50 protein-coding genes, 2 tRNA genes and 4 pseudogenes (2 of these 56 running past the window's edge) are annotated in these 57016 nt (G+C 59.5%); 29 read left to right on the top strand and 27 right to left on the bottom strand.

Annotation, left to right across the window (positions count from 1 at the left end):
- Both AC07VO_RS20870 and AC07VO_RS20875 read right to left on the bottom strand, forming a co-directional pair.
- Window positions 1–817, bottom strand: the 5' portion of a protein-coding gene (locus AC07VO_RS20870) for an acid phosphatase (protein WP_086946009.1). Its footprint begins 881 nt before the window's first position; the window shows 817 of its 1698 coding nt (coding positions 1–817); the start codon lies at window positions 815–817; its stop codon lies beyond the left edge, outside the window.
- Between the two features lie 153 nt (window positions 818–970).
- Window positions 971–2389, bottom strand: coding sequence for a short-chain fatty acid transporter (locus AC07VO_RS20875; RefSeq protein WP_018929542.1), 1419 nt, complete (start codon window positions 2387–2389; stop codon window positions 971–973).
- A gap of 196 nt (window positions 2390–2585) precedes the next feature.
- On the opposite strand from AC07VO_RS20875, the pseudogene AC07VO_RS20880 reads away from it, so the two are divergent.
- The 3 pseudogenes from AC07VO_RS20880 to AC07VO_RS20890 form a co-directional block, all read left to right on the top strand.
- Window positions 2586–3501 (top strand): annotated as a pseudogene (locus AC07VO_RS20880) (MFS transporter).
- Window positions 3502–3709: 208 nt separating this feature from the next.
- Window positions 3710–4396: pseudogene (locus AC07VO_RS20885) on the top strand (PAS domain-containing protein); the annotation flags it as partial.
- A gap of 102 nt (window positions 4397–4498) precedes the next feature.
- Window positions 4499–4936, top strand: a pseudogene (locus AC07VO_RS20890) (methyl-accepting chemotaxis protein); the annotation flags it as partial.
- A gap of 75 nt (window positions 4937–5011) precedes the next feature.
- On the opposite strand, the gene ggt reads toward AC07VO_RS20890, so the two are convergent.
- From ggt to AC07VO_RS20905, 3 genes are all read right to left on the bottom strand, one after another.
- Window positions 5012–6856, bottom strand: a complete 1845-nt coding sequence (gene ggt, locus AC07VO_RS20895; RefSeq protein WP_086946011.1) for a gamma-glutamyltransferase — start codon at window positions 6854–6856, stop codon at window positions 5012–5014.
- 140 nt (window positions 6857–6996) lie between these two features.
- Window positions 6997–7073: transfer RNA gene (locus AC07VO_RS20900), tRNA-Met, on the bottom strand.
- Window positions 7074–7189: 116 nt separating this feature from the next.
- Window positions 7190–9247, bottom strand: a complete 2058-nt coding sequence (locus tag AC07VO_RS20905) for a methyl-accepting chemotaxis protein (protein WP_192351623.1) — start codon at window positions 9245–9247, stop codon at window positions 7190–7192.
- Window positions 9248–9567: 320 nt separating this feature from the next.
- On the opposite strand from AC07VO_RS20905, the gene AC07VO_RS20910 reads away from it, so the two are divergent.
- Entirely contained in the window at window positions 9568–10785 is a 1218-nt protein-coding gene (locus AC07VO_RS20910; protein ID WP_018929546.1) for an MFS transporter, read from the top strand.
- Between the two features lie 98 nt (window positions 10786–10883).
- Here the strand turns inward: AC07VO_RS20910 and AC07VO_RS20915 are convergent, their stop codons facing one another.
- The 3 genes from AC07VO_RS20915 to AC07VO_RS20925 all read right to left on the bottom strand — a co-directional run bounded on the left by AC07VO_RS20915 (window position 10884) and on the right by AC07VO_RS20925 (window position 15190).
- Window positions 10884–12221 (bottom strand): OprD family outer membrane porin, encoded by a 1338-nt coding sequence (locus AC07VO_RS20915; RefSeq protein ID WP_370741152.1) that lies wholly within the window; start codon window positions 12219–12221, stop codon window positions 10884–10886.
- 148 nt (window positions 12222–12369) lie between these two features.
- Entirely contained in the window at window positions 12370–13812 is a 1443-nt protein-coding gene (locus tag AC07VO_RS20920) for an amidase (RefSeq protein WP_086946014.1), read from the bottom strand.
- Window positions 13813–13876: 64 nt separating this feature from the next.
- Window positions 13877–15190, bottom strand: coding sequence for an MFS transporter (locus AC07VO_RS20925; protein WP_086946015.1), 1314 nt, complete (start codon window positions 15188–15190; stop codon window positions 13877–13879).
- Between the two features lie 246 nt (window positions 15191–15436).
- On the opposite strand from AC07VO_RS20925, the gene AC07VO_RS20930 reads away from it, so the two are divergent.
- The 9 genes from AC07VO_RS20930 (at window position 15437) to panB (ending at window position 25293) form a co-directional block, all read left to right on the top strand.
- Complete coding sequence (locus tag AC07VO_RS20930) at window positions 15437–16366, top strand: asparagine synthetase A (protein WP_018929550.1); 930 nt, start codon at window positions 15437–15439, stop codon at window positions 16364–16366.
- A 64-nt stretch (window positions 16367–16430) separates the two neighbouring features.
- Window positions 16431–17501, top strand: coding sequence for an LLM class flavin-dependent oxidoreductase (locus AC07VO_RS20935; RefSeq protein ID WP_018929551.1), 1071 nt, complete (start codon window positions 16431–16433; stop codon window positions 17499–17501).
- Window positions 17494–18717, top strand: a complete 1224-nt coding sequence (locus AC07VO_RS20940; RefSeq protein WP_064616173.1) for an MFS transporter — start codon at window positions 17494–17496, stop codon at window positions 18715–18717. The genes AC07VO_RS20935 and AC07VO_RS20940 overlap by 8 nt, the downstream gene beginning before the upstream one ends.
- Entirely contained in the window at window positions 18714–19169 is a 456-nt protein-coding gene (locus AC07VO_RS20945; protein ID WP_018929553.1) for a cobalamin B12-binding domain-containing protein, read from the top strand. The genes AC07VO_RS20940 and AC07VO_RS20945 overlap by 4 nt, the downstream gene beginning before the upstream one ends.
- Before the next feature lie 33 nt (window positions 19170–19202).
- Window positions 19203–20441 (top strand): ATP-grasp domain-containing protein, encoded by a 1239-nt coding sequence (locus AC07VO_RS20950; protein ID WP_064616174.1) that lies wholly within the window; start codon window positions 19203–19205, stop codon window positions 20439–20441.
- The gene (locus tag AC07VO_RS20955) at window positions 20438–21934 is read left to right on the top strand and encodes a hypothetical protein (RefSeq protein ID WP_086946016.1); all 1497 of its coding nucleotides are present in this window, start codon (window positions 20438–20440) and stop codon (window positions 21932–21934) included. The genes AC07VO_RS20950 and AC07VO_RS20955 overlap by 4 nt, the downstream gene beginning before the upstream one ends.
- Window positions 21935–21937: 3 nt before the next feature.
- Entirely contained in the window at window positions 21938–23194 is a 1257-nt protein-coding gene (locus AC07VO_RS20960) for a methylaspartate mutase (RefSeq protein ID WP_082920821.1), read from the top strand.
- Window positions 23175–24428 (top strand): ATP-grasp domain-containing protein, encoded by a 1254-nt coding sequence (locus AC07VO_RS20965; RefSeq protein WP_018929557.1) that lies wholly within the window; start codon window positions 23175–23177, stop codon window positions 24426–24428. Before AC07VO_RS20960 ends, AC07VO_RS20965 begins: the two co-directional genes overlap by 20 nt.
- A 49-nt stretch (window positions 24429–24477) precedes the next feature.
- Complete coding sequence (gene panB / locus AC07VO_RS20970; RefSeq protein ID WP_018929558.1) at window positions 24478–25293, top strand: 3-methyl-2-oxobutanoate hydroxymethyltransferase; 816 nt, start codon at window positions 24478–24480, stop codon at window positions 25291–25293.
- Window positions 25294–25299: 6 nt separating this feature from the next.
- Here the strand turns inward: panB and AC07VO_RS20975 are convergent, their stop codons facing one another.
- Window positions 25300–26700: an aminotransferase-like domain-containing protein gene (locus AC07VO_RS20975; RefSeq protein WP_018929559.1), complete on the bottom strand. Its 1401-nt coding sequence runs from the start codon at window positions 26698–26700 to the stop codon at window positions 25300–25302.
- Between the two features lie 697 nt (window positions 26701–27397).
- Between AC07VO_RS20975 and AC07VO_RS20980 the strand changes: the two genes are divergently transcribed.
- The 5 genes and pseudogenes from AC07VO_RS20980 (at window position 27398) to AC07VO_RS21000 (ending at window position 30414) form a co-directional block, all read left to right on the top strand.
- Window positions 27398–27562, top strand: a complete 165-nt coding sequence (locus tag AC07VO_RS20980; protein ID WP_173861160.1) for a hypothetical protein — start codon at window positions 27398–27400, stop codon at window positions 27560–27562.
- 103 nt (window positions 27563–27665) lie between these two features.
- Window positions 27666–27953, top strand: coding sequence for a putative quinol monooxygenase (locus AC07VO_RS20985; protein ID WP_018929562.1), 288 nt, complete (start codon window positions 27666–27668; stop codon window positions 27951–27953).
- A 218-nt stretch (window positions 27954–28171) separates the two neighbouring features.
- A complete protein-coding gene (locus AC07VO_RS20990) occupies window positions 28172–29059 on the top strand; it encodes a helix-turn-helix domain-containing protein (RefSeq protein ID WP_086946017.1) in 888 nt (295 codons plus the stop codon).
- 258 nt (window positions 29060–29317) lie between these two features.
- A pseudogene (locus AC07VO_RS20995) lies at window positions 29318–29639 on the top strand (LysE family translocator); the annotation flags it as partial.
- 151 nt (window positions 29640–29790) lie between these two features.
- Window positions 29791–30414 (top strand): glutathione S-transferase family protein, encoded by a 624-nt coding sequence (locus AC07VO_RS21000; RefSeq protein WP_086946018.1) that lies wholly within the window; start codon window positions 29791–29793, stop codon window positions 30412–30414.
- Window positions 30415–30656: 242 nt separating this feature from the next.
- Here AC07VO_RS21000 and ychF read toward each other — a convergent pair whose 3' ends face one another.
- The 8 genes from ychF to AC07VO_RS21040 form a co-directional block, all read right to left on the bottom strand.
- Window positions 30657–31757 carry a redox-regulated ATPase YchF gene (gene ychF / locus AC07VO_RS21005; RefSeq protein ID WP_018929566.1) on the bottom strand — a complete coding sequence of 367 codons (1101 nt, stop codon included), beginning with the start codon at window positions 31755–31757 and terminating at the stop codon, window positions 30657–30659.
- Between the two features lie 22 nt (window positions 31758–31779).
- The gene (pth, locus tag AC07VO_RS21010) at window positions 31780–32364 is read right to left on the bottom strand and encodes an aminoacyl-tRNA hydrolase (protein WP_008074178.1); all 585 of its coding nucleotides are present in this window, start codon (window positions 32362–32364) and stop codon (window positions 31780–31782) included.
- Between the two features lie 169 nt (window positions 32365–32533).
- Window positions 32534–33133, bottom strand: a complete 600-nt coding sequence (locus tag AC07VO_RS21015) for a 50S ribosomal protein L25/general stress protein Ctc (protein ID WP_018929567.1) — start codon at window positions 33131–33133, stop codon at window positions 32534–32536.
- 142 nt (window positions 33134–33275) lie between these two features.
- A complete protein-coding gene (locus AC07VO_RS21020; protein ID WP_003171603.1) occupies window positions 33276–34217 on the bottom strand; it encodes a ribose-phosphate pyrophosphokinase in 942 nt (313 codons plus the stop codon).
- Window positions 34218–34263: 46 nt separating this feature from the next.
- Window positions 34264–34338 (bottom strand) — tRNA-Gln (locus tag AC07VO_RS21025).
- A gap of 37 nt (window positions 34339–34375) precedes the next feature.
- Window positions 34376–35227, bottom strand: a complete 852-nt coding sequence (gene ispE / locus AC07VO_RS21030) for a 4-(cytidine 5'-diphospho)-2-C-methyl-D-erythritol kinase (protein WP_064616180.1) — start codon at window positions 35225–35227, stop codon at window positions 34376–34378.
- A 2-nt stretch (window positions 35228–35229) separates the two neighbouring features.
- On the bottom strand, window positions 35230–35847 hold the full coding sequence (gene lolB, locus AC07VO_RS21035; RefSeq protein WP_018929569.1) for a lipoprotein insertase outer membrane protein LolB: 618 nt from the start codon (window positions 35845–35847) through the stop codon (window positions 35230–35232).
- A 4-nt stretch (window positions 35848–35851) separates the two neighbouring features.
- Window positions 35852–37576: a tetratricopeptide repeat protein gene (locus AC07VO_RS21040; RefSeq protein ID WP_086946020.1), complete on the bottom strand. Its 1725-nt coding sequence runs from the start codon at window positions 37574–37576 to the stop codon at window positions 35852–35854.
- Between the two features lie 234 nt (window positions 37577–37810).
- On the opposite strand from AC07VO_RS21040, the gene hemA reads away from it, so the two are divergent.
- From hemA to AC07VO_RS21070, 6 genes are all read left to right on the top strand, one after another.
- Window positions 37811–39100, top strand: coding sequence for a glutamyl-tRNA reductase (gene hemA / locus AC07VO_RS21045; RefSeq protein WP_007939757.1), 1290 nt, complete (start codon window positions 37811–37813; stop codon window positions 39098–39100).
- Window positions 39097–40179 carry a peptide chain release factor 1 gene (prfA, locus tag AC07VO_RS21050; protein ID WP_007939759.1) on the top strand — a complete coding sequence of 361 codons (1083 nt, stop codon included), beginning with the start codon at window positions 39097–39099 and terminating at the stop codon, window positions 40177–40179. Before hemA ends, prfA begins: the two co-directional genes overlap by 4 nt.
- Window positions 40180–41010: a peptide chain release factor N(5)-glutamine methyltransferase gene (prmC, locus tag AC07VO_RS21055; RefSeq protein WP_028939864.1), complete on the top strand. Its 831-nt coding sequence runs from the start codon at window positions 40180–40182 to the stop codon at window positions 41008–41010.
- Window positions 41004–41759, top strand: coding sequence for a molybdopterin-synthase adenylyltransferase MoeB (locus AC07VO_RS21060; RefSeq protein ID WP_018929574.1), 756 nt, complete (start codon window positions 41004–41006; stop codon window positions 41757–41759). The genes prmC and AC07VO_RS21060 overlap by 7 nt, the downstream gene beginning before the upstream one ends.
- Window positions 41752–42543, top strand: coding sequence for a glutamate racemase (murI, locus tag AC07VO_RS21065; protein ID WP_018929575.1), 792 nt, complete (start codon window positions 41752–41754; stop codon window positions 42541–42543). Before AC07VO_RS21060 ends, murI begins: the two co-directional genes overlap by 8 nt.
- A gap of 116 nt (window positions 42544–42659) precedes the next feature.
- Window positions 42660–43178, top strand: a complete 519-nt coding sequence (locus AC07VO_RS21070) for an acyloxyacyl hydrolase (RefSeq protein WP_018929576.1) — start codon at window positions 42660–42662, stop codon at window positions 43176–43178.
- 69 nt (window positions 43179–43247) lie between these two features.
- Here AC07VO_RS21070 and AC07VO_RS21075 read toward each other — a convergent pair whose 3' ends face one another.
- From AC07VO_RS21075 to AC07VO_RS21100, 6 genes are all read right to left on the bottom strand, one after another.
- On the bottom strand, window positions 43248–43553 hold the full coding sequence (locus AC07VO_RS21075; protein ID WP_018929577.1) for a YkgJ family cysteine cluster protein: 306 nt from the start codon (window positions 43551–43553) through the stop codon (window positions 43248–43250).
- A 60-nt stretch (window positions 43554–43613) separates the two neighbouring features.
- On the bottom strand, window positions 43614–44387 hold the full coding sequence (locus tag AC07VO_RS21080; protein WP_026286680.1) for an SDR family NAD(P)-dependent oxidoreductase: 774 nt from the start codon (window positions 44385–44387) through the stop codon (window positions 43614–43616).
- Window positions 44388–44454: 67 nt separating this feature from the next.
- Complete coding sequence (gene phrB, locus AC07VO_RS21085) at window positions 44455–45903, bottom strand: deoxyribodipyrimidine photo-lyase (protein ID WP_086946021.1); 1449 nt, start codon at window positions 45901–45903, stop codon at window positions 44455–44457.
- Window positions 45904–45937: 34 nt separating this feature from the next.
- Window positions 45938–46879 (bottom strand): MerR family transcriptional regulator, encoded by a 942-nt coding sequence (locus AC07VO_RS21090; RefSeq protein ID WP_064616183.1) that lies wholly within the window; start codon window positions 46877–46879, stop codon window positions 45938–45940.
- Window positions 46879–47841, bottom strand: a complete 963-nt coding sequence (locus AC07VO_RS21095) for a YbgA family protein (protein WP_018929581.1) — start codon at window positions 47839–47841, stop codon at window positions 46879–46881. The genes AC07VO_RS21090 and AC07VO_RS21095 overlap by 1 nt, the downstream gene beginning before the upstream one ends.
- Window positions 47842–47995: 154 nt before the next feature.
- Window positions 47996–48982 (bottom strand): NAD(P)/FAD-dependent oxidoreductase, encoded by a 987-nt coding sequence (locus AC07VO_RS21100; protein ID WP_018929582.1) that lies wholly within the window; start codon window positions 48980–48982, stop codon window positions 47996–47998.
- A 196-nt stretch (window positions 48983–49178) separates the two neighbouring features.
- On the opposite strand from AC07VO_RS21100, the gene AC07VO_RS21105 reads away from it, so the two are divergent.
- A complete protein-coding gene (locus AC07VO_RS21105; RefSeq protein ID WP_026286681.1) occupies window positions 49179–50081 on the top strand; it encodes a TIGR01777 family oxidoreductase in 903 nt (300 codons plus the stop codon).
- Between the two features lie 13 nt (window positions 50082–50094).
- A complete protein-coding gene (hemH, locus tag AC07VO_RS21110) occupies window positions 50095–51117 on the top strand; it encodes a ferrochelatase (RefSeq protein ID WP_086946022.1) in 1023 nt (340 codons plus the stop codon).
- A 177-nt stretch (window positions 51118–51294) separates the two neighbouring features.
- Here hemH and AC07VO_RS21115 read toward each other — a convergent pair whose 3' ends face one another.
- Window positions 51295–52569 carry a uracil-xanthine permease family protein gene (locus AC07VO_RS21115; RefSeq protein ID WP_018929585.1) on the bottom strand — a complete coding sequence of 425 codons (1275 nt, stop codon included), beginning with the start codon at window positions 52567–52569 and terminating at the stop codon, window positions 51295–51297.
- Window positions 52570–52571: 2 nt separating this feature from the next.
- Window positions 52572–53210, bottom strand: coding sequence for a uracil phosphoribosyltransferase (upp, locus tag AC07VO_RS21120; protein ID WP_007939777.1), 639 nt, complete (start codon window positions 53208–53210; stop codon window positions 52572–52574).
- Between the two features lie 176 nt (window positions 53211–53386).
- Between upp and AC07VO_RS21125 the strand changes: the two genes are divergently transcribed.
- Window positions 53387–53944, top strand: a complete 558-nt coding sequence (locus tag AC07VO_RS21125) for a hypoxanthine-guanine phosphoribosyltransferase (protein ID WP_007939779.1) — start codon at window positions 53387–53389, stop codon at window positions 53942–53944.
- A 101-nt stretch (window positions 53945–54045) separates the two neighbouring features.
- Here the strand turns inward: AC07VO_RS21125 and dauA are convergent, their stop codons facing one another.
- Window positions 54046–55767 (bottom strand): C4-dicarboxylic acid transporter DauA, encoded by a 1722-nt coding sequence (gene dauA, locus AC07VO_RS21130; protein WP_192351619.1) that lies wholly within the window; start codon window positions 55765–55767, stop codon window positions 54046–54048.
- 151 nt (window positions 55768–55918) lie between these two features.
- On the opposite strand from dauA, the gene AC07VO_RS21135 reads away from it, so the two are divergent.
- Together AC07VO_RS21135 and AC07VO_RS21140 are read left to right on the top strand one after the other, a co-directional pair.
- Window positions 55919–56404, top strand: coding sequence for a hypothetical protein (locus tag AC07VO_RS21135; RefSeq protein ID WP_019651163.1), 486 nt, complete (start codon window positions 55919–55921; stop codon window positions 56402–56404).
- 63 nt (window positions 56405–56467) lie between these two features.
- A complete protein-coding gene (locus AC07VO_RS21140) occupies window positions 56468–56755 on the top strand; it encodes a PA4642 family protein (protein WP_018929588.1) in 288 nt (95 codons plus the stop codon).
- A 218-nt stretch (window positions 56756–56973) separates the two neighbouring features.
- On the opposite strand, the gene mqo is transcribed toward AC07VO_RS21140, so the two are convergent.
- On the bottom strand, window positions 56974–57016 hold the 3' portion of the coding sequence (gene mqo, locus AC07VO_RS21145; RefSeq protein WP_018929589.1) for a malate dehydrogenase (quinone). The gene runs 1466 nt beyond the window's last position; only the last 43 of its 1509 coding nucleotides appear in the window; its start codon lies beyond the right edge, outside the window; the stop codon is at window positions 56974–56976.

Genomic DNA, 57016 nt, shown 5'->3' on the forward strand with positions numbered 1-57016 from the left:
GATCGGCCGGATCATCGCTTTGCAGCGTGGCGATTTGTGTCTTGGCCACCGAGTTGACGGCGTCCGGATAGAACGGCGCGGTGGCGCTGATCAGGTATTGATGGTTGAGAAACGAGCCGCCGAAAGCCCCCTGGAAAAAGTTATCGCAGAGCACAAATTCTTGGGCAACGTCCCACAACCGCAGGGAATATCGACTCTGGGCGTAATGCCCCATGGGCAGGCCACCGGAGTCGCCCCAGGCGACAAAGCCGTCATTTTTGCCACCGTTGATCTGCATCTGGTTCTGATAGAACGCATGCCACAGGTCGCGCGTCACCAGACCGAACGGCAAGTCTTCTGCGTTCGGACCTTTGAGGGCAAAGGGCGCGTTAGGCAGGTGTTCCTGGAACTGGGTTGCGCTGGGGTAAGTCACGCCATCGAGGGTTTGCGGGCCGATCTGCAGCACGCCGCCCCAGACTGGCGGCAGGGTCTGCAACAGGCTGCCATCGCGATCGCGCTGCTGATATTCGACGGGCTTGAGGCCCGAGAGCGGTTTCTCGACGCCAGGGAAGTCGCCGAACAGGTTATTGAAACTACGGTTCTCGGCGTAGATCACCACTACGGTTTTCACCTGGTCGCGTAGGGCTTTGTCCAATTCGACAGGTGAAAGCAGGCGTTCGAGCGGTTTATCCGACTCATCGCCATGACTGCCACAAGCGCTGAGGGTCGCGCCGACACCGAGTACCGCCACGCCACCCAGGAAGCGGCGGCGACTGGTGTCGGTGGGCGTATCTGTTTGCGGGGAAGAGGCGTCGTTGCGGTTTTCTTCATCGTTCATGGCGAGTTCCGTCTTGCTAAGTTGTTTCAATATGTTTCGGCGGGACGCTAGCAGCGAGGTGTGACAGAGGGGTTACGTTTGTGAAAACAATAAGTCGCCAGTGTGGAAGCAGCCCGCTTCCACACTGGATTGGTGGTGGATTGAAGGTCGGCGTCAAGGCATCACCGGCGCCATATACGTAAGCGTCGTCCCTAGCGCCCACAGCAGAAACAGCACCAGTGGCGTGTGCACCAGCAGCTGCACGAACGAAAACCCGATCAGATCCCGGGCCTTCAACCCGAGCACGCCCAGTAGCGGCAGCATGTAGAACGGGTTGATCAGGTTCGGTAGGGCTTCGGCGGCGTTGTAGATCTGCACGGCCCAGCCCAGGTGATAGTTCAGGTCGTTGGCCACTTGCATGACATACGGCGCTTCAATGATCCATTTGCCACCACCGGACGGGATGAAGAAACCGAGGATAGCCGAGTACACGCCCATCAACAGGGCGTAGGTGTCGTGGGATGCAATTTGTACGAAAAAGGTCGAGATGTGGTGGGCCAATGATTGTCCGTCGGTGCCCTTGACCACCGTCATCAGGGCGGCGATCGAGCCGTACAGCGGGAACTGGATCAGCACGCCGGTGGTGGTCGGCACCGCACGGGCCACCGCATCGAGGAAGCTGCGGGGGCGCCAGTGCAGCAGCGCGCCGAGCATCAGGAACAGGAAGTTGTAGGTGTTCAGTCCGGAAATCGCGCTGATCGCCGGTTTGGTCGCAAACTCATGGAACAGCCATCCGGCCGCCAGCAATGCCAGCAGAATCGTCAGCAGCGGGCTGTATTCCAGCCATTCACCAGGGCGGGTACGCGGTGCTGGCGCCGGCAGACTGAAACCCGGATCGATACCGCAGGCTTTGGCGTCACGGGCTGTCGCGGGGCCGGGCGCGGTGGCGTAGGCAACGATTAGTGAGACCACGGTCAGTGCCAGCAACAGCACACCCGACTGCCAGAGAAAGATCGTTTGAGTGAAGGGAATGACGCCCGTGATCGACAGAATCGATGGCGGCAAACTGGCGGGGTTGGCTTGCAATTGTGCCGCGGACGACGACAGACCCAAGGCCCAGACCGCGCCCAGACCAAGATAGGCGGCGGCACCGGCGGCTCGGTAATCCATTTTCAGATCGGTACGGCGGGCGAGGGCACGTACCAGCAGCCCGCCGAATACCAGTGACAGCCCCCAGTTCAGCAACGACGCGACCATGGAAATCAGCGCCACCCAGGCCACGGCGGAACGGCCGTTTTTCGGGACCCGTGCCAGGCGGTCGATCAGTTTCACCGCCGGTGGCGAACTGGCGACCACGTAACCGCCGATCACCACGAATGCCATCTGCATGGTGAACGGAATCAGGCTCCAGAAACCGTCACCGAAGGCCATGGCGGCGTCGGTGGGTTTGGCGCCCATGGCTATGGTCGCCACAGCGACGATGATCACTGCCAGCGCGGCGAATACCCAGGAGTCGGGAAACCAGCGTTCGGCAAAGTTTGAACAATGCAGGGCAAAGCGCGCATAGCGGCTATCTTCGATATCAGCGGCCACGGGAGTACCTCGTTTTTATGTTTATTGTGGGGTTCAGGGCGCAATGGCCCATCCGGTCGGTGCCAACAGTAAATCAATCGGCCCGTTGCGGGGACGCTGTTTGGGGCGTTTGGGACTATGGTCTAACGGGTTGTCCACAAGCGCATTTGCGTAGACCGTGGGCGCTTTGGTTTTTTGCCTGCCAGAGTTCTTTTACATGACTGCCAACATCAATGCGCGCCCGGCGCCCTTCACTCGCTCGGACTACAAGACCCTGGGGCTTGCAGCCTTGGGCGGTGCGCTGGAAATCTACGACTTCATTATTTTCGTATTCTTCGCGCTGACCCTCAGCCAGCTGTTCTTCCCGCCGGAAATGCCCGAGTGGCTGCGTCTGCTGCAAAGCTTCGGGATCTTCGTCACGGGTTACCTCGCGCGTCCGTTGGGCGGGATCCTGATGGCGCATTTCGCTGACCGGTTGGGACGCAAGAAGGTGTTCAGCCTGAGCATTCTGATGATGGCGTTGCCGTGCTTGCTGATCGGGATCATGCCGACCTACGCCCAGATCGGCTATTTCGCACCACTGTTGCTGTTGGCCCTGAAGGTCCTGCAAGGCGCGGCGGTGGGTGGTGAGGTGCCGAGTGCCTGGGTGTTCGTCGCTGAGCACGCGCCGGTCGGACATCGCGGTTATGCCCTCGGTTTCCTGCAAGCGGGGCTGACCTTCGGTTACCTGATCGGCGCCTTGACGGCGACTTTTCTGGCTCAGGCGTTCACCTCGGCGCAAATCCTCGATTACGCCTGGCGTTACCCGTTTCTGCTGGGCGGTGTGTTTGGCGTGATCGGTGTCTGGCTGCGCCGCTGGCTCAGCGAAACCCCGGTGTTCATGGCGATGCAGGCCCAGCGCGAGGCCGCTGTCGAACTGCCGCTGCGCACGGTGGATTTCCTTCACCTACAACATTGCCTACGCCGCCTGGGCGAGTGTCACACCGCTGCTGTTGATCGGTCTGATGCCATGGAGTCCGTGGATTTGTGTGATCTTCTGCGCGGTGATGGGGGCCGTGGGCATCAGCAGCGCGGTGTATTTCGGTGCGCGAATGCCGCGAGTCGGGCGCTGTTCGGTGGCTGGCGCGGCATGAGGCTGTTTGTGCCGCGACTATTTTTGTAGGACAACCCTGCAACACTCTTCAGAAAATACCTGCAAAGCCGATGGCTAGGCTGTAAGCCGCTTTTTATCTCTGTCCATCGGTGCTTCCCATGTTCAATAAACGCTTGAAGCAGGAGCTGTCGGCTCTTCGCGAAGAACTCTCCAGCCTTCTGCAAGTCAAGGAGAGTCTGGAAAGCGAGATGCTGGTCCTGACTCTTGACTCCGATGGGCGAATTCAATCGGTCAACCAAAACTTCGTCAGTGAGATGCTCTACAAAAGCAATGATCTGATCGGCCGGCACATCGAAGACCTTGTTCCGGTCCATGTGAAATCGGATGAATTCCATAACCGTTTCAAGGCCGCGCTGACCCGTGGTGAGCACTTTGCCGGCGCGGTCCGTTTGCTACGCGGCAACGGTGCCGAAGCCTGGTTGCGTTCGATCATGCAGCCGGTGCGCTCCTCGGACGGCCGTATCAAGAACTTCTCGATTTACTCCAGCGACCTGACCCGTACCATCGAGGCGTCCCGTGAGCATGAAAACCTGATTGGCGCGCTGGTGCGTTCGACGGCAGTGATCGAGTTCGACCTCAATGGCAACGTGCTGATGGCCAACGAGCGTTTCCTCAGTGGCATGGGTTACAGCCTGGCGCAGATCCAAGGTAAACATCACCGCATCTTCTGTGAGCCAGAGGAATACAACAGCGCTGAGTATCAGAACTTCTGGCGCCGTCTGAACGCTGGCGAGTTCGTCGCTGATCGTTTCAAGCGTGTCGATAGCCACGGTCGCGTGGTCTGGCTGGAGGCTTCCTACAACCCGGTGCTCGATGCCAACAACAAGCTCTACAAAGTGGTGAAGTTCGCCACGGTGGTTACCGATCAGGTGCATCAGGAGCAGGCTGTCGCGGAGGCGGCCAACATTGCCTACAGCACTTCTCAGCAAACCGACCAGAGTGCACAGCGCGGAACTGCCGTGGTGACCCAAGCTGTAGACGTGATGCGTGACCTGGCCAAACACATGCAAACCGCTGGCGAAGGTATCGAAGCACTGAACGAGCAATCGCTGGTGATCGGCACCATCGTCAAAACCATCAGCGGCATCGCCGAGCAGACCAACCTGCTGGCGCTCAACGCGGCCATCGAAGCGGCTCGTGCCGGTGAACAGGGACGTGGGTTTGCCGTGGTGGCGGACGAAGTCCGGCAATTAGCCTCGCGCACCAGTCAGGCGACCGATGAAATTGTCGGCGTCGTGCGTCAGAACCAGGACATGGCGCGCAACGCCGTGGCGCTCATGACTGACGGCAAGCTCCAGGCTGAACAAGGTCTGGCGCTGGCGGCGGAGGCGGGCACGGTGATCGTCGAGATCCAGGACGGTGCGCAGAAAGTGGTGAACGCAGTCGGGCAGTTTGCCAACCAATTATCGACTTGATGCTATCTATCCGGCGCGGGTAGTCCTCAAAAAGGCCTACCTCCCGGTAAGCCTTTCCTCATTCCTGCGTAAGACTCAATCCCCCAACGCTTCCCCCTCACGCCGTGGATCGGCCCCGCCGGCCAACGCGGCTTTCCCCTGCGCATCCTTGACTCGAACAATCGCCTGAGTCCCGCTAGTCATGTCGATCTCGCCCACGCTGTGCCCTTTGTCCTTCAGTGCCTGAATCAGTGCCGGGCTGAACTGACCCTGTTCCAGTTCGGTCGGGCCGTTGCGGCTGCCGAAATTGGGCAGGTTAATGGCGGCCTGTGGGTCGAGGTTCCAGTCGAGCAGGCCAATGGTGGATTTGGCTACGTACTCGATGATCTGCGAGCCGCCAGGGGAGCCGACGGTGGCCAGGAACTCGCCGCTCTGGCGGTCGAAGATCAGCGTTGGTGCCATGGACGAGCGCGGGCGTTTGCCGGGTTCGACGCGGTTGGCGACTTTTTGCCCTTGCTCTTCGGGGATGAACGAAAAGTCGGTCATCTGGTTGTTGAGCAGAAAACCCTGGACCATCAAGTGTGAGCCGAATGCCGCTTCCACGGTGGTGGTCATGGACACGGCATCGCCCTCGTCATCGACTGCCACCACCTGCGAGGTGGAGATGCGCAGCGGCGAGCGGTCCGGCGCGTAGGCGACCTGAATGCCCGGCGGGGTGCCGGGTTTGGCCTGGCCCATGCTGCGATCACCTATCAAGGCGGCGCGGCTGGCCAGGTAAGTCGGGTCGACCAGCCCTTTGACCGGCACGGGTACGAAGTCGGTGTCGGCAACGTACTGCGCACGATCGGCATAAGCCAGGCGCTCGGCTTCGGCGATCAGGTGTACGGCTTCAGGGGCTGGCTCTATGCCCGCCGGTTTGTTGGTCTTGACCGGTTTGAGTGGTGCCAGGGCAAAGCGTGGGTCGCGGGTTTCCAGGGCCTGCAAGGTGCCGAGGATTTGCGCCACGGCGATTCCGCCCGATGACGGCGGCGGCATGCCGCACACTTTCCAGCGTTTGTAGTCGGTGCACAGCGGCGCGCGTTCCTTGGCCTTGTAGCCCTGGAGATCGTTCAGTGACAGGCTACCGGGGTTGGTATGGCCCTGAACCTTGGCGACGATTTCTTTTGCGATCGGCCCTGTGTACAGCGCGTCGGGACCTTCCTTGGCGATGCGCTTGAACACTGCGGCGAGTGCCGGGTTTTTCAGCTGTGTACCGACGGCTTTCGGGTGACCATCGGCAGTCAGAAAGTAGGCGGCCATGTCCGGTGAGCGCTGGATAAACGCGTCGGCCGCGATCAACTGATGCAGTCGTGGCGAGATGGCGAAACCTTGCTCGGCGAGTTTGATCGCGGGCTCGAACAACCTCGCCCACGGCAGCCGACCGTGCTTTTGATGGGCCAGCTCCAACGCCCGCAACACACCCGGCGTACCCACCGAGCGCCCGCCGATCTGCGCCTGAGTGAAAGGCATCGGTTTGCCGTCGGCTTGCAGGAACAGTTTCTCGGTGGCGCCAGCCGGTGCGGTTTCGCGACCGTCGTAGGTGCGCACGGCCTTGCCATCCCACAGCACGATCAACGCGCCACCGCCGATGCCCGACGATTGCGGTTCGACCAGCGTCAACACCGCTTGCATGGCAATGGCCGCATCAATCGCCGAGCCACCCTCGCGTAGCATCTCCCGTCCGGCTTCGGCCGCCAACGGGTTGGCGGCAGCGGCCATGTGTCTGGAGGCGTGCCGCGTCTGCAGGTCGGTGCGATAACCAGAGGTGATTTCCGGCGCGACCGGCAAGGTCGAGACCGAAGGCGAAGAGGGCGGGGCGTTACACGCGGCGAGGGTTAAAGCGGTGGCGATCAGCGAAAAGGCTGACAGGCGATAGCGGTTCAAGTGGAAGGCTGAGAACACGCGAGGCACTCCGTCCATGGGATAAAAGGTCCAGGGACTTTATCGGTCGAAGGAGTGCTACGCAAATCAGGGGGGGCGCCCGCCACTTTTCTCGAGGCATAAAAAAACGGCCTACCTTTCGGTAAGCCGTTTTTAGTACTTGGTGGCTACACAGGGACTTGAACCCCGGACCCCAGCATTATGAATGCTATGCTCTAACCAACTGAGCTATGTAGCCAAGTGGCGCGCATTATTCACCTGGAACGACGATGCGTCAAGCGTAAATCTAAAATATTTCTCCACACTTTCAACCGCTTATCCCGCTGACCCGAAAAAACGGGTCAGGGGAGGGCATCAACCGAGCTGAAATCTCCCGGTATTCGCACTCAAGGCCTTGCTACCCTGGCTCAAGGTGTCCGCGGCGAGGTTCACCGCCCGCGCGCCTTCGAGCAAGCGTACCGCCGCCTGATCGACTTGCTGGATGTTGCCGCTGACTTCATCAGCAGTACTCGCTTGCTCTTCGACGGCAGTGGCGATTTGTGCCAGGGTGTCGGTGACGCTTTGCACCGCGCTGGCGATTTCCCCCAGGCGTTCGCCGAGACCGGTGACGGCTTGCGCATCCGATTGCGCCTGGCCGCAGGCGGCTTCCATCAGGCTTACCGCTTCGTTCACGGTGCTGCGCAGGCTGTCGACGGTGCCGGCGATCTGCGCGGTGGAGGACTGGGTGCGTTGCGACAGGCTGCGCACTTCATCGGCCACCACCGCAAAGCCGCGACCTTGCTCGCCAGCCCGTGCGGCCTCGATGGCGGCGTTGAGGGCCAGCAGGTTGGTCTGCTCGGCCACGCCGCGAATGGTATCGACCACCAATTGAATCTGCTGCCCTTGCTCGCTGACCCGACCCAGTGCCGCCGCCGTGTCATTCAACCGCTGATTGAGTTGCTGAATACTCGCTGTCGTACGCTGGCTGTCACGGCTGCTATCGGCGGCGATGCGCTGGGTGTGCTGAGCGCTGCCAGACGCCTGTTCGCAACTCTGGGCGACCCCTTGGGAGGTCGCGGCCAATTGCGTGGCCGCGGCGGCGATCTGGCTGATCTGCAACTGCTGGGCTTCGACTTCGCCAAGGGCACCGCTGGAGTGATCGTTGAGGGTGCGCACCGCGTTGCTCAACTGCAGGGTTTCGTGATCGACTCCCAGCAAACTGTTGCGCAGTTGCACCACGGCGACGTTAAGCGAGGTGCTGATCGCCGCTAGTTCGTCGCGCCCCTGAACCGGTACTTGCAGGCTCAGGTTGCCGTCGCGCAGAGCTTCGGCCAGCAGTGTGATGCCGCTGGCGCTGCGACGGATCGAGGCCTGTAAACAGATGAACAGGTACAGCGCGGCTAATAGCAGGCAGCCAAAAATCGTCGCCACCAGGATGAACTGGCGGATGGCCGAGCCGTGGTAATAATCCAGCCGTTGATCCAGAGAAACCAACGATTGCTGGCGCAACGAGGCAAGGTTACCGAGGAGGGCGTCGAGACTGCGTTCGAAGTCTTCGGGCTTGAGGTTGATGCTGCCACCGAAGACGCCGTCGTCCAGCACTTTCAAACCGGTATCCAGCTGCTTGAGGCTGTCATGGTACTGCCCGGCCCAGGTTTGCAGGGCGCTGGGCAAGCGGGCTTCCAGCAGGCTACCAGTTTTCACCAGCTGTTCCCGAGCATCGCCGATGCGGCTGCGCAAGTCGCGCAATTGCAGGCGGCTTTGCAGAGTGAACTGCCCGGACACCACCGAAGCTTGACCAACCGCGGCGAGGCGACCGACCCGTTCGATCAGGTCCGGTGCGTGTTGAGTGGAAATCTGCGTCAGCAGATAAGTTTCCAGCCATGGCGCGAGGGTCAGGCGATTGTCCATGGCGATTTGTTCGCGCAAGGCTTGCAGGGCGCTCAAGGCATTGGTGAAGCGATCATAGCCGTCCGGCCACCATCCAACGCTGCTCAGGCTTTTCGAATCCAGGCCGGTGAGGGCGCTTTGCAGGGCTTGATAGCGGGTGAGGGTCTCGCCCTCGGCGCCTTCGGTTTTCAAGGCATTGCCCAAGTCTGTGATTGCTTGGGCCACGGCCGGCTGAACCGTGTCGAACGCTGCCATCGCCGCGATAGTTGCAGGTGTCGGCTGGCGATTGGTTTCGGTGGCGCGCCAGCGCGCGGCGCGGTCACGCTGGGCGGCGAGCAAGTTGTCGAGCGCATCCAGGGCAATCAATTGCCGGACCCCGGCGCGTTCGCCGGCGATCAGGCTCAACTTGTCACGATAGTCCTGGCCGATCATCCACAAGCTGCCTGCCAGCGGCAGGATAAACAGCAGAAACAGCAGCTGAAATTTGCGCGCGAAGCCGAAACGCCCCAGCAGCCCGATCCCCGGTGATAAAAAAGCCTGCATGCCCCATGACTCCTCTGGACACCACGCACCATTGGCGTGCGTCGAGGCCATGGCGACCGCGACTGATGTCCTTCTAAAAGGCCTCGAAAGTTCACCTTGGTCCGCTCTGTAGGCCGACTCTGTAGCGAAACTTCCCATTCTCGGTCCCCTTTGTAAGGGGCCGCGTTGAAGCGGATAAGCAAGGCAAGATTCAGACCATGGCTTTGCGCTATCACCTTTTTTGAGGTCGTTAGCAAGCTAAGGGGATGGCGCGACTGCACCGAAAAATGGCACATTGACCGACCTGCCTGTGCGCACCCATCCGCAGTACGGAAACTCTCATGGCCATCAGCAACGCTCAGTCCGCCGCGACATCGACGCCCGCTCCTTCACAAAGCAGTCCGCTGGTCATGCGCATCATCGGCGCGGTGGCGCTGGCGCACTTGATCAACGACCTGATTCAGGCGGTGCTGCCGTCGATCTATCCGATGCTCAAGGCCAACTATGGCCTGACCTTCACCCAAGTCGGCCTGATTACCCTGACTTTTCAGTTGACGGCCTCGTTGTTGCAGCCGTGGGTGGGTTACCACACGGATCGCCATCCCAAGCCCTGGCTGTTGCCGGCCGGCACTGTCTGCACATTGATCGGCATTTTGATGATGTCGGTAGTCGGCAACTTTCCGATGATTTTGCTGGCAGCAGGGTTGATCGGCATCGGCTCGTCGACTTTTCACCCGGAAGCTTCACGCGTCGCGCGACTGGCCTCGGGCGGGCGCTTCGGCCTGGCGCAATCGACGTTTCAGGTCGGCGGTAATGCGGGCTCGGCCTTCGGGCCGTTGTTGGCGGCGGCGATCATCATTCCCTATGGTCAGGGCAATGTGGCCTGGTTCGGCGTGTTCGCACTGTTTGCGTTGTTCGTGCTGTACCGGATCAGCCGCTGGTACGCCAATCACTTGAACCTGTTCAAACTCAAACAAGGTCAGGCAGCGACGCACGGTTTATCAAAAGGCCGGGTGATCAGTGCGTTGGTGGTACTGGGGTTGCTGGTGTTCTCCAAGTATTTCTACATGGCCAGTCTCACCAGTTACTTCACGTTCTACCTGATCGAGAAATTTGACCTGTCGGTGGCTAGTTCGCAGCTGCATCTGTTCCTGTTTCTCGGTGCGGTAGCGGCGGGGACCTTCTTCGGCGGGCCGATCGGTGACAGGATCGGGCGCAAGGCAGTGATCTGGTTCTCGATCCTCGGTGTGGCGCCGTTCACGCTGCTGCTGCCCCATGTGGACCTGTTCTGGACCAGTGTGTTGAGTGTGGTGATCGGTTTCATTCTGGCCTCGGCGTTCTCGGCCATCGTGGTGTATGCGCAAGAACTGGTGCCGGGAAATGTCGGGATGATTGCCGGAGTGTTCTTCGGCCTGATGTTTGGTTTTGGCGGAATTGGTGCGGCGCTACTCGGGCATCTGGCGGATATTCGCGGCATCGAGTATGTGTACTTCCTGTGTTCGTTCTTGCCGCTGTTTGGGGTGTTGGCGATCTTTCTGCCAAGAACCAAAAAAGTCTGAACCAACATCCCTCCACTGTGGGGACCGGCGAGCTCGCTAAGCTTCCACAGTGTTTCGCAAGTGGGGCCGATGATTCTGTTCGGCCCAAAAAGCCCGCCTCAAAAAATCCACATCGGCAGATTCGCCACCAGGCGGACCTCGTCGTAGCTACCGTCGATCTGCCCGCCCGTGGCCCGATGGTTGTAGACAATGGTGCGAAACACCGCGTTTTTCAGTGCTCCGGATTGCACCACGTACGCCACCGTTAAACCGTTTTCATCGTGTTTGGCATTGTCCAGACCCCGCACGTTGTAACCGGTATTGCGCCCGTTACGGTCGCCGCTGTAATGGGTGCCGTCGATGTCCCAGCCTTTTGCGTGCCACAGACTGGTCGTCAGGCCCGGTACCCCTAAAGACGCCAGATCCAGGTCGTAGCGCAGTTGCCAGGACTTCTCGTTCGGTCCGTTGTAGTCCGAGTACAACGAGTTGGCCATGTAATTGCCCGTGGACTCCCAGACGTAATCGAAATACTCGTCGCCAAACACCTGCTGCCAGGCCAGAGTCAGGCTGTGGGCCCGGTGCGATGCGGTGAACGCCAGGCTGAAGGCGTCATTGTCGATGTAGCCCAGGCGCTGCTCGCCCTGATCCTCGGTGTGGTAGTAATTCAGTGCAGTCTTGAGCGCAATCTCGCGCCGATCCCCGATCAACTGGGTCAATCCCAGATAGGTCTGCTGCCACATGTCCTCGAAGCGTGAGGTGTAGAGGCTGACGTCCAGACCGTAAGGGGTTTTGGCCATTCCTCCGAGGTAGGAAATACGCGACCCCGAATACGCCCGGTTACCGAAGGTGGTGGTGAGTTTTTCGCTGCCGGTACCGGTACGTGGAATCGCCCGTTCGAAGCTGCCGGCCTGCAATGACAGCCAATCGAGTTCGTTGCTGAACAGGCCTACGCCCTGAAAGCTCGAGGGCAGGGCGCGATTGTCCTTGTAACGCAGAATCGGGTTGTCGGTGAGCAAGCGACCGGCCTTGATTTCTGTGCTGGAAAAACGCAGCCGCAGATCACCGACACCCAAACGGCTCCAGGTCGGTAGCGCATCGCCATCGCTGTCCACCAGCACCCGATCGCCACCATTGGCGACACGCCCATGTCCGCGCTCCAGGTTGATGGCGCTGAACAATGAAGCGTCCAGCCCGAAGCCGACCGCCCCTTGGGTATATCCGGAGCTGTAGTTGAGCATCGCGGTTTGCACCCAGGTTTCACGGATGCGGGTCCGCTCCAGGCCATCTTCTTTCTTGATCCCCAGGTAGGTAGAACGTCGGGTGTGTTGGTTGGCATAGTAATGGCGCAAGTTCAGCCCCAAATGACTGCCGTCGACAAAACCCGGGGCCTGGGCTTGAGTGGTCGGTGTTTCATCCGCCGTTACAATCAAAGGGCTGCCGACGGCAATGCCGGCCATCAGAAGTACACGAAAATCCATTTCGATAAGTCTCTAGAGGAACAAATCAGGCGCACGTCGCTAATGCTGTCAGTGAAGAAATTTGAGCGACAAAAATCCTGTGGGAGCGAGGCTTGCCCGCGAAGAATGCACCGCGGTGTTTCAGCGATTACGCGTTATCGTTCTTCGCGGGCAAGCCACGCTCCCACAGGCGAGACGGCGGGCTGGGCCAGTGGCGAATCGTGCCGCGCCAGTTTTCATAGGTCTTGCCGAGCCGAAGCAACCACTGGTCTGCGAAGCGCGGAGCGATCATCTGCAGGCCGATCGGCATGCCTTGGTCGGTAAAGCCGCAGTTGATTGACAGGGCTGGCTGCTCGCCCATGTTCCACGGCACAGTGAAGACGATGTGCTCGAACGGCAGGCGCGGGTCATTGGTGGGCGAGGCCCATTCAGCCGCAAAGGCACTGACCTGGTTGGTCGGCGACAACACCAGGTCGACATTATGAAAGACCTCGGCTGCCCGGCGCCGGATTTCGAACGTCTGGTTGAACCCCTCAACCGCCTGCACGGCGCTCAGGTTCTCGGCCGCTGCCGCCCAGTCGCGAATGTAGGGCAAGACCTGATCGAACCGTTCGGGGCTCAGGGCCTGCAACTGACTCCACTGTCGCGCCTGCCAGAATTGATCCAGGCCCTGGAGCACGGCGCGGTCCATCAGTGGCTTGATCTGACGTACCTGGGCGCCCCTGCTTTCGAATAGGCGAGCCGCTTCCCGAACCGCCGAGCACACCTGTTCGTCTGGTTGAATGCCACAGCCGGGATCGAGCATCAGACCGATTTTCAGCCCTTGGACCGACAACTGTCCCAGGGCCCAATCGCCTTGTTCCGGTAGCAGGCTGGTGGCATCCCGCGCATCGGGGCGGGACAGGTAGCGCATCATCAGCGCACAGTCATCCATGCTGCGGGTCATGGGGCCGGCACAACGGCCGGTGTAATAGGGGTCGATGGGGATGCGCCCGAGTGTCGGCTTGAATCCCACCAGGGCGCACCAGGCTGCGGGCAAACGGACCGACCCACCGATGTCGGTGCCGACATGCAGCGGCCCATAGCCGGCCGCTGCTGCCGCCGCCGCGCCGGCACTGGAGCCTCCGGGATTGTTCGCCAGGTTCCAGGGATTACGTGTCACTCCGTGGAAACTCGACAGCCCCGACGACAACATCCCGTAGTCCGGAACCGTTGTCTTGCCCAGGACTATCGCTCCGGCCTCACGCATCCGCGCCGCCGGTGGTGCGTCGGCTGTGGCCGGGATCAGCTCGGTCGCGGCGCAGCCCAGGGGAATGCAGTCGCCTTGCGTCGCTATCAACTCCTTGAGTGTCACGGGTAAACCATCGAGCAGACCACGGGGTTGGCCCCGGCTCCAGCGCTCGCTGGCGGCAGCCGCCTGTTCCCGGACCCGTTGCGGGTCAAAGGCGTACAAGGCATTAAGATGGGGTTCCCAGCGCTCGATGTGGGCCAGCAAATGGTCGTAGTATTCCAGCGGTGACAGTTCCTTGCTGGCGAACAACACCAACAGTTGCACCGCCGATAGATCATGCAAATCGTTGACGCAGCTCATGCCAATTGCCGTCCTTTGGTATTCAGGGGCAAGCGCCGCGACCGGCGGCGCGAAAAGGTCAGGCTCAGGCGCCTGGAACCACCGAAACGTCAGCCACCGACGAGGAGCGAAAGCCGAAGAACAACGCCATGAGTGCCCCGACGGCCCCCATGACCACGCAATAGCCTACGCAGACCCAAGGGCTCCACGGCATCAGTCCGATCAGCAGAAGCGGTGTGGTACTGGCCCAGAGTGCGTAGGCAATATTGTAGGTAAAGGAGATACCGGACACCCGGATCCGGGTCGGAAACAACCCCACCATTACCGAGGGCACCGCACCCACTACGCCGCAGGTCAGGCCGGCCAGCGCATAGGCCACGCTGATCCAGTAGCTGCCACTGATCAGGCTGGCGTAAAGCACCGCGGTCCCCACCGGCAGCAGCAGGCTATAAACCAGCACCGCGCGCCAGGCGCCGATCCGGTCCACCAGTAATCCAGCCAGTACACAGCCGATATTCAGGAACACAATTCCCAGGCTGCTCAGCGCGAACGTATGGCTGGCGCTCATGCCGAAGCTTTTCTGCATGACAGTCGGGGTGATCACCACCAGCACCACCACCGCCGATGTCAACACACAGGTCAAAAGCATCGCCGGCAGGATGGATTTGCGGTGATCGCGCAATACTGTCCGTAATGGAAACTCCGCATCCAACTCACGTCGCGCCTGCAAGGCCATGAACACCGGGGTTTCACTCAGCCAGCGCCGCAGCCAGACCCCGATCACCCCGAATACACCACCCAGCAGGAAGGGGAGGCGCCAGGCGAAGTCGAGTATCTCGGCGGGGCTATAGAGCCGCGCCAGGAGGGTTGCGGTCAGTGCCCCCAGCAGATAGCCAAATGTTAATCCGGCCTGCAGCACACCCAGGGCATAGCCACGATGCCTGACCGGTGCATGCTCGGCCACGAACACCCAGGCGCTAGGCACTTCGCCGCCCACAGCGGCGCCTTGCAGCACCCGCAACAGAAGCAGCGTCAAGGGCGCCCAGTAACCGATCTGTTCGTAGGTCGGCATGATTCCGATCAACAGGCAGGGCAAAGCCATCATCAGGATGCTCAGGCTGAACACCCGCTTGCGCCCCACCCGGTCTGCGAAATGCGCCATCAGGATGCCGCCCAGCGGACGGGCCAGATAGCCGGTGACGAAAATTCCGAAACTTTGCAGCAAGCGCAGCCACTCAGGCATCTCTGGCGGAAAGAACAACTGGCTGAGGGTCAGGGCGAAGAACACAAAGATGATGAAGTCGTAGATTTCCAGCGCACCACCCAGCGCCGCCAGGCCCAGGGTCTTGTAGTCAGACCGGGAAAAGCGACCGGGTTGTGGATCAATGTGGGCCGTCATAAAGGGACTCTAAACAGGAACTCATGAAAACTCGCGACTGAAACAGCATTCGAAACCACGCCCTTGAACAGGCAGTGTCGTTCGAATGAAGCCATCAGGTACATAGCCGGTAATGGTCCATCCAATTACCGGGCGGGACAACCAGACAATGCATCTGGGTTGCTTTTTAGGGCAAATCTGTACATTGAGTTTTTGCGTGTTTAACCAATAATCGGGCACTTCCTAACCCTGGATATTGAGCGCAACATGGAAGAAATTCAGCGTAATTTCGACGATTTTAATCACCCGGACGTTGAAGCGATCGCGATTATCCGCGGTCGCGTGTTGCAGGCATTGCAACAATATTTGCTGGAGCGCGACTTCAAGCAGCTGATGCCCATTCTCATGTCGCCCATCACTGACCCCTTGAACCATGCGGTCTACCCCGCTGAACTCCAGTACGAAACGCGGCGCCTGAAACTGACCGCCAGCATGATCTTCCATAAACAGCTGGCATTGACCGCCAGAGGTCATGACAAGATCTTTATCGTGGCGCCGAACATTCGTCTGGAAAAAGCCGAGATCAAGGATTCGGAGAACCACTTGCTGGAATTCTCCCAGTTCGACTTCGAAATACGTGGCGGCAACATGCACCAGGTCATGGCGCTGATCGAAGGCTTGATCAAGCACACCTTCGCCGAGGTCAGGCAACACTGCTCGGCCCAGCTGGCCCACCTCAATCGCCAGCTGCCGCACTACGAGACGCACTTTCCGATATACAGCTCGGACGAGTTGCGCGCCGAGTATGGCGACGACTTCGAGAAGATCATGTCGGCCAAGGCCCACACGCCGTTCTTCGTCACCAACTACCGCCGGGAATTCTATGATCGCGAAACACCCGGCAAGCGCGGCCAGTACAACAACTACGACCTGATCTATCCCGACAGCTATGGCGAAGCCCTGTCGGGTGCCGAACGAGAGTTCGAGTACGAACAGATCATCTACCGCATGGAAGAGTTGTCGATGGACCTTGCGCCCTTCGCCAATTACCTCCAAGTCGCCAAGCGCGGCCTGCTTCATCCGAGCGCCGGCGGCGGGCTGGGGATCGAGCGACTGCTGAAGTTTATCTGCGGCAAACGTCGCATCCGCGATGTTGCGCTGTTCGACCGCACCGTCGGTACCAGCTTCCTGTTCTGACCCACCGTCACTTTTGCGCTGCCCCGCTTTCAGGCGGCGGCAGGCGCTGCTCTGGAGAAAAACCATGCCCGCGTTGCGTATCCACTGGTGCTCACCGCTCGACAGCGGTCAACAAAAGGCTTCCGAGAAATACAACACTGGTGCCCTGGACTTTGCCGGTATTGTCGACTTCGCTCAGGAAGCCGATGAGTTGGGGATCGACTCGTTGCTGATGGGTATCAGCTACCACATGCCTGACCCGCTGCCAATGATCGGCGCCCTGGTCCGAGAGACCAGCCGAGTCAAATTCATCCTGGCGTATCGCCCCGGCCTGCTGCCGCCGACGTTGTTCACGCAGATCGTCAATACCGTGTCGTGGATGTCCGACAAGCGTATTGCATTGAACCTGGTCGCCGGTATTTCCCCCGATGAACAAGCCTTTTATGGCGACTTCGTGGCCCACGATGGACGTTATGAACGCACCAGCGAATTCCTCGAGATTTTGCATCGTTTCTGGAAAGGCGAAACGCCCCTGACCCATCACGGCGCTCATTACCGTATCGAGCAAGCGCAATTGGGACTGCCTTTCAAGGACAACGAACGTCCACACATCTATTTGAGTGGCGCTTCGGAAATCGCCCAGCAGATCGCCGTGAAACACAGCGATTGCTGGTTACGCTACGGCGACACGCCGCAGGGTATCGCCGAGGCCAGCCGGGCAGTGCTCGAGGCGGGTTGTTCGGTGGGGATTCGCATGCATGTGCTGGCTCGGGAAACCCGTGCGCAAGCCCTGTCGGCCGTTGAAAGCATGATGGAAAACCCGGATGAGCAGCATCGCGAATGGGTTCGTCAGTTCGTCGGGCGTTGCGACTCCGAAGCCGTCAAGACTTCGTTCCGTCTGGCCGACAAGGCTGAACATGACTGGCTCTCGCCAATGCTCTGGTCCGGTGCCGTGGCCTACCGTGGCGGCCCGGCGCTGTGCGTGGTCGGCAGCTATCAGGAAGTGGCCGAATATCTGCTGGAATACAAGAAAGTAGGGGTCAGCGAGTTCATCTTTTCCGGCTGGCCGACTCGTGACGAAATGCGCGGTTTCTGTCGCCATGTGTTGCCACGCCTGCGCAAGCTCGAGGCCGAACTGGAAAGCCAGCATGCATGACACAGCCCGGCTGCGGCGTTTCGGTGCCGGCCTGCTGTTCGCGCTGTTGGCGGAACAAACGGTGCTGTTCGCAGTACCGTTGATGATCTTCCAGCTCACCGGCAATGTCCGTTACTCCGGAGTGGCGTTCGCTCTGGAGTGGCTACCGGCACTGCTGGCCTATCCGTTTGCCGGACTGCTGGCGGATCGCTTCGGCGGGCGTCTGCTGTTTCGCCACGCCAATACCGCGCGAGCGGTGAGCCTGGGGTTGACTGCCGGGGTCTGCTGGTATGCGCCAATGCTTACGGTCTGGGCCTTGATCGGCAACGGCATCGTGCTCTCGCTGCTGATGGCGCCGGTGCGTATGGCGGTGGAAAAGAGCGTACCGCTGATCGCTGGCCCCGAACGCCTGGCCCACTGCCAGTCCCTGGTGCAGAACATGGAGCTGCTGGCCATGGCGCTGGGCCCGGCGCTGGCGGCACTGCTGGCGATGTACGCCGACAAGCGCCTGCTTCTGGGGCTGGCGGCGCTGGCATTCGCCGCGGCGGGTGTGTGTTGGAAAGGCCTGCCCAATACCCAGTCGGCCAGCCCGCCGAAGAGCATCCGCAAGGATCTGGTCCTGGGCTGGAGTCTGTTATTGAACAATCCGCCGGTCTTATCCCTGGCGCTGCTCAATTTCACCATCAACCTGGCCTTTGCCTGCGTTCTGAGTGCCAATGCCTTTGTCATCAGTGGCGTGTTCGGTGCCGCCGACGGGGTGTTCGGCCTGATGAACGCCGGGGCCGGTGCACTGGGCTTGCTCAATTTCATTCTGGTGCCGCGGCTGTTGGCGCGGATGTCGATCTACCGCCTCGGTACATGGGGTTTTGCCTTGCTCTGCCTGGGCCTGATCTGTATGGGCGCGGCCAGCGGTGTAGCGCTCTATGCCATCAGTTTTCTCCTTGCGATGGCCGGCTGTGCCTTGTTCAACGTGTTCAATCGGACTCAGCGTATCAAGGCGATTGCCGCCGACCACTTGGGCAAGGTGATGGGCCCGTTCTACCTGGTCAACCTGCTGTCCTACCCATTGGGCGGCCTGCTGACCGCCAGTATCGGCCATGAGTACGGAGTCCAGACATTGATCCTGGCCCTCGCGCTGCTGCTCGCCATCCCCGGCGCCTTGCTGTTCAACCTGACCACCCGGCGCTTTCGCACCGCCCTGGACTTTCCCCCCTCAGCCATGGAGGCAACGCAATGAAAGGATCGCAAGACTGCCTGATTGCAACCGTCGAATCGGATTCGCACATGTGGAATCTGGTTTATCTGCAGCTGTGGTTGGCGGAGCACGGTTTCAACGTCAAGAACCTCGGCAGTTGCACCCCGGTGGAGGTGGTTCTCGCCACCCTTGAGCTGCGGCGCACGCAATTGTTGGTGGTCAGCAGCGTCAACGGCCATGGACATTTCCAGGGGCTGGAGCTGATTCGTCAGGTGCGTCAACAGCACCCGGATCTGCATTGTGTCATCGGTGGCAAGTTGACCACCTCGGAAGACCACACGCGGGCGGTTCGCCAGGAGCTGCTGGCCGCCGGTTTCAACGAGGTGTTCATCGGCCCCGACGCCATCGAGAACTTCGAAAACTACCTGAACACCCTTGAGCGCTCGAAACCTGCGCTCGTCCTGGGTACCGGCACGGCACCGTGCTGGACCTGAGTCCAGCCCTCTTTTTTTCACAGGATCGAATCGATGCATATCGTTATCGTCAATCGCTGGCCGCGTTTCCAGGACCCAAGTCGCTGGGACAATGAACTGACCCGCTACGAAGAGTTCTTCGATCATCAGCGACATCGGATCAGCTATGTGGTCGACGGCCTTGGCGCCGAGGGCGTACTGGCCCCCCGGGAGCACATCGCCCATCTGGTACAGGTCGATGACGTCAATCAGTACCCTCAGTTGTTGGCAGGCGTTCAGGAAATCATCGATCGCGTCGGTCCCGTGGACCAATTGATCGCGCTGTCGGAGTTCACTCTGGAGATCGCGGCGTGGGTACGACAGACCCTGAACATTCCTGGTCACGGCCTGGAGCAGGTGGCGGTTTACCGCGACAAGGCACGAATGAAAGAAGTCCTCCAGGAACACGGCCTGGCGGTGCCACCGTTCATTCGCTGCAATGACGTGAAACAGGCGCTGGAGTTCGCCGATGTTGTCGGCTATCCAGTGATCGTCAAACCGGTGGATGGCGCCGCCAGCATCGGCGTCGCCAAGGTCGAGGACGCCCAGGCCCTGCGCGTGATACTCAGCGAAGTGGACCTGGGGCGCTATGAAGTCGAGGCCTTCATCCAGGGCCAGACTTATCACATCGACGGTTTCACCGATGACAGCGCCGGGGTGCCTTTCCAGGTGGTGTCGCGCTATATCAACAGCTGCCTGGATTTCGCCAACGCCAAACCGCTGGGTTCAGTGATCCTCCAGTCTTCGGAGTTGCGCACCCGGATCGAAGTCTTCAGCGAGTCCTGCCTGCGGGCATTGGACCTGCGCAACAGCGCCTTTCACCTGGAGATATTCGTCGAGGCGGATGGCTCGCTAGTGTTCCTTGAAGTGGGAGCCCGGGTGGGCGGCGCCGAAGTGCCACATCTGATCAACAAAGTCTTCGGTGTGAACCTCTATGAGCATTGGCTCAAAGGCCTGGCCGGTGAGCGCGTGCCCTTGCCGACGATCCAGGCGGATCCCAGCGGTGGCTGGCTGGTCGTCCCCAAACCGGCACAACTGCCATGCCGGGTAATCGAGGCGCAAACGCTGCGCCCGCACCTGAACTCGCTCTGGCGAGAACTGCTGCCCCGGCCCGGACAGATCCTTGAAGCCGGCGGCAGCTACGACGCCCTGCACAGCGGTCGCTTCATTTTCACCGACGCGAGCGAAATGGATATCGAGAGCGACATCCAGCACGCGATCAAGAACTTTCACTTCCAGGCCGAACCGATATGAACATTGCCATTACCTCTGAAATGGCCGACGCCCCCTTGCTCGGCGAGTTGAATCGCTACCTCAGTGCGGTGGACCGACGTGCCGTCGCCACCCTGGGGGAACGGTTGGTCGATGCCGCTGGCGGTGTTGACGGGCTCGCGGACTACAAGCTGATGGTGGCCTATGGCGGCGGCAAGGACAGTTCCTACACCGTATCGCTGATCCGCGCCGTGCAACTGCACCTGAACGTACTGCATGGCCGCACCTTCTTCTTGCGCATTGCCAATATGCGTCACGCCGGGGTCCCGGATGCGGTCATGGCGAACATCGACCGGGTCTATCGGGCCCTGCACCTGTATGACGATCCTCGGGTCGAGATGCTGGTGGTCGATCACCAGCAGATTCGCCCGTTCGAACGTCACTTGCCATTCCCTGGGCAGGTGCGCGCGATGAACCGCTTCGATGTGCTGATGAACGGCCATCGTACCGCTGGCGACGGCCGCCCGACGTTCTGTAACAGTTGCAACTTGGCGGTCGCCGACTTCTACGGGCGTGCGGCCTGGTGGCAAGGCGGTGTCGACGCGGTGGTCACGGGTGATTCGCGCAAGGAACAGAAGCATTACTTCACTTGGATCATGCGCCTGGCCCAACGTTTGGGGCTGAACGTCGACGAGTGTCGGCGCCAGGGATTTCGCGGCCTGCTCCAGGCCCTTGATGGGGTGGCCCAGGTGTATTTCGTCGAACTGTTCGGTGAGGGCTTCGACGAACAGCGGGCTGAACGTCGGGTGGCCAGCGGCAGCGAAAGCGCCGACCCGGACTTCATCAGCATCTACGACCTGGTGAGCTACCGGGTGGAAGACCACTGGGAGTTGATTACCGAGTTTCTCGATTTCCGCTTCGAAGAACTGGCGTTCAGTTTCACTGAATCAGACTGCGCCAACCCCATGCTGATGGCGCACTTTCGCGGGCTCAAGGCGCAGTACGTACAGGGTCGTCACTACCATGACGGTATCAGCGAATACCTGGAGCTGGCCCAGGGCTTGATGCGCAAAAAGGAAATGCCCCAGCGCCTGATCGACCTGGCACTGTCGGCCTACGCCGGGGCCGAAGGCAAGGACGCTCGTCGGGCGCTGGCGAACCGTTTCGCCAACGAGGCGTTCGGGCTCGACGAGATACAACTGACTTGTCTGCAGTTCGCGCCCTTCGTCGAGCGTGGCCGCGAGCTGTCGAGCTTCATCACGACCTGTCACCCTGAGCGCCTGGCAGATCTGGAGGACCTTCACGGCGTCCTGGCCGGTAGTCGCCAGGACAGCGCTCTGAGCCTGTGGCTGAACCAGGTCAGCGGCTTGCCGTTGCCGGCGCTACGTAGTCTGTACGCCCATCAACAGATCGATTTCGATAGCGACAGCAGCCTGATTGCCCGGGTTCGCGCCGGTGATCCGCATAAGGGCCGGATAACCCGTTTCGACCCGGCCACGGGTGAAAACGTGGTTGAACTGGTGTCGGGGCGCTAAGTGATGGACATGACAGGAGGTCATTTCCAGCGCTTCATCGAGCAGGCCCGGGAACGGCGCGAACTGGTGGTGCAACCACGCATGGGCTTCGGCGGACTGGCGCCGATGCGCGCCGGGTTGGCTGCAGTGGCCGGGTTGCCTTGCGCCACCATCGGAACCATCACCCTGGACAGCTACACCCGGGTCGGTGATTACCAGAGCGCGCTGCAGTGCCTGAACAGCGACAGCCCACTGAACGGTTTCCCGATCATCAGCCATCCGCTGGAAGCGGTGCGTGGCATGCTCGATGGGCTCTACGGCCCGTCGTTCCCGATCCAGGTCCGCCATGGCACCGCCCAACCGCAGCATGTTTTCAAGCGGTTGGCGGCCCTCGGACTCGACGCCACCGAAGGCGGCCCGGTGTCCTACTGCATGCCTTACAGCCGTTTGCCGCTGGCGCGGGCAGTCGAGGCTTGGGCGCAAAGTTGTCAGTTGCTGGCCGATGCCACTGCCCATGGTCATATCGAGAGCTTCGGCGGTTGTTTGCTGGGTCAGCTGTGCCCGCCGTCAATGCTGATCGCGATGACCTTGCTCGAGGCTTTGTTCTTTCGCCAGCAGGGCATTCGCAGCGTCTCGTTAAGCTACGCCCAAGGCACGTCCATGGCCCAGGATTTCGGAGCTTTGCAGGCCCTGCGCGAACTGGCTGCCGACTATCTGGACGGCGTCCATTGGCATGTCGTGGTGTATTCCTACATGGGGGTCTTTCCCTCCACCGGTCATGGTGCTCGCCGCCTGATCTATGACAGTGCGCGCCTGACCCAGGCTGCCGGCTGCGAGCGATTGATCGTCAAGACCGTTGCCGAATCCCGGCAGATTCCATCGGTCGCGGACAACCTCGAAGCCCTGGCAATGGCGGCCGAAGCCGCCGCGGGCGACGCACTGGAGATCGACCCGGTCAGTGAAGGCTATCGCCAGGAAGTGTTGTTCGAGGCACGGCAACTGGTGGAAAGCACGCTGGACCTGCACACCGATATTGGCGTCGCGTTACTCCAGGCTTTCGCCCGTGGGCGGCTCGACATTCCCTACTGCCTGCACCCCGACAACCCTGGCCGCGCCACGACCCGCATTGACGACCACGGTGCCTTGCGTTGGGGCAATGTCGGTGGCCTGCCGTTGCCCCAGAGCTGCGGTCTTTCTTCGATCGGACCGGGTATTACCTCGTCCGAATTGTTCCAGATGTTGCATTACACGGTGAACCGTTATGACCAACCCTTGCACTGACTCCACTTTGGCGCCGCTGATTCTGGTCGACGCCTATTCCACCGGCGCTCTGCTGGCCCAGGCTTTGGCGGAGCATCGCCCACTGCTGCATGTGCGTTCACGCAACGACATGCCACCGGCCTTTGCCGCGAGTTGCCCGCAGACACTGTTCCGCGTGCACTACGGCGTGCATGAGGAAGGCCTTGAACCGTTGCTGGAAAAGCTCGCGGCCCAAGCGCCAGCGGCGGTGTTGACCGGCAGCGAATTCGGTGTCGAATTGGCGGATTTGCTGGCCGCCCGTCTCGGCCTGCCCGGTAATGATCCCGAATACTCTGCCGCCCGTCGTGACAAATCACTGATGGCCGAACAGGTCGCTGCTGCCGGATTGCCGGTGGCTGCGCAACTGCGTACCGCCTCCAGCGCAGAGGCTCTGGCCTGGTTCCAGGCTCGTGGCGAATCGACGGTGGTGGTCAAGCCACTGGACAGTGCGGGCTCCGATAATGTGTTCATCTGTCACGATGCCGCTCAACTGCATGCGGCCATCGACTGCATTCTCGGCGCTACTAACCTGATGATGCGCAGCAACCGGGCGCTGTTGTTGCAGGAATACCTGGAAGGCGACGAGTACGTTATCAACAGTGTCAGTCATCAGGGCGAGCACTGGATCACTGATGTCTGGAAATGCACCAAGACGTTGAGCGCCGACGGTCGCAAGATCTATGACCGTGAAGACCTGCTGCCCGCCGATGCGCCGGAGCTTGATGGGCTGATCGATTACGTCGAAGGCGTGCTCGATGCCTTGGCCATCACCCACGGTCCGGCCCATACCGAAGTGATCCTCACGACTCGCGGCCCGCGCCTGCTGGAAACCGGTGCCCGTCTTTCCGGGCTGGCCAACCCACCGGCGCTGCAAGCGGCGACTGGCAACGACCAGGTCGCGCTGACCTGCACCAGCTATCTGGAGCCGGCCCGACTGGCATCGTTTCCCAAGCGCTATCGCTTGCAGCAGCACGCCCGCGGACTAAACCTGATCGCCCGCCATAGCGGCGTCTTCGCCCAACTCGATGTACGCAAGCGCCTGGAGGCTCTGCCGAGCTTTTACAACGCGCGCTTTCGTTTTACCGAAGGTCGCCCAAAAACGCCGACCATCGACCTCAACAGCTCGCCGGGTGCCGTATTCCTGGTGCACCCGAGCGCCGACAGAATCCGCCAGGACCATGAAACCTGGCGTGAATGGGAGAAAGACTGGTTGTAGTGACAGACGCCCCATCCCCGGGGTTTTCAATCATCACAGGAAGACACTTATGAGCGCTCATACCCGTACTAAACGATTGACGGTTCCGCAACTGGTCGCGATGAAGGGCCAACAGAAAATCGTATCCCTTACGGCGTACTCCAGCTCTATTGCCAGGTTGATAGACCCAATCGTCGATTTCATTCTGGTCGGTGACTCTACTGCTATGGTCGGCTATGGTCGGGCCTCGACGCTGAGTATGCAGCTCGAAGAAATCATCGGACACACCCGGGCCGTGGTCGACAGCACGCGCCTGTCTTGCGTCATCGCCGACATGCCTTTCGGCAGCTATCAGGAATCTAACGAACAGGCCTTTCGCAATTGCGCGCAGGTCCTGGCGCGCACCGGTTGCGATGCCGTCAAGCTGGAAGCCAACAAGGCCTTGGCGGGTACCGTCGAGTTTCTGGTGGCACGCGGTATTCCGGTCATGGCCCACGTCGGGCTGATGCCGCAGTTCGTCAATGTCATGGGAGGGTTCAAGGCCCAGGGCCTGACCGCCGAAGCCGGTGCGATGATTGCCGAGGACGCTCGGGCCAACCTCGAAGCCGGTGCCTTCAGTCTGCTGCTCGAGGGGGTGGCCGAAGGCGTGGCCCGGCAAATTACCCTGGATTCGAAAATGCCCACCATCGGCATTGGCGCCTCACCGGCCTGTGACGGCCAGGTGCTGGTGACCGAGGACGTGCTGGGTCTGGGCGGTGAACAGGTGCCGCGCTTCGTCAAGCAGTACGCTGATGTCGGCGCGGTGATTCGCGGCGCTTGTGAGCGTTTTGCCGAAGAGGTGCGCGATGGCCGCTTCCCTGAATCGCGGCATTGCTATGGGCTCTAGGCATAGCTATGGTTCTTCGCTGATAGCCTGGGCCAGTTTCTTCAGGGCCAGGGGAATATCCTTGCTCCAGTCGAGGGTGTAGCTCAGGCGCACGTGATGCCGCCAGGCCCCCTGCTGGCTGAATATTTCCCCGGGGGCGATAACGATGCGCTGGGCCAGCAAGCGCTCGAACACCCGCCGCATGTCCACCGAGTGTCTGGCCTCGAGCCAGAAGGTCGCTCCGCCTTGCGGGGCGACAACCCGTAACTGGCCATCGCCGTGCGCCTCCAGCAAGGCCTCCATCCGTTTCATCCGGTCCAGCAGCATGGCCCGCAGCACCATTAGATGCTGGTCGATGCGCTTGGAGCTGAAGAGTTTGGCGATCGCTTTCTGACGGATCGGCGACAGACGAAATGCCCGTTCCAGAAATAGCCGATGCAACTGAGGCCCGTGTCGGCGACACAGTACATAACCATAGGGCGCTTCCGAGCCGATGATTTTGTCGAAGGTTGAGAACACCAGTAGCTTTTCCGGATCGGCAAAATCGCGATAGCGCGCGGGTTTGGGAGAGAAATAGAACTCGCCGTAGCTGTCGTTTTCGAACAGCCAGACATCCCGCTCCGCCAGCCAGCGACAGATTTGCTGTTTATCCTGCGCCGGCATCAGCTTGCCTTGGGGAATATTCACGGTCGACGACAGCACCGCCAGTCGAATGGGCTCACGCCTGAGCAACTCACTGAGCGTGGACAGATCGAAGCGTCCATCCTCGCCGAGCGGGACTTCGATCACGCGAATCTTTGCTGCCTGCAGCTGACGCAGGATCGCCCATGAGCAAGGCGACTCCACCAGCGCCACAGTGCCCCCCAGATTCAAGGCGCTGAGGGACAATTCCAGCACACTGCGCAGGTCCGAGCCGATAAACACGTGCTCGGCCTGCCAGTAGCTGTGAGTGGAACGGGTGTAGCGGTCGGCCAGGGCGCCGCGTAACTCGGGCTCGCCGAACGGCTGATAGAGTGGCGCATGGGAGCGCGGGTATTGCCGGGCCAGTTCGCGCTCCATCATCAACAACGGGTTTTCCAGCGACAACAACATCGCCGGCGCGTCGCTGCTAAGGGCCAGCATCCCCGGCTGGCGCGCGTTGGAGAATACGCTGTCCAGCAGATTGGGCGAGCCCTCGTTCAATAAGGGGGCCGGCATCGCCTTGGTGAAATAACCGAACTTGGGTTTGGCATAGATCCGTCCCTCGTCTTCGAGAAGCGAATAGGCGTACTTGGTCGTCGACACCGACACATTCAGGCGCCGGGCCAGTTGCCGCAAGGACGGCAATTTCTGTTCACGTTCCGAATTGGCGGTTTCGATCAGCTCGACCAGATAGCGGTACACCGCCTGATAGGCGAAAGAGGCGTCTTTGGTTGTAACCAGGCTCACTTGTTGAAATTCCTGTGTGCCCACTGCACGAAAACGCTGGCGACCTGAAGCGGCAAGCCTGAGGTATGTTTTTCCAGGTGTTCAAGTCCGGCGATGATCTGGGACCTGATGGCAATGCCATCAAGCAAAACCAGGAGACACTCGAAAGGAAATGGCATGCTCTTCATCCCTGTAGTGATTGCCAATAAAACTATTCTTGCATAACTGGGCAGCGTTCCCGCGTTACCGGACAGGCTACGGATGGAGGATGGGGGGGGCCAATATGCAAAATCCCCGTATCAGCGAGTGATTACGGGGATTTTGTGTCTATCGAGGTCCGTGGAAAACCACGGTTCCTCTTTACACGTTAAACCGGAAGTCGAGGCTGCAGGGGCCGTGGCTGAAGGGATGTTTGCGCTGGAATCAGAAATATAGTCACCCCCGTATACACTTTAATGTTGGCTACTCTTTTTTCAGGTCTTGATGCGCGGTTTGTCCCGCTTCCTGTAGATAAGTCATCCAGAGAGTGAATCACGGACCCGTTCCCGCAGGCGGCGCATGCCATCGACCGTCGCGCAAGAAAAACGCAAGAGTGACTGGAATCGTGCATTTTTAATCATTTTTAATCATTTTCATTTTTTAACTATATATATAGTAGTTGCTTCCAGAGCGAATTCTTTACGCCATATCGAATCTGCACCAAAAAGGAATTTACATAATGATCTCTAACGAAAGAGGGTTTTGGGCTAGCGCTGTGCGTCATGTGAAAGGAAAAGATTTTATTGATGCAGTCCAGGTCAAGCAATGGATCAAGAACTTAGTGGTTTCGCTGGTCGGCTTGGCCATGTTAGATGCGGGAACGGAACAGCAAATGAAAGCCTGAACATTCTTTTCGTATCCTGCGCATTTTGTTTGGCCGCCTCGTCAATCTACGGTTCCTGTAATCGACGATGTATTTTGTATTCAAATCCAACTGGAGAAGTAATATGTCCGTCAATCTCGTCATCAGCTTTAATGTAAAAGAAGAAAAGCTGCAATCGTTCAAGGACATCATGAACGACGTGAAGATCAATCTGCCGAAGGTGGACGGTTGCCAAACGGTCAAGATCCTCAACCACTTGGAGGATCCACTCGCGTTCACGCTAGTGGAAGCCTGGGATTCGCGTGAAATGCACGGCACCCACGTCGACCAGATGATCTCGAGCGGTCAGTGGAGCGTCATCGTCGAGCATCTGAGCAGTGCACCGGTCAGCGGCTACTTCAGCGAAGTTTGATGCCGTAACGTCAGCGGCAGGGCGCGTGCGGCGAGTCCGGCTGCGCCTCCGGCGCCATCTCGGGCATACACGCGCTATTTGCTGTTATGTATTTTCTGCTATTTTCCTGGATATCCTCTTCCGTCCCGAACGTCCTACACGCTTGGGTAGCAGCATGTCGCGCTGCTGGATACCGTCCTGTCCAAATGGGGCGGCCAATTTGTTGAGAAACCATAACAATGACACTCGAAGTAGTACCGGCGGCGCTTTATTCGATGCGCAACGTAAAGCCAATCCTCGCTGACGGTAGCTCGTCCATCCTCCATAAAACGCTTGAAACGAACCTGGAAAACAAGGCGATCTATATCGCCACGCCGTTGATCGTCTACATCAAGCAGGGCAAGCAGATTATTCGCGACTATGACGCCATGGCCAATGTCGTCGACGAGAATCATTTGATTTTCCTCTCCAAAGGCATTTACACGGTATCGGACTACGTCACTGGCAGCGATATCTTCGAGGCGGTGCTGCTGTTTTTCGACGACAAGCTGATCGCCAAATACCTGTCGCGTGCGGCCGGCACAGGTAATTCGCATACGGACGTCCTGCAGAAAAACGTGCACGGCACTTATACCCTGCACGCCAATGAACAGATTCAGCGCTATATCGATTCGCTGAATTATGTCTACAAGGGCGCGGAGGGCTCCGACGCGCTGCTGGAATTGAAACTGCTCGAACTACTGCACCTGATCGCCATCCAGGACAAGTCCTTCCGTTTCCTGCGCGAGCTGTCCTGCGGCGGCAGCCGCAAACGCCGCCTCATCACCGACTTCATGGAGCAGTACTATTCGCACAAGCTGAAGATTGAAGATTATGCCCTGCTGACGGGACGCAGCGTGTCGACCTTTATCCGCGACTTCAGGCGCAGCTACAACACCACCCCGAACCGCTGGATCATCGAAAAAAAAGTCGACATCGCGCATCAGCTGTTGACGGCTAAAAATTATTCCGTCACCGACGCGGCTGCGGAGGTGGGATATGAAAATACCTCCCACTTCATCAAGGTCTACAAGCAACGGTACGGTGTCACGCCGAAGAAAGCCAAGACCTTCGCAGCAGAACTGTAGCGCGACAAGGCCCAAGCCCCCCGCTGCCGCGACAGGGTGTTGTTTGGCCTGTCACAACAGTCGGTTCCTGACCGAAAGCCCTCATCCATAATGCACGCGGCTGACTGCGTCAGAGTGTTTGGATGCGCTATTGGGGCAAGCCATTGCTCACGTTGAAGTCGAACGTATTCCAAGGGAGCGGATACCCAGTGCTGCGACCGCTGTATGACGTTTTGTCAGTCAATCTGTATCTAACGTTCCCCCTTTGACCACCCTACTATCGCAGCCTTGGTCTTGGCGGTTCCCTATGCGTATGACGCGCTACGACTCGGCTGCGCGCGCTATCTGCTCTACCTTGCCTGGCAAGCGGTCAAGTCCAACACGCCGACCACGGCAGCATGCTGGCGCAATACATCGTGCTTGGTTTTACACAGATCGTCATTAGCGTGAGCGTCAACGCGCTGATTGCCGTCATGGCTGGCGCCATCGTGACATTTCTCGCCAGCAGGCCCGTGTGGCAGATCGTGCAACGCTGGCTGATGGGGACGGGGACGGTCCTCGCGAGCTGGCCGTGCGCATGGCCGTAGAAGGGCGGCGCTGAACCGGGCTGTTTGCGGTTGGTGCGGCGCGTTAAACCTGCGTCACCCGGATTTGAGAGCGGCCCCTGTGCATCGCGCCAGGCGCACTAGAAAAAGATCCGAGTGGGTTATCGAAAGCCCCTGACCAACCACCCTGAACGATAAGGACATGAAATGTTGCGCATATTGGGTAAGGCATCGTCGATCAATGTACGAAAGGTGCTTTGGGCATGCGCCGAGATCGAAATCCCCTTTGAGCGAGAGGATTGGGGGGCTGGTTTCAAGTCGACGCGCACGCCCAAATTCATTTCGCTGAACCCCAACGCAACGGTGCCGGTGATCCTGGACGACGACTTCGTGCTCTGGGAGTCAAACTCGATCATTCGGTATTTGGCGTCTCGCTATAACGGAGGTCATTTTTACCCGGTCCAACCGAGAGCAAGAGCGCGGGTGGACCAATGGATAGACTGGCAAGCGTCGGACCTCAACAGATCGTGGACGTATGCCTTCATGTCGTTGGTCAGGCATTCGCCTGACCATCAGGACAGCAGAGCCTTGGCAGCCGCTTGCAGCCTGTGGTCAAGGCACATGGAGATCCTGAATCGACAACTCGAATCAACAGGAGCCTACATCAGTGAAGACGGGTTTTCTCTCGCAGACATACCGATAGGCCTGTCGGTTAACCGATGGTTTGAAACACCGCTCGATCATCCAGACTTTCCTGCTGTAAGTGCCTATTACGAACGGTTGAGTCGTCGACCTGGCTACCTCCTGCATGGAAGAAACGGGACTCCGTAATAGTTCAGCAGGGTGTCAGGCGGCGCCAGGGACATTTGTTCCCATTGCCTCCTCCACGGTCAACCGGCAGTTGCTGCAGTCGGCCAAGGGGGCGGTGGTCATGGCCGGCATGAACGCTGGTGTTCAGGCCGGTGGAGGCGCCGCAATCTACATGGGCTATCTGTTCTAGTCGCGCATAGCAGGTCGATATAACGCCCAAAAAAAAGCCGCGAATCAACGCGGCTTCTTCGATGCCAACAACGCTACACGTTGAAACGGAAGTGCATCACGTCGCCGTCTTTAACGATGTAGTCCTTGCCTTCCAGACGCCATTTACCGGCTTCTTTGGTGCCGGCTTCGCCCTTGTACTGGATGAAGTCGTCGTAGGCGATGACTTCGGCGCGGATGAAGCCTTTTTCGAAGTCGGTGTGGATCACGCCGGCGGCTTGCGGTGCGGTAGCACCGACGCGGACGGTCCAGGCACGGACTTCTTCGACACCGGCGGTGAAGTAGGTCTGCAGGTGCAGCATTTCGTAGCCGGCGCGGATTACGCGGTTCAGGCCAGGCTCTTCGAGGCCCAGGGCTTCGAGGAACATGTCTTTCTCTTCGCCATCTTCCAGTTCGGCGATTTCGGCTTCGATCTTGTTGCAGACCGGAACCACCACGGCGCCTTCTTCTTCGGCGATGGCCTTGACCACGTCCAGCAGCGGGTTGTTTTCGAAACCGTCTTCAGCGACGTTGGCGATGTACATGACCGGCTTGGTGGTCAGCAGGTGGAAACCGCGAATCACCTGCTTCTCATCGGTGCTCATGTTTTTCATCAGGCTGCGCGCAGGCTTGCCCAGGGTGAAGTGAGCGATCAGCTGCTCCAGCAGGCCTTTCTGGACCACTGCGTCCTTGTCACCGCCCTTGGCGTTACGAGCGACTTTCTGCAGCTGCTTCTCGCAGCTGTCGAGGTCGGCGAAGATCAGTTCCAGGTCGATGATTTCGATGTCGCGTTTCGGGTCGACGCTGTTGGAGACGTGAATCACGTTCTCGTCTTCGAAGCAGCGGACCACGTGGGCAATGGCATCGGTCTCGCGGATGTTGGCGAGGAACTTGTTGCCCAGGCCTTCACCTTTCGAGGCGCCGGCCACCAGGCCTGCGATGTCGACGAATTCCATGGTGGTCGGCAGGATACGCTTGGGCTTGACGATGGCCGCCAAGGCTTCCAGGCGCGGATCCGGCATCGGCACGATACCGCTGTTGGGCTCGATGGTGCAGAAGGGGAAGTTCTCGGCCGCGATCCCGGACTTGGTCAGGGCGTTGAACAGGGTGGACTTGCCGACGTTAGGCAGGCCGACGATGCCGCAATTGAATCCCATGGTGTTTCCCCTCGGGTAAGAGTCAGGCCTTCTGGCTGTGCAGGTTTTTCATCGCGCGGTTCCATTCCCCGGCGAGGATATCCGGCAGCACGCCGAGGGCAAAGTCGATGCTGGCATCGAGTTTTTCCTGTTCGGCGCGTGGCGCACGACCCAGGACGAAGTTTGAAACCATACTGGCAACGCCCGGGTGGCCAATGCCAAGCCGCAGGCGGTGAAAGGTATTCTGATTGCCCAGTTGCGCAATGATGTCGCGCAACCCGTTATGACCGCCATGGCCGCCGCCCTGTTTGAGCTTGGCAACGCCCGGAGGCAGGTCGAGTTCGTCATGCGCCACCAGAATTTCTTCCGGCTTTATGCGAAAGAAGCCGGCAAGTGCCGCTACGGCCTGGCCGCTGCGGTTCATGTAGGTGGTGGGAATCAGTAGACGAACATCCTGACCCTGGTGCGAATAGCGCCCGGTCAGGCCGAAATATTTGCGATCGGCCACAAGGTTGACACCCTGTGCCTGCGCGATGCGCTCAACAAAAAGGGCCCCTGCGTTATGCCGGGTCTGTTCGTATTCAGCGCCTGGATTTCCCAGGCCAACGATCAGTTTGATGGCAGTCACGATAGGGGCCCTTCCTTGAAGTGGTGGATAACATCGCCGCCATCAGGGAGTGCGGCGAAAGTGGACGACAAGTGCTCATTTACCATTATGTAAACTCCGCGTTCTCGCCCGCTTTCTCGCTACGCTCTAGTCCGCGATGTTTCCGGTCACTCCGGCGTACAGAGTGAAATTACTCTGCAGCGCCTTCTGCAGCTTCTGGAGCAACACGTGGAGCGTGAACGTTGGCAACAGCCAGGTCGTTACCGTGAGCCAGAGCAACAAATTCAACGCCTTTAGGAGCGCTGATGTCGGACAGGTGAATGATCGAGCCGACTTCGGCGTTAGCCAGGTCAACTTCGATGAATTCAGGCAGGTCTTTCGGCAGGCAGGACACTTCGATTTCAGCAACAACGTGCGAAATCTCGCCGCCTTTCTTCACCGGAGCAGCTTCGTTGATGAAGTGCACTGGAACGATAGCGGTCAGCTTTTGGCCAGCAACTACGCGTACGAAGTCAGCGTGCATCACGTGGCCTTTGGCCGGGTGACGCTGCAGAGCCTTGATGATTACGTTTTGCTTGGTGCCGCCAACGTTCAGCTCGATGATGTGGCTGTAAGCCGCTTCGTTTTCGAGCAGTTTGGCAACTTCTTTAGCCAGCATGCTGATGGATTCAGGGGCTTTTTCGCCACCGTAAACTACAGCTGGAACCAGGCTTGCGAGACGACGCAGGCGGCGGCTCGCACCTTTCCCCAGGTCGGAACGCACTTCAGCATTCAGAGTAAAATCGTTCATGTTGTATCTCCAAAATAACCACATTCGCCCCAGCGTTTGCGACCAGCGCTAAAGGCGATATGGGCAAAAAAGCCCCGCCCCGACATGAATGCCGGGGCGGGGCGCTTTTCGTCAACAGGATGTAATGAAAAGGGCAGGGCCCTTAACGGAACATCGCGCTGATCGATTCTTCATTGCTGATGCGGCGGACCGCCTCGGCAACTACCGGTGCGATATCCAGTTGGCGGATACGCGCACAGGCTTGTGCTGCAGCGGACAGCGGGATGGTGTTCGTCACCACCAGCTCGTCCAGCACGGAATTTTCAATGTTTTCGATCGCCCGACCCGACAGCACAGGGTGCGTGCAGTAGGCGAAAACCTTGGCAGCGCCATGCTCTTTCAAGGCCTTGGCCGCGTGACACAGAGTGCCGGCGGTATCGACCATGTCATCGACCAGAATACAGGTACGCCCTTCGACATCACCGATGATATGCATCACTTCAGAGTGATTGGCTTTCTCACGGCGTTTGTCGATGATCCCGAGATCCACGCCCAGGGATTTGGCAACAGCCCGTGCACGCACGACGCCGCCAATGTCCGGGGACACGATCATCAGGTTTTCGAAGCGCTGATCTTCAATGTCATCCACCAGTACCGGGGAGCCGTAGATGTTATCTACCGGAATATCGAAGAAACCCTGGATTTGGTCAGCATGCAGATCAACCGTGAGAACACGGTCGATGCCGACTACGGTAAGCATGTCAGCAACGACTTTCGCGCTGATAGCCACACGTGCGGAACGCGGACGGCGATCCTGACGGGCATAACCAAAGTAAGGAATAACAGCAGTGATACGAGTAGCCGAGGAGCGGCGGAAGGCATCAGCCATCACTACCAGTTCCATCAGGTTATCGTTGGTCGGAGCGCAAGTCGGCTGAATAATGAAGACATCCTTACCGCGGACGTTTTCATTGATCTCGGCTGTAATTTCGCCGTCGGAAAACTTACCGACAGAGATGTCACCGAGAGGGATATGCAGCTGACGTACGACACGCCGAGCCAGATCGGGGTTAGCGTTCCCCGTAAAGACCATCATCTTGGACACGCGCAGTACCTGAAGGCTGAGGGTAACCTGGATGAGTATAGGAAAATGGCAGGGGCGGCTGGATTCGAACCAACGCATGGCAGGATCAAAACCTGCTGCCTTACCGCTTGGCGACGCCCCTGTATCTGTTGCTACGAGTACCCAGTACCCGATTCCTTTTAGAGCAGACTTTGCAGCTTGCGATGCAACATCGAAACGTTGCTTCCTTTTGCTACAAACCCTGTAAGGGTCTCTGTAAGAAGGGCCGAGACTTTATCAGCTTCAGCTTTGCTTGGGAAGCCCCCAAACACACAACTTCCAGTTCCGGTGAGTTTTGCTTCGGTAAATTTACCTAGCAAATTCAAGGCGTTACGTACCTCTGGATAACGTCTTGCTACCACCGGTAAGCAGTCATTTCGACTGTTTCCCTTGGGAACGGGGCGCACTTTAATGGGAGGAGTGTTACGTGTCAACAGCGGATCTGAAAAAATTTCTGCTGTACTTACAGATACTTGCGGCACAAGCACCAGATACCACGGTTCCTCGGGTTCTACAGGCGTGAGTTTCTCCCCCACGCCCTCGGCGAAAGCCGCGTGGCCACGCACGAAAACCGGGACGTCGGCGCCAAGTGTCAGACCCAGCGCGGCCAGCCTGTCGTCATCCCAGCCCAGTTGCCAAAGATGATTGAGGCCCAGCAACGTGGTCGCCGCATTCGAACTGCCGCCACCGATTCCACCGCCCATGGGCAGGATTTTTTCGATCCAGATGTCGATGCCCAGCGAACAACCGGATTGCTCCTGGAGTTTTTTCGCGGCTTTGACAATCAGGTTGCTGTCGTGAGGGACGTCGGCGAATTCGGTGTGCAACCGAATCACGCCATCGTCGCGAACGGCGAAGGTGATTTCATCGCCGTAATCGAGAAACTGAAAAATCGTCTGCAACTCGTGGTAACCGTCTTCACGGCGGCCGAGGATATGCAGCATCAAGTTGAGTTTGGCGGGCGAGGGCAGAGTCAGGCGTGGGGCAGTCATCTTCACTGCCCCAGTTTGCGCGGTTGCCAGTCCTTGATCACCAGCGTGACATCAAGGTCGGTGCCGTGCAGTTTGATCCGCTCGGGCAGCCAATAGCCGTTTTGCTCGGCATAACTGAGGTACTCGACCTGCCAGCCATCCTGTTCGAGATTGGCCAGGCGGCTGTCGACGTCCAGGGTCAGACGACTTTTGCTGTCCGGGGCCGGGAGACCGCGAACCCACCACGCCAGATGGGACACCGGCAATTTCCAGCCCAGTTGCTCTTCGACCAGGGCTTCCGGAGTCGACGCGTCATAACGGCCCTGATTGGCCACTTCCAGCGAGACTTTGCCGGGGCGCCCGGTCAAGCGGGCCGCGCCGCGACCCAGCGGGCCGGAGAGGCGGATGTCGTAGTAATCCTGGCGTTGCAGCCAGAACAGGGTGCCGCTGCCCGAATCTTTTGGCGCGCGGATACCGATCTTGCCGTTGATCTGCCAGCCGTCGAGGCTGCTCAGTTGTTGTTTGTGCTCGCGCCATTGGGCCGGGTTACCGTGTCCCCCGACCGATTCACGGGCGCTGAAGCCCGCGCAACCGGCGAGCAGGGCGATGAAGCTGAAAACGATAATGTGGCGCAAAAACATAATTTTAAAGAGTCTCTGATCCGGTCAGGCGCTTGATGGTACTGCGCAGGGTAGGACTGTCGGGCTGCTCCTTGAGGAACTTGCTCCAGACTTGTTTGGCTTCGCGTTGTTTGCCATTGGCCCACAGGACTTCGCCCAGATGAGCGGCAACTTCCTGATCAGGGAAGCGCTCCAGTGCCTGGCGCAAATAGCGCTCGGCCTCATCGAGGTTGCCCAGGCGGAAATTCACCCAGCCGAGGCTGTCGAGAACGGCCGGGTCTTCCGGGTTCAACTGGTGCGCCTGTTCGATCAGGGCCTTGGCTTCGGCGTAACGCGTGGTGCGGTCGGACAGGGTGTAGCCGAGGGCATTCAACGCCATCGCATTGTCCGGGTCACGTTTGATGATCAGTCGCAGGTCTTTTTCCATCTGCGCCAGGTCATTACGTTTTTCCGCCTGCATGGCTCGGGTATACAGCAGATTCAAATCATCCGGGAATTTCTGCAGGGCTTGCTGCAAGACGTTCCAGGCCTTGTCGCCCTGTTTGTTGGCCGACAAGGTTTCGACTTCGATCAGGTACAACTGGATCGCATAATCGGGTTGCTCGTCGCGCTGGGCCGCCAGACGGCTTTGGGCTTCGGCGGTCCTGCCGTTGTTCATCAGAATATCGGCCTGACGCAATTGCGCTGGCAGGTAATCGTTGCCCGGCCTGACCTGGGCGTACTCGATCAGCGCGCCCTGGGGGTCGTTACGCTCTTCCGCGATACGCCCAAGGTTCAGATGCGCCGAGTCGACGTGGCTTTCCCTGGCGATCAAGTCTTCCAGATAACCTTTTGCCTCGTTCCAGGCCTTGGCTTCCAGGCAGACCAGAGCCAACGAATAACGCAGTTCGTCGTCTTCCGGGTATTGCTGCACCAGGCTCGAGAACTCGACCTTGGCGTCGTCCATGCGGTCCTGTTCGACCAGCGTGCGCGCGTAGGTCAGGCGCAGGCGTTTGTCGTCCGGGTATTTCTTGATGCTTTTTTGCAGTAACGGCAAGGCTTCACCGCCACGGTTGAGCCCTTGCAGCAGGCGCGCGCGCAGCAGAATCGGCGCTATTTCGCCTTCTTCCGGCGGGTTGTCTTCGAGCAGGGTCAGCGCGCCTTTGGCGTCGCCATCCTGTTGCAACAGCAAGGCCTTGCCGAAAATCAGCTGGTTGTTGTGCGGGTGGCGCTGCAACAAACGGTCAAAACCTTTCATCAGGCCGTTGCGGGTTTCCTGGTCGGTATCGGCCGCAGACAGGGCGAGGAAGTCGAAATGAGTGTCGCCTTTGCCTTGCAGGACTTTTTCCATATAAGCCATGGAGTCGTCGTAACGCCCGGCACGGGCGAGTTGCACGGCCGCCGCCCGTTGCGCCTCGAGATCGTTCGGGGCGTTTTTTGCCCAGATCAGCGAAGTGTCGAGGGCCGCTTGATCGGCGCCCAGGTATTCGGCAATGCGAAATGCCCGCTCGGAGATGCCCGGATCCTGGGTATTGATAGCCTGGGTCACGTAGTTGTCCAGGGCAATGTCGTAACGATTGCGCTGGCCAGCCAGTTCGGCGCTCAACAGGCTGAAGACAGTTTCTTCGCTGAACGAGCTGTAAACCTTGGGCTTTTCAGGCGCCGGAGTGCTGTCTTCGACCGGCGGCGTACCGTCCGACGAAACGGGTGCCAAGGCCTGGCAGCCGCTGAGGAAGACAAAAGCGAGGAGCAACGCGGAAGATCTATTCATATAGGAAGAGGACGACTAACCTGCGGTCGGATCATCATGACACAAGCCTTCGGCCAAACATAACCGCCCGGCCAATTTACCCGCATACGCAATCCCGGCAGGCCCGGTGCCGGTGTAAACGAGAACGGATCGCAGCTTCGGCAGCGTCAACCGGGACGATAGATATCGAGTGGTTGTTCTGGCTCTGTCGAAGTAGGACAATTGTCGGCTTCACGTCACCATCAGCGACCTTGAATGGCCTTCCTTGCACTCGGTATTAACCACAAGACTGCTTCAGTAGACGTCCGCGAGCGCGTGGCCTTTACCCCTGAGCAGCTGGTTGAGGCCTTGCAGCAGCTCTGCCGACTCACCGACAGCCGCGAAGCTGCGATCCTCTCCACCTGCAATCGCAGTGAACTGTATATAGAACAGGATCACCTTTCGGCTGACATCGTGCTGCGCTGGCTGGCCGATTATCATCATTTGAGCCTCGATGAGCTGCGTGCGAGCGCTTATGTGCATGAAGATGATGCGGCAGTTCGCCACATGATGCGGGTCGCCTCCGGGCTCGATTCGCTGGTGTTGGGTGAACCACAGATTCTCGGCCAGATGAAATCGGCCTACGCCGTGGCTCGCGAGGCGGGCACCATTGGTCCGCTACTCGGGCGTTTGTTCCAGGCCACGTTCAATGCGGCCAAACAGGTGCGAACCGACACCGCCATCGGTGAAAACCCGGTGTCCGTGGCGTTTGCCGCGGTCAGCCTGGCGAAACAGATTTTCAGTGATTTGCAACGCAGCCAGGCCTTGTTGATCGGCGCCGGCGAGACCATCACCCTGGTCGCCCGCCATCTGCATGAGCTGGGCGTGAAGCGAATCGTGGTCGCCAACCGCACCCTGGAGCGCGCAAGCACCCTGGCCGAGCAGTTTGGCGCCCATGCGGTGTTGCTCTCGGACATCCCGACAGAACTGGTGCGCAGCGACATCGTCATCAGCTCCACCGCCAGCCAGTTGCCTATTCTCGGTAAAGGCGCGGTGGAAAGCGCCTTGAAATTGCGTAAGCACAAGCCGATTTTCATGGTGGATATCGCAGTCCCTCGGGATATCGAGCCGGAAGTCGGCGAGTTGGATGACGTTTATCTGTATAGCGTCGACGATCTCCACGAAGTGGTCGCCGAAAACCTCAAGAGCCGTCAGGGCGCCGCTCAGGCGGCCGAAGAGATGGTGTCGGTCGGTGCCGAAGATTTCATGGTTCGCCTGCGCGAACTGGCGGCGGTGGATGTGCTCAAGGCTTATCGTCAACAAAGCGAGCGCCTGCGCGACGAAGAATTGCAGAAGGCCCAGCGTATGCTCGCCAACGGCAGCAGTGCCGAGGACGTGCTGGTGCAACTGGCCCGTGGGCTGACCAACAAACTCTTGCATGCCCCGAGCGTGCAATTGAAAAAGCTCTCTGCCGAAGGCCGCCTCGATGCGCTGGCCATGGCCCAGGAACTCTTTGCCCTCGGTGAGGGCTCATCGGATAGCTTTTCGGATAAGAAACCGCAATGAAAGCGTCACTGCTCAATAAGCTGGACATCCTCCAGGACCGTTTCGAGGAATTGACCGCCCTGCTTGGCGATGGCGAAGTCATTTCCGATCAGAACAAATTCCGCACCTATTCCAAGGAATACGCGGAGGTCGAGCCGATCGTCGACACCTATAAACAGCTGCTTAAAGTGCAGGGCGACCTCGAAGGCGCACAGGCACTGCTCAAGGACAGCGACCCGGACATGCGTGAAATGGCCGTGGAAGAAGTCCGCGAAGCCAAGGAACGATTGATCGAGCTCGAAGCCAGCCTGCAACGCATGCTGCTGCCCAAGGATCCGAACGACGGTCGTAACGTGTTCCTGGAAATCCGCGCGGGCACCGGTGGTGACGAGGCGGCGATTTTCTCCGGCGACCTGTTCCGCATGTATTCGCGTTACGCCGAGCGGCGTGGCTGGCGGGTAGAGATTCTCTCGGAGAACGAAGGCGAACACGGTGGCTATAAAGAAGTTATCGCCCGTGTCGAAGGCGAGAACGTCTACGGCAAACTGAAGTTCGAATCCGGTGCGCACCGTGTGCAGCGGGTTCCGGCCACTGAATCCCAAGGTCGCATCCACACCTCGGCCTGCACCGTGGCGGTATTGCCCGAGCCGGATGAGCAGGAAGCCATTGAGATCAACCCGGCGGATCTGCGGGTCGACACCTATCGCTCCTCCGGTGCCGGTGGTCAGCACGTCAACAAGACCGACTCGGCGATTCGTATCACGCACTTGCCGTCCGGTATTGTCGTCGAGTGCCAGGAAGAACGTTCCCAGCACAAGAACCGCGCCCGGGCGATGTCCTGGCTGTCGGCCAAGCTCAACGACCAGCAGACCAGTGCCGCGGCCAATGCCATCGCCAGCGAGCGTAAATTGCTGGTCGGTTCCGGTGACCGCTCCGAGCGGATCCGTACCTACAACTTCGCCCAGGGCCGGGTCACCGACCATCGGGTCAACCTGACACTGTATTCGCTCGACGAAATTCTTGCGGGCGGCGTGGATGCGGTGATCGAACCGTTGCTGGCCGAGTACCAGGCCGATCAATTGGCAGCGATAGGTGAGTAAATGACGATCATTGCCAGCTTGCTGCGCGCCGCCGATTTGCCTGATTCGCCCACCGCGCGTCTGGATGCCGAATTGCTGTTGGCGGCGGCCTTGGGCAAGTCCCGCAGCTTTCTGCACACCTGGCCTGAGCGTATCGTCCCGAGCGAAGCGGCACTGAAGTTTGCCGAGTATTTGCAGCGCCGCCGCAGCGGTGAGCCAGTGGCCTATATTCTGGGTCAGCAAGGCTTCTGGAAGCTCGACCTGGAAGTCGCGCCCCACACGCTGATTCCGCGTCCCGACACTGAATTGCTGGTGGAAGCGGCGTTGGAACTGTTGCCGGCCACCCCAGCCAAGGTGCTCGATCTGGGCACCGGCAGTGGTGCCATCGCCTTGGCGCTGGCCAGCGAGCGTCCGGCCTGGAAGGTCACCGCCGTGGATCGCGTGCTGGAAGCCGTAGCCCTGGCCGAGCGCAATCGTCAGCGCTTGAACCTGAACAATGCCACGGTGTTGAGCAGTCATTGGTTCAGTGCCCTGGAAGGCCAGCGTTTTCAACTGATCATCAGCAATCCGCCCTACATCGCTTCGACCGATCCGCATCTGGTAGAGGGCGACGTACGCTTTGAGCCGGCCAGTGCCTTGGTGGCGGGTGTCGATGGGCTCGACGATTTGCGTCTGATCGTCGCCCAGGCACCGGATTATCTTGAAGCGGGTGGCTGGTTGATGCTCGAACACGGTTACGATCAAGCCTGCGCAGTGTGCGATTTGCTGCTGACCCGCGGCTTTGAAGAAGTCCATAGCCGCACCGATCTGGGCGGTCACCAACGCATCAGTCTGGGGCGCTTGCCGTGCTGAATGATCAGGAATTGCTGCGATACAGCCGGCAGATTCTGCTGCAACACGTCGACATCGACGGCCAGTTACGGCTCAAGGAAAGCCGTGTGCTGATTATCGGTCTCGGTGGCCTAGGTTCGCCGGTTGCGCTGTACCTGGCCGCGGCCGGTGTCGGTGAGTTGCATCTGGCGGACTTCGACACGGTCGACCTGACCAATCTGCAACGCCAGATCGTTCATGACACCGACAGCGTCGGCCTGAGCAAGGTCGATTCGGCGATCCGTCGCCTGACCGCGATCAATCCAGAGATTCAGCTGATCGCCCATCGCACTGCATTGGACGAGGATTCGCTGGCCGCCGCTGTTGCCGCGGTGGATCTGGTGCTGGACTGTTCCGACAATTTTTCCACCCGCGAGGCGGTCAACGCTGCGTGTGTGGCCGCGCGCAAGCCGCTGGTCAGCGGTGCGGCGATTCGTCTGGAAGGGCAATTGTCGGTGTTCGACCCGCGTCGTCCAGAGAGCCCGTGCTACCACTGTTTATACGGGCACGGCAGCGAGGCCGAGTTGACCTGCAGCGAGGCGGGCGTCGTCGGTCCTTTGGTCGGGTTGGTCGGCAGCCTCCAGGCACTGGAAGCGCTGAAACTGCTGGTGGGGTTCGGCGAGCCGCTGGTGGGGCGCCTGTTATTGATCGATGCCTTGGGCTCACGCTTCCGTGAATTGCGGGTCAAGCGTGATCCGGGCTGCAGCGTCTGCGGGTCGCGCCATGCGTGAAGCGCCGATTGCTGTGTTCGATTCCGGCGTCGGTGGACTCTCCGTGCTGGCCGAGATCCAGCAGTTGCTGCCCAACGAGTCTCTGTTGTACTTCGGCGATTGCGGGAATATTCCCTACGGCGAGAAAACCCCGGCATTCATCCGCCAGCGTTGCAGTGTCATGGCGCAGTTCTTTCAGCAGCAAGGCGCCAAGGCGCTGGTGCTGGCTTGCAACACCGCGACGGTGGCCGGTGTTGCGGACTTGCGGCGCGATTACCCCGAGTGGCCTATCGTCGGCATGGAGCCTGCGGTCAAACCGGCCGCTGCGGCGACGCGCAGCGGTGTGGTCGGCGTGCTCGCCACCACCGGTACTTTGCAGAGTGCCAAGTTTGCTGCCTTGCTCGATCGTTTCGCCACCGATGTACGGGTGATTACTCAGCCGTGCCCCGGGCTGGTGGAGCTGATTGAAAATGGCGATCTGCACAGCGAGACATTGCGTCAGTTGCTGCAAGGGTATGTCGAGCCGCTGCTGGCTGCAGGTGCAGATACGATCATTCTGGGCTGTACCCATTATCCCTTTTTAAAGCCACTGCTAAGGCAGATGCTCCCGCAAAGCATCAGCTTGATCGATACGGGTGCCGCTGTGGCGCGGCAGCTCCAGCGTCTGCTGGCCGAGCGTGAATTGCTGGCCGAGGGGCCTGCTCGCCCCGCACAGTTCTGGTCGAGTGCGGACCCAGAACATTTCAGAAATATCTTGCCGATCCTGTGGAATATGTCTGGGGTTGTGCGAAGCTTCGAAAAGTAGAGACGCGTAGCAAACGAATAATTGGGGTGAGCTTCTGATTAAACGGTGACTTCTATAGCTTTGTTTGTTTTGCAGCATAAAAATCATACTAAATTGTTCGGAAAAGGATGTTTCTAATGAAGCGACTATTCTGTTTGGCCGCGATTGCGACCGCATTGATGGGGCACAGTTTTACCGCGCAGGCGGCAGGGGTGGAGTTCGGGGTCGGCCAGACCAGCGATTCGACCATGACCTACCGACTGGGCATGCAGTTCGATTGGGACAAGAGCTGGTTGCAGAGTGATGTTGGCCGCTTGACCGGCTACTGGAGCGGCGCTTACACCTACTGGGAAGGCGACAAAACGGCGAGCAATCACAGTTTGTCGTTCTCGCCGGTACTGGTGTACGAGTTTGCCGGTCAGACCATCAAGCCCTACGTCGAAGCGGGTATCGGTATCGCGGTGTTTGCCAACACCGAATACGAAGATAACAAGCTCGGCAGTGCCTTTCAGTTCGAAGACCGTTTCGGGTTTGGTCTGCGCTTTGCCGGCGGACATGAAGTCGGGATTCGCGCCACCCACTACTCCAATGCCGGGATCAGTAACCCGAACGACGGTGTAGAAAGCTACGCATTGCATTACACGATGCCGTTGTAAGCCTGCAGTGTTTAGATGTGGGAGCTACCTGTGGCGGGGGCTCTCACATGGCATCGGGTGACTGCGATCTCACCGATACGCCGTCGCAATCCCCTGGCGTTCGGTGATGCATTCCGGTGCGCCCATTTCGAACTCCCGGCAGATCAGCGGACGCTTTTCATAGATGGTGCACATCATGCTGTTGCGATCCAGTGCGGCGCACCAGCCGTCATCCAGTCGCAGCATGACTTCACCACCCCAATCATCGGTATCGATAAAACGTTCGGGCACGCCGGTGTCAGTGATCAGCATCACTTCAAGCTGGCAGCAGCAGGCTGCGCAGGTTGAGCAGGTGACCGCAGGCTCGGCGACTTGCGTGTGGGGAATGGTTTTCATGGCGCGCAGTGTAAGGCAGTGGGCCCATGCTGTGTAAAAGGCCTGACAGACGCTCAGGCTTCACGGCAGATCCTCGATCGGCGGCTTGTTTCGCGCTTGTTCGTCGATTGCCAGTCCCGCCCGGTCGGGTTGTTGCGGCAGGGGCCAAAGAACAGGCATGAGCAGCTCCGGCAAGGAGCATTCCAGTGGACGATTCTTGATCATGTCGAGGAGGTATCGCGCGGCTTGGCCTGCCGACCAGTCGAGATGTATCGGGGCGCCGTCGTTCAGAGGCGTATCGATAAGCCCTGGGCTGACCACGGTCATTTCGATGTTTTCCGGCGTCATGTCGATGCGCAATGACTCGAATAGATGACGCAACCCGGCCTTTGAATCGCCATAGGATTCGGCCCACGGCAGGGGTAACCAGGTCACCGAACTGGCAATGCCCACCAGATGCGGCGCAGTGCCCGCCTGCAGCAAAGGCCGGGCGGCTGCGATGCAATAACTGCTGGCAAGCAAGTTGGTACGCATGATGTGCTCGATGATTGACGAATCGAGCTGATTGGCGTCGACGTATTCGCAGGTGCCTGCGTTAAGGATCATGGTGTCCAGAGAGCCCCATTCCTGCGCAATCTGCTCACCGATTTCGCGCACCCTTTGGCTGTTGGTCAAATCGCCCGCGACCACCAGCACTTGACCGGGATAGCGCTCAGACAGGGATATCAGTGATGCCACCGAGCGGGAGCTGGCCGCCAGATGAGCCCCGGTTTTCAGTATTTCTTCAGCCAGCACAGCACCAATACCGTTGCTGGCGCCGGTCAACCAGTATCGCCTTGGAGGTGTACGACTCATCCCAATCCCCTTATTTACCCAATATTTCCCTGGCTCAATTCCGTGTTCATGACGCAACGCTGCAGCATCAATTTAATGACGGTGGCGATAAACCCTGTCGTGATGGCAGGTTCTTGAACGCGTCTAGGGCCCGTTCACGGGAAGCACTCAGATTGACGATAGGCGACGGGTAGCCCCTCACACCGAACAATCCGCCGAGATTGGCCAGATTGTGCAGGTCTTTATTGTTCATTTCGTTGAGCTCCGGCAACCAGTGCTTGATGAACACCCCTTGTGCATCGAACTTTTCCGACTGGCTCAGCGGGTTGAAAATCCGGAAGTAGGGCGCCGAATCAGTGCCGGTGGACGAACTCCACTGCCAGCCACCATTGTTCGCCGCCAGGTCGCCATCAATCAGGTGCCGCATGAAGAAGCGCTCGCCTTCACGCCAGTCGATCAGCAGGTTCTTGGTCAGGAACATCGCCACCACCATGCGCAGACGGTTGTGCATCCAGCCGGTTTCCAGCAATTGGCGCATGGCGGCATCGATGATCGGCAGGCCAGTGCGGCCTTGCTGCCAGGCCTTGAGTTCTTGCGGGGCGTCACGCCAGACCAGGGCTTCGGTTTCCGGCCGGAAGGCGCGGTGCCGGGATACACGGGGGTAGCCCACCAATATGTGTTTGTAGAACTCGCGCCACAGCAGCTCGTTGATCCAGGTGATGGCGCCGACCTTGCCGCTTTCGAACTCGCCCTGATTGCTTCGCAACGCGGCGTGCAGGCACTGACGAGGGGAAATCACCCCGGCGGTGAGATAGGCCGAGAGCTGGCTGGTGCCGGGCTTTGCCGGGAAGTCGCGTTCGCTGTGGTAATAGTCGATCTGGGCGTCGACAAAGGTGTCGAGGCGGCGCCGGGCTTCGGTTTCACCGGCTGGCCAGAGGGCACGCAAGCTGTCGTTGGGAGAATCGAAACCCTCGACACGGGAGGGCGGTTCGTCGCTGCTGATATCCAATGGAGCCTGAAGGGCGGGTGCAGCGACCAATCCGGGCAATGAAGCGTGCAGGCGTTCGTAGCAGACCTTGCGAAACTGGCTGAAGACCTGGAAGTAGGTTCCGGTTCTGGTGAGCACGGTGCCTGGCTTGAACAGCAGCTGATCGAGGTGGCTGTAAAAGTCGATGCCCCGGGCTTTCAGCGCTTGGGCCACCGCCGCATCACGGCGGGTCTCATGAATGCCGTATTCCTCGTTGACGTGCACCGCGTCGATCTTCAGCTGCTGGCACAGTTCGAGCAGAACCTTGGGCGCTTCATCCCAGCGGGACGCCTGGCGAATCAGTAGCGGGATGTTCAGGGCGTCCAGCGCGCGTCGTAATTCGGCGAGGTTGCGCAACCAGAAGTCCACTTTGCACGGCGCGTCGTCGTGCGCAAGCCACTGCTGCGGGCTCGGCAAATACACCGCCACACACGGGCCACGGGCTGCGGCGGCCGAGAGGGCGGTGTTGTCGTGTAGACGCAGGTCGCTGCGCAGCCAGATCAATTGCATGGTCGTATCCGTACGATTCATCAAAAAAGCGCCATTAAATGAGCCCGCGCTGTATCAGGTCCAGATGGGCCGATAACGGGTTATCGGCCAGGATCAAATCAGCAATGGCGGTGTTTTTTGCGGACAAATCGGCGTGGTGGATGCACACCGTTGGTCCGGCGATCATTTTTGGGCAACTGACGCCATTCAAAAGTTTCGACAATTTTGCAAGATTCATGGCTTTGCTGGAATACAGCAGGACGCCGCGGGCTTGCAGGTGATCGACCGCCAGCGTCAGTTCGCCGGCCGGGAGTGGCCAGTCGAAAACTTCCACCGGGCAATCGGTGCTGCTGATCAGCCAGGCGGTGAGCCATAGATGAGGTTCCAGAGGCAGGTCCGATTGATTGATCAGCAACAGCGGCGCGGTACGTAACTGGCGGTTGTTGTGGTAAATCCTCGCGCCGAATTTGCTGCGCAACCAGGAATAGACAAACACCCGCTCCATCTGCGCGCCGAACTGGCCTTGCCAGCGTTGTTCCAGTTCCGCCAGCCACGGCATCAACAGGTGTTCACACAAGGTGCGTGGCGGATACAGCGCCATCGCCTGGTTTACGGTGTCATCGAGGGTGCGTTCGGCCAGTTGGGTAACGGCTTTTAGCAGTGTCTGGCGCAACACCAGCCAATCGTTTCCGACGGGCTCGGCAAGTACCTGAGGCGTGTCGAGCAGTTGCTTGACCTGACCGACCGCCACGCCGCGATTGAGCCAGGTGAGGATCGTCAGGATGCGTTGAACGTGTTCGGCACAGAACAGCCGATGCCCCTTGGGAGTGCGCTGAGGCACGATCAGCCCATAGCGCCGTTCCCAGGCGCGCAAGGTGACAGCGTTGACCCCGGTCTGCCGGGCCACTTCACGGATGGGCAGCCAGCCTGCGTCCAGGGCCTTTTTGAAGTCGGTGCCGAGGTCTTCGCTGGCGCTGGTGTCCGGTGGGGTTTTCATTAGATTGCGTTTCGCAGGCTGAGGTTTTCCGGGTGCGGTTGCAGGTAAACCTGTTGCGCAATGTATGGATCCGGGTGCTGGCGAAAGTAGTGTTTGAGCAACGTCAGCGGTACCACCAGCGGCACGATGCCGTGACGATACTGGCTGATCACATGCTGCACTTCCTGTTTGTCTTCAGTGCTGATGGCCTGTTTGAGATAGCCGCTGAGGTGTTGCAGGACGTTGGTGTGGGTGCGGCGCGTGGCGCATTTTTTCAAGGCCGCCATCAGCTCGCTGAAATAGCGCGGGCCGATGACTTCAGGGGCGGTCCGGCCCATGTTGCCGAGCAGGTTTCCCAGGGTTTTGTATTGCACCGGGTTGTGGGCCATTAACAGGTATTTGTAGCGCGAGTGAAAATCCGTGAGGCCGCGCCGGGTCAGGCCGGTTTGCAGCAACTGCTGCCAGGCGCTGTAGGCGAATACGCGGGTAAGGAAGTTTTCCCGCAGCACCGGATCGTTGAGCCGGCCTTCTTCCTCCACCGGCAAATCGGGATGCAGCGCGCAGAAGGTCCGGGCGTAAATGCCACGGCTACCGCCGTCCACCGGCGCGCCGTTGGCGTGGTAGACCTTGACCCGCTCCAGACCGCACGAAGGGGATTTCTGCATGAAGATATAGCCGCAGATGTCGCCCAGTTCCAAAGCCATTTTCCGAGCATATTCGGCCAGCGGCCGGGTGACGTTGTTTTCAGGGTTGACTGTGCCGACCGCCTGCGGATGTTCAGGGTTGCCGACCAGGCGGATCGGTTCGCGAGGGATACCCAGGCCGATGGCAACTTCCGGGCACACCGGGACGAAATCGAAATAATCGGAAAGGATGTGGCTGCACAGCCGTGACGTCTTGTGCCCGCCGTTGTAGCGCACCTCGGCCCCCATCAGGCAGGCGCTGATGGCGATTTTGGGTGGGGTCGTTGATTGTGCAGGCATCGGGGCACCTCGAATCCAGACCTGTACGGATTGTTAAATCTGTACAACATTCGTTCAGCATAGATTCAAAGGTGTACAAGTCAATTTTTTTGTATAGGTTTTTTCAGGGCTGCTGTCCGTGTCGACAGCAGCAATGTGCTCGAATCGAGGCGGTTCACTGCAGGTGTTCGTGCAGACGGCGGGCCGCTTCCTGGCCACTGAGCCAGGCGCCTTCGACACGGCCGGACAGGCACCAGTCACCGCATACATACAAGCCCAGATCCGCATCAGCCAGGGCACCCCACTCATGGCTGCTGGCCGGACGGGCGTAAAGCCAGCGGTGAGCGAGGCTGAAAGTCGGTGCAGGCATGGCGTCGTGCAGCAGTTCGGCAAAGGCACCATGCAATTGCTCGATCACCGCTTCCTTGGACAGATCGATATGTTGCCGGCTCCAGGCGCTGGTGGCGTGCAGCACCCACGTGTCGAGGGTGTTGTCGCGTCCCGGTTTGCTACGGTTGCGCGCCAGCCAGTCGAGGGGGCTGTCCTGCACGAAGCAGCCTTCGATCGGGGTATCCAATGGTGTGTCGAAAGCCAGGGCGACCGCCCAGGTCGGCTCCATTTTTACCCCGGCGGCGGCCCCGGCGAGTTTCGGCGCGGAGGGCAGCAGCGCGGTCGCCTGAGGGGCTGGCGTGGCAATCACCACATGACTGAACGGCCCGTGGGTGAAGCCTTCGGCGTCTTGCAGATGCCAGTGCTCTTCACCGCGATAGACCTCGGTGATCCGGCAGCTGAACTGCACTTCCAGGTCACCGAGCAGGGCACGGGTGATGGCGCTCATGCGCGGCGTGCCGACCCAGCGTGTCTGTTCGTCCGGCGAGGGGCTGAGCTGGCCGCCGTGGTAGGTATAGAGCTGCGGTGTCCACACGGCGACCCAACCGTTGGCTTGCCAGCGCTGGACTTCGGTGACGAAGCGACGGTCGCGGGCAGTGAAATATTGCGCGCCCATGTCCAGAGCGCCCGCATCGCTGCGCTTGCTTGACATGCGTCCGCCACTGCCGCGGCTTTTATCGAACAGATGAACGACATGCCCGGCCTCCGTAAGAGCCTGGGCGGCTGAGAGTCCGGCGATGCCGGTGCCGATGATTGCGATAGGTACAGTCATAGGGGCCTCGTTTGCCTTTCTGTACAGACTACGCCGTGGTTCAAACCTGTACAATATTGTTTTTTGGTATAACTTTTAGCGTTCTCGTTCTGAGAGCTTGGCCTATTGTTAAACACAGAACCTGCCCGATACCAAAGATCCCTGCATATAAAAATAGACTAGTGATCTGGGTAAAACGCCACGCGAGGAAGATGTCATGCACATATTGCTGACCGGCGGTACTGGTTTGATAGGACGTCAGCTCTGCCGACACTGGTTGAGTCAGGGACATCACCTCACGGTCTGGAGTCGCACGCCCGCTAAAGTCGCCAAAATCTGCGGCACTCAGGTACGGGGAATCGCACGGCTTGAGGATTTTGGGCCAGAACCGGTGGATGCAATTGTCAACCTTGCGGGGGCGCCGATCGCCGATCGGCTCTGGACCCACAAACGCAAAGCGCTGTTGTGGAGCAGCCGGATCACCCTGACCGAAACCCTGTTGGCCTGGCTCGAAAGTCGTGAGCAGAAACCGCAGGTGCTGATCTCCGGCTCAGCGATTGGTTGGTACGGCGACGGCGGCGAGCGGGAGTTGACCGAGCAATCGCCACCGGTCATCGATGATTTCGCCAGCCAGTTGTGCATCGCCTGGGAAGAAACCGCGCAACGTGCCGACGCCTTGGGCATCCGCGTGGTTCTCATCCGCACCGGGTTGGTGTTGTCCGCCGAGGGCGGCTTTTTGTCGCGGCTGTTGTTGCCGTTCAAACTGGGGCTGGGCGGGCCGATCGGCAGCGGTCGGCAGTGGATGTCGTGGATTCATATTGAAGATCAAATCGCCCTGATTGATTTTCTTCTGCATCGCAATGGGGCCAGCGGTCCCTATAATGCCTGCGCGCCCAAGCCGGTGCGCAATCGCGAATTCGCTAAAACGTTGGGTGACGTGTTGCATCGTCCCGCGTTCATGCCGATGCCGACTCTCGTCTTGAAGGTCGGACTGGGCGAGTTGTCATTGTTGTTGCTGGGGGGGCAGAAGGCGATGCCGGCTCGCTTGCTGGAAGCGGGTTTCACTTTCCGGTTCACTGATTTGCGCGCGGCATTGGACGATCTGTCCGGCCGCCTCTGAAATAGGACGTTGCATGACCGATCACGCATTGCTTCTGGTCAACCTGGGTTCACCTGCCTCCACCTCGGTGGCGGATGTGCGCAGTTACCTCAATCAATTTCTGATGGACCCGTATGTGATCGACCTGCCTTGGCCGGTGCGGCGTTTGCTGGTGTCGCTGATTCTGATCAAGCGCCCGGAACAATCGGCTCACGCTTACGCGTCGATCTGGTGGGAGGAGGGCTCGCCGCTGGTGGTGCTCAGCCGTCGCCTGCAACAGGCCATGACTCGGCAGTGGACTCACGGGCCTGTTGAGCTGGCGATGCGGTACGGCGAGCCGTCCATTGAGTCCGCGCTGCTGCGGCTGGCTGCCCAGGGGCATAAGAAAGTGACCCTGGCACCGCTCTATCCGCAATTCGCCGACAGCACTGTGACCACGGTGATCGAAGAAGCCAAGCGCGTGGTGCGCGATAAAAAGCTCGACGTGCAGTTCTCGGTTCTTCAGCCGTTTTACGATCAGCCGGAATACCTCGATGCGTTGGTGGCCAGTGTCAGGCCTTATCTGCAACAGGATTTCGATCATCTGCTGCTGAGCTTCCACGGTTTGCCGGAACGTCACCTGAAAAAGCTTAATCCGGGGCACAGCTTCGAGGGTGGCGGCGATTGCTGCGCCGGTGCGCCACCGGAAGTGGTCGCGACCTGTTACCGCGGTCAGTGCCTGCGCACGGCCGCAGAGTTTGCCAAACGTGTGGGCATACCGGACGGCAAGTGGTCCGTATCGTTTCAGTCGCGTCTGGGCCGGGCCAAGTGGATAGAACCCTACACTGAAGCTCGCCTCGACGAGTTGGCCAAAAGCGGCGTGAAGAAAGTCCTGGTGATGTGCCCGGCGTTCGTTGCCGATTGCATCGAGACGCTGGAGGAAATCGGTGATCGTGGGAAGGAGCAATTCCGCGAGGCGGGAGGGGAGGAGTTGGTGCTGGTGCCTTGCCTCAACGATGAGTCGCTGTGGGTCAAGGCGTTGAGTGCCATGTGCGAAAGGGCGCCATTGGTTTTATAGGAACGTACATTGAAGTGACGGCTGGCTGGTTGTGGCGAGGGAGCCTGCTCCCGCCGGGTCGCGAAGCGGCCCCAAAATCTTTGCAGTCAATGAAGATTTTGTGAGTGCTGCGCACTGGTGCGCCAGCCCGGTCAAGCGGGAGCAAGCTCCCTCGCCACAGGGGATTGAGTCGCCTGCTTACAACAGCGGCTCATCCGCCTTCTTGTGCTTCCAGCTGTCATTGCCCGGCAGCAACAGGTTCAGTGCAATCGCCACCACCGCGCACAGCGCGATGCCTTTGAGGCCGAAATCGTTCTGGCCGGTACCGGTGCCGACCAGCATGCCACCAATCCCGAACACCAGCGTCACCGAGACAATTACCAGGTTGCGTGCTTCGCCCAGGTCGATCTTGTGGCGGATCATGGTGTTCATGCCCACCGCGGCAATCGAACCGAACAACAGGCAGAGAATCCCGCCCATCACTGGCACCGGGATGCTTTGCAGCAGCGCGCCGAATTTGCCGATGAACGCCAGGCTGATTGCGAAGATCGCCGCCCAGGTCATGATTTTCGGGTTGTAGTTCTTGGTCAGCATCACCGCGCCAGTCACTTCGGCGTAAGTGGTATTGGGTGGGCCGCCGAACAGACCGGCCGCGGTGGTGGCGATGCCGTCACCGAGCAGGGTGCGGTGCAGGCCGGGCTTTTTCAGGTAGTCGCGACCGGTCACGCTACCCACGGCAATCACGCCACCGATGTGCTCGATGGCCGGGGCCAGGGCCACAGGAACGATGAACAGAATCGCCTGCCAGTTGAATTCCGGCGCGGTGAAATGTGGAATCGCGAACCACGGTGCCACGGCAATCTTCGCGGTATCGACCACGCCGAAATAAAACGCCATTGCAAAACCCACCAGCACACCGGAGATAATCGGCACCAGGCGGAAAATACCTCTGCCGAACACCGCGACGATCAGGGTGGTCAACAGCGCGGGCATCGAAATCATCATCGCCGTCTGGTAATGAATCAGCTCAGTACCGTCGCCCGCCTTGCCCATCGCCATGTTGGCGGCAATCGGCGCCATGGCCAGGCCGATGGAGATGATCACCGGGCCAATCACCACCGGAGGCAGCAAACGGTCGATAAACCCGGTGCCTTTGATCTTCACCGCAAGGCCGAGGAAGGTGTAGACGAACCCGGCCGCCATCACACCGCCCATGGTCGCCGCCAGGCCGAACTGGCCCTTGGCGAGAATGATCGGGGTGATGAAGGCGAAGCTCGACGCCAGGAATACCGGCACCTGACGCCCGGTGACGATCTGGAACAGGATCGTCCCTAAACCTGCGGTGAACAGCGCCACGTTCGGGTCGAGGCCGGTAATCAGCGGCATCAACACCAGGGCGCCGAAGGCCACGAACAGCATCTGCGCGCCGGACAATACCGTGCGCCAGAGCGGATCGTTGAACTCTTGCTGCATGGTCACGCGTCCTTCTGCTTGGTGCCGAAGATCTTGTCACCGGCATCGCCCAAGCCTGGGATGATGTAACCGTGTTCGTTCAGTTTCTGGTCAATGGAAGCGGTGTAGATGGTCACGTCCGGGTGAGCCTTCTCCACAGCGGCGATACCTTCGGGAGCGGCCACCAGGACCATCGCGCGGATGTCCTTGCAGCCGGCCTTCTTCAGCAAATCGATGGTGGCGACCATCGAGCCGCCAGTGGCGAGCATCGGGTCGATGATCATCGCCAGGCGCTCGTCGATTTCCGGCACCAGTTTTTCCAGGTAGGTGTGGGCTTCGAGGGTTTCCTCGTTACGGGCCACGCCCACGGCGCTGACTTTGGCGCCCGGGATCAGGCTCAGCACGCCTTCGAGCATGCCGATACCGGCACGCAGGATCGGCACCACGGTAATTTTCTTGCCGGCGATTTTCTCCACCGACACCGTGCCGCACCAGCCTTCGATGTCGTAGCTTTCCAGCGGCAGGTCTTTGGTGGCTTCATAGGTCAGCAGGGCGCCGACTTCTTGAGCGAGCTCACGGAAATTCTTCGTGCTGATGTCGGCGCGGCGCATAAGGCCAAGTTTATGACGGATCAGCGGATGGCGGATCTCACGGATGGGCATGGGGAAAGGCTCCGGCGGCGGGCAAAAAAACCGGCCTAGATTAATCTATCCGAGGGTGTTGTCCTATAGACATACAGTACGTTAGTCCACAAACGCTTGATCTGGCCGTGCGGGATGCGTACCTTTGCCCGCTTTTCCGAATCCGTCCCTCCCCCTCAAACCCCTTGGAGAGCGCCATGTCCGCTGATCTCGAGCATATCCGTCAAATCATGCGAGAGGCTGACTGCCTGTACACCGAAGCTGAAGTCGAGGCGGCCATCGCCCGCGTCGGTGCACATATCAACGAACAACTGGCTGAAAGCAATCCGGTGGTGTTCTGTGTGATGAACGGCGGCCTGATTTTCGCCGGCAAGCTGCTCACCCATCTGCAATTCCCGCTGGAAGCGTCCTACCTGCACGCTACCCGCTATCGCAACGAAACCAGCGGCGGCGAGCTGTTCTGGAAAGCCAAGCCGGAAGTTTCGTTCATCGACCGTGACGTGCTGATCATCGACGACATCCTCGATGAAGGTCACACCCTGGGCGCGATCATCGATTTCTGCAAACATGCCGGCGCCCGCAAAGTGCACACCGCCGTGCTGATCGACAAGGACCACGACCGCAAGGCTCGCCCGGACCTGAAAGCCGATTTCGTCGGCCTGCCGTGCATTGACCGTTACATCTTCGGTTATGGCATGGACTACAAAGGCTACTGGCGTAACGCGAACGGAATTTTTGCCGTTAAAGGCCTGTAAGCAGGTTGACTGTCTGGGGGTGGTTTCAGCCGCCAGACACGTTGATGCTTGAAGGCAGATCTCCCATCCGAATGCGTGCGCAGTTCGCTTGAACCGCGCGCTCAGTCCTGCCCGACGAGCCAGCGTTCGCTTTTGCGTCGAGCCTGTTCCAGGTTGTTCACGTAAGCCAATTGACGCTGTTCCCGATGGATGCCCGCGCGCCTGAGTTTCAGGCGCACGCGCGCAGCCGTCCCGACCAGAATCAGGCCGATGCCGTCGGTGCGATAATCCCTGAGGATATTGTCGAAGGCTGCCAACGCCGTCATGTCCAGCATGGACACGGCACTCATCTCGACAATCACCACTTTGACCTCCGGGCTGAATTTGCGCAGCACGCCCAGGGCCTTTTCCGCCGCACCGAAAAATAACGGTCCGCGTATCGCATAGCAACGAACACGCTCCGGCAAATCCTGTAAGGCTTGATGGAACTCTCGAGGCAGTTCGGCGGTGTCCGTGAGGTCGCTCATGCGCTTGACGAACAACCCGGCGGCCAGCAACAGCCCAACGGCAACGGCCAGCACCATGTCGAACAGCACTGTCAGGCTCAGGCAGGTCAGCAAGACCAATACATCGCTGCGTGGTGCAATGCGCAAGGTGTGCACGACATGCCGGGCCTCGCTCATGTTCCACGCCACCATCACGAGCAGCGCCGCCAGCGCGGCCATCGGCAAGTAGCTGAACAGCGGGGCGAGGACGAGTATCGCCAGCAGCACCACCGCGCTGTGGATAATTGCCGCCAATGGCGAAAACGCCCCGCTGCGCACGTTGGTGGCGCTGCGGGCGATCGCCGCGGTGGCGGTAATGCCGCCGAACAACGGTGCGACCAGGTTACCAATGCCTTGACCCAGGAGTTCGGCGTTGGGGTCATGTTTGCTGCCCGTCATGCCATCGGCCACCACCGCACACAACAACGATTCGATGGCGCCGAGCATGGCAATGGCGAACGCTGGTGCCATTAATTGGCGGATCAGGTCGTAAGACAGATGCAGCGGCTGACCATTGGGTCCTGGCAGATTCCACGGCCAGTCGAAGCTCGGCAGAAACGGTGGAATGCCGGGGTGGCTGACGCCATCGACGATATAGCTGAAGCGCTCGCCCAGCGTCGCAATCGGTAACCCGCCGCTTTCCAGCGCCAGCCCCAACATTGCGCCGACGGCCAGCGCCACCAGATGCCCCGGAACCCTCGGCACAAACCGCGGCCAGACGATCAGAACCGCCAGGCACATGACACCGATGATTCCGTCCCCCAGGCGGGCGCTGGGCAATGCCTGGAGCAGCGCACCTAATTGCTCGATGTAATGTTCGGCATGCCCGGTGGTACTCAGGCCCAGCAAATCCTTTAGTTGGAGTGTGGCGATGACTATGCCGATCCCGGCGGTAAAGCCCAGGGTCACCGGATAAGGAATGTACTGAATCAGCCGCCCGGCCCGAATCAGCCCCAAGGCAATCAGGATGGCCCCGGCAAGCATGGTGCAAAGCAGCAGGCCACCCAGGCCATATTGTTGGGTGATCGGCAGCAGTATCACCACGAACGCGGCTGTCGGCCCGCTGACATTGAAGCGCGAGCCTCCCGTCAGGGCGATCAGGGGGGCCGCGATCAGCACCGTATATAAACCTTGCTGGGGCGCTACTCCCACCGCAATCGCCAGGGCCATGGCCAGGGGAATGGCGATAATCCCTACTGTCACCCCGGCGCTGATGTCGCCGCGCAAGCGTCTGAGGCTATAACCTGCACGCAGAGTTTGACGCCAGGCGGCGAATAACGGGGGGATGGAGAATGGCATAGGGACTCCACAGTAGACGGCACGCCGTCGAAATAGGGCTGAAGGCTCTTTCAGTATGCCCAGCCTTGTCTTCGAGAGTATTGATCTGGATCGGTTATTCGCCCGATTGATCATCATGCTAGAGTGCTCGGCCTCGTCCCAGGAGCCTGTCATGAGTCTTTTGATCCGCAGCTGCGCCGCCCTGATGTTGGTATTCAGCCTACCCCTGGCCGCCGCTCCGGCACCGATGCATGTGCAGTTTTTGCCCCCGGACGACTTGACTCTGCGTGAAGCGGAACCCGAGCAGCAACAACTGTTGCAGGTCACCGAGTATTCGGTGGTCCTCGGCAGCCAGCGTCAGTCCAACCAACAACCGATCCCGGTCACCTCACCCTTGCTGATCCGCCTCAAGGGCAAACCCTTGAACAAGGGTGCGACCATCAGCCAGGTGCTGGTCAACTTCGATGGCGAAAGCAAAAGCCTGAAAAAGCCGATCTACGACAACAAAAGCAAAACGCTAACGCTCTATTACCCGTTGGCCCAGTACCGGGTGGTGATCGACTTGCTGCGCAACGACACGGTGTATTGCCAGTTTCTGAGTTACGCCAACGGCCATATCTGGGCCGATCTGCACACCGGCAGCGTTCGTCCGCGTTGAGCCCGGCATCAAGGCAGGGGTAAACTGCCCGCCCTGTGAAATGTCTGCGAGCTGGAGTCGGCAATGCGTAAAGATAAGAAGCAAGTGATTGGTGACGAGATCGGCGATGCGCAGATCAAACTGTTCCTCGATTTTGAGCCGGTCGACGCCACTTCACCGTCGCTGCACAAACTGATCAAGGCCTACCGCGGTCTGCGCATCGATGACTTCGAGCGTTTTCTGACGTTCTTTGTCGAAGCCGGCTACGATCTGGACGGCAAGGATGAGCACGGCAATGACTTCGTGGCCCTGATTCAGGATCAACGTAACGCGGCCGAGTACATCGAGTTGATCGACAAGGCTCGCGGTTAACGTCAGGCACACTGGAATTTTGTGGCGAGGGAGCTTGCTCCCGTTGGGCTGCGAAGCGGCCCCAAAATGCTGCGAATGGCGGAGATTTTGTGAGCGCTGCGCACTGGTGCGCCAGCCCGGTCAAGCGGGAGCAAGCACCCTCGCCACAAGATTGTTTCACCGCACACAAAAAAACGCCCCGCCCTCAATGAGGACGGGGCGTTTTTTATGCGGCTGAATCAAGCGTAGCTTTGGGTTTCGCTGCTTGCTTCAACCAGTTCC

The sequence above is a fragment of the Pseudomonas sp. GW821-FHT03E01 genome (genome assembly GCF_059420765.1).

Coding starts and splice junctions, on each gene's coding strand:
- AC07VO_RS20905 (WP_192351623.1), bottom strand. CDS start 9,247: ATGCAGGCTTTTTTATCACCGGGGATCGGGCTGCTGGGGCGTTTCGGC.
- AC07VO_RS20910 (WP_018929546.1), top strand. CDS start 9,568: ATGGCCATCAGCAACGCTCAGTCCGCCGCGACATCGACGCCCGCTCCT.
- AC07VO_RS20915 (WP_370741152.1), bottom strand. CDS start 12,221: ATGGCCGGCATTGCCGTCGGCAGCCCTTTGATTGTAACGGCGGATGAA.
- AC07VO_RS20920 (WP_086946014.1), bottom strand. CDS start 13,812: ATGAGCTGCGTCAACGATTTGCATGATCTATCGGCGGTGCAACTGTTG.
- AC07VO_RS20925 (WP_086946015.1), bottom strand. CDS start 15,190: ATGACGGCCCACATTGATCCACAACCCGGTCGCTTTTCCCGGTCTGAC.
- AC07VO_RS20930 (WP_018929550.1), top strand. CDS start 15,437: ATGGAAGAAATTCAGCGTAATTTCGACGATTTTAATCACCCGGACGTT.
- AC07VO_RS20935 (WP_018929551.1), top strand. CDS start 16,431: ATGCCCGCGTTGCGTATCCACTGGTGCTCACCGCTCGACAGCGGTCAA.
- AC07VO_RS20940 (WP_064616173.1), top strand. CDS start 17,494: ATGCATGACACAGCCCGGCTGCGGCGTTTCGGTGCCGGCCTGCTGTTC.
- AC07VO_RS20945 (WP_018929553.1), top strand. CDS start 18,714: ATGAAAGGATCGCAAGACTGCCTGATTGCAACCGTCGAATCGGATTCG.
- AC07VO_RS20950 (WP_064616174.1), top strand. CDS start 19,203: ATGCATATCGTTATCGTCAATCGCTGGCCGCGTTTCCAGGACCCAAGT.
- AC07VO_RS20955 (WP_086946016.1), top strand. CDS start 20,438: ATGAACATTGCCATTACCTCTGAAATGGCCGACGCCCCCTTGCTCGGC.
- AC07VO_RS20960 (WP_082920821.1), top strand. CDS start 21,938: ATGGACATGACAGGAGGTCATTTCCAGCGCTTCATCGAGCAGGCCCGG.
- AC07VO_RS20965 (WP_018929557.1), top strand. CDS start 23,175: ATGACCAACCCTTGCACTGACTCCACTTTGGCGCCGCTGATTCTGGTC.
- panB (WP_018929558.1), top strand. CDS start 24,478: ATGAGCGCTCATACCCGTACTAAACGATTGACGGTTCCGCAACTGGTC.
- AC07VO_RS20980 (WP_173861160.1), top strand. CDS start 27,398: ATGATCTCTAACGAAAGAGGGTTTTGGGCTAGCGCTGTGCGTCATGTG.
- AC07VO_RS20985 (WP_018929562.1), top strand. CDS start 27,666: ATGTCCGTCAATCTCGTCATCAGCTTTAATGTAAAAGAAGAAAAGCTG.
- AC07VO_RS20990 (WP_086946017.1), top strand. CDS start 28,172: ATGACACTCGAAGTAGTACCGGCGGCGCTTTATTCGATGCGCAACGTA.
- AC07VO_RS21000 (WP_086946018.1), top strand. CDS start 29,791: ATGTTGCGCATATTGGGTAAGGCATCGTCGATCAATGTACGAAAGGTG.
- ychF (WP_018929566.1), bottom strand. CDS start 31,757: ATGGGATTCAATTGCGGCATCGTCGGCCTGCCTAACGTCGGCAAGTCC.
- AC07VO_RS21015 (WP_018929567.1), bottom strand. CDS start 33,133: ATGAACGATTTTACTCTGAATGCTGAAGTGCGTTCCGACCTGGGGAAA.
- ispE (WP_064616180.1), bottom strand. CDS start 35,227: ATGACTGCCCCACGCCTGACTCTGCCCTCGCCCGCCAAACTCAACTTG.
- lolB (WP_018929569.1), bottom strand. CDS start 35,847: ATGTTTTTGCGCCACATTATCGTTTTCAGCTTCATCGCCCTGCTCGCC.
- AC07VO_RS21040 (WP_086946020.1), bottom strand. CDS start 37,576: ATGAATAGATCTTCCGCGTTGCTCCTCGCTTTTGTCTTCCTCAGCGGC.
- hemA (WP_007939757.1), top strand. CDS start 37,811: ATGGCCTTCCTTGCACTCGGTATTAACCACAAGACTGCTTCAGTAGAC.
- prfA (WP_007939759.1), top strand. CDS start 39,097: ATGAAAGCGTCACTGCTCAATAAGCTGGACATCCTCCAGGACCGTTTC.
- prmC (WP_028939864.1), top strand. CDS start 40,180: ATGACGATCATTGCCAGCTTGCTGCGCGCCGCCGATTTGCCTGATTCG.
- murI (WP_018929575.1), top strand. CDS start 41,752: ATGCGTGAAGCGCCGATTGCTGTGTTCGATTCCGGCGTCGGTGGACTC.
- AC07VO_RS21070 (WP_018929576.1), top strand. CDS start 42,660: ATGAAGCGACTATTCTGTTTGGCCGCGATTGCGACCGCATTGATGGGG.
- AC07VO_RS21075 (WP_018929577.1), bottom strand. CDS start 43,553: ATGAAAACCATTCCCCACACGCAAGTCGCCGAGCCTGCGGTCACCTGC.
- AC07VO_RS21080 (WP_026286680.1), bottom strand. CDS start 44,387: ATGAGTCGTACACCTCCAAGGCGATACTGGTTGACCGGCGCCAGCAAC.
- phrB (WP_086946021.1), bottom strand. CDS start 45,903: ATGCAATTGATCTGGCTGCGCAGCGACCTGCGTCTACACGACAACACC.
- AC07VO_RS21090 (WP_064616183.1), bottom strand. CDS start 46,879: ATGAAAACCCCACCGGACACCAGCGCCAGCGAAGACCTCGGCACCGAC.
- AC07VO_RS21095 (WP_018929581.1), bottom strand. CDS start 47,841: ATGCCTGCACAATCAACGACCCCACCCAAAATCGCCATCAGCGCCTGC.
- AC07VO_RS21100 (WP_018929582.1), bottom strand. CDS start 48,982: ATGACTGTACCTATCGCAATCATCGGCACCGGCATCGCCGGACTCTCA.
- AC07VO_RS21105 (WP_026286681.1), top strand. CDS start 49,179: ATGCACATATTGCTGACCGGCGGTACTGGTTTGATAGGACGTCAGCTC.
- hemH (WP_086946022.1), top strand. CDS start 50,095: ATGACCGATCACGCATTGCTTCTGGTCAACCTGGGTTCACCTGCCTCC.
- AC07VO_RS21115 (WP_018929585.1), bottom strand. CDS start 52,569: ATGCAGCAAGAGTTCAACGATCCGCTCTGGCGCACGGTATTGTCCGGC.
- upp (WP_007939777.1), bottom strand. CDS start 53,210: ATGCCCATCCGTGAGATCCGCCATCCGCTGATCCGTCATAAACTTGGC.
- AC07VO_RS21125 (WP_007939779.1), top strand. CDS start 53,387: ATGTCCGCTGATCTCGAGCATATCCGTCAAATCATGCGAGAGGCTGAC.
- dauA (WP_192351619.1), bottom strand. CDS start 55,767: ATGCCATTCTCCATCCCCCCGTTATTCGCCGCCTGGCGTCAAACTCTG.
- AC07VO_RS21135 (WP_019651163.1), top strand. CDS start 55,919: ATGAGTCTTTTGATCCGCAGCTGCGCCGCCCTGATGTTGGTATTCAGC.
- AC07VO_RS21140 (WP_018929588.1), top strand. CDS start 56,468: ATGCGTAAAGATAAGAAGCAAGTGATTGGTGACGAGATCGGCGATGCG.